Annotated in this window: 36 protein-coding genes (2 of these 36 running past the window's edge); 13 read left to right on the forward strand and 23 right to left on the reverse strand. The window is 58.4% G+C overall.

Features of this window, described 5'->3' with window-relative positions:
- The 9 genes from CRP02_RS07865 to CRP02_RS07910 all read right to left on the reverse strand — a co-directional run.
- Nucleotides 1-2,096, reverse strand: partial view of a nitrate reductase gene (locus tag CRP02_RS07865; RefSeq protein ID WP_097170725.1) — the 5' portion only. Its footprint begins 553 nt before the window's first position; 2,096 of the gene's 2,649 nt are visible here — the first part of the coding sequence; its start codon is at nucleotides 2,094-2,096; the stop codon falls past the left edge of the window.
- A 214-nt stretch (nucleotides 2,097-2,310) separates the two neighbouring features.
- Nucleotides 2,311-2,646: a nitrite reductase small subunit NirD gene (gene nirD, locus CRP02_RS07875; RefSeq protein WP_003511593.1), complete on the reverse strand. Its 336-nt coding sequence runs from the start codon at nucleotides 2,644-2,646 to the stop codon at nucleotides 2,311-2,313.
- A 5-nt stretch (nucleotides 2,647-2,651) separates the two neighbouring features.
- On the reverse strand, nucleotides 2,652-5,099 hold the full coding sequence (nirB, locus tag CRP02_RS07880; RefSeq protein WP_097170726.1) for a nitrite reductase large subunit NirB: 2,448 nt from the start codon (nucleotides 5,097-5,099) through the stop codon (nucleotides 2,652-2,654).
- 5 nt (nucleotides 5,100-5,104) lie between these two features.
- Nucleotides 5,105-5,902: an ABC transporter ATP-binding protein gene (locus CRP02_RS07885; protein ID WP_013761942.1), complete on the reverse strand. Its 798-nt coding sequence runs from the start codon at nucleotides 5,900-5,902 to the stop codon at nucleotides 5,105-5,107.
- 13 nt (nucleotides 5,903-5,915) lie between these two features.
- The gene (ntrB, locus tag CRP02_RS07890) at nucleotides 5,916-6,809 is read right to left on the reverse strand and encodes a nitrate ABC transporter permease (RefSeq protein ID WP_097170727.1); all 894 of its coding nucleotides are present in this window, start codon (nucleotides 6,807-6,809) and stop codon (nucleotides 5,916-5,918) included.
- Between the two features lie 112 nt (nucleotides 6,810-6,921).
- Nucleotides 6,922-8,214, reverse strand: coding sequence for a CmpA/NrtA family ABC transporter substrate-binding protein (locus CRP02_RS07895; RefSeq protein WP_097170728.1), 1,293 nt, complete (start codon nucleotides 8,212-8,214; stop codon nucleotides 6,922-6,924).
- 376 nt (nucleotides 8,215-8,590) lie between these two features.
- Nucleotides 8,591-9,868, reverse strand: a complete 1,278-nt coding sequence (locus CRP02_RS07900) for a CmpA/NrtA family ABC transporter substrate-binding protein (RefSeq protein WP_097170729.1) — start codon at nucleotides 9,866-9,868, stop codon at nucleotides 8,591-8,593.
- Nucleotides 9,869-9,904: 36 nt separating this feature from the next.
- Nucleotides 9,905-10,492: an ANTAR domain-containing response regulator gene (locus CRP02_RS07905; RefSeq protein WP_003511609.1), complete on the reverse strand. Its 588-nt coding sequence runs from the start codon at nucleotides 10,490-10,492 to the stop codon at nucleotides 9,905-9,907.
- A gap of 102 nt (nucleotides 10,493-10,594) precedes the next feature.
- Entirely contained in the window at nucleotides 10,595-11,248 is a 654-nt protein-coding gene (locus CRP02_RS07910; protein WP_003511611.1) for a GntR family transcriptional regulator, read from the reverse strand.
- A 263-nt stretch (nucleotides 11,249-11,511) separates the two neighbouring features.
- Between CRP02_RS07910 and CRP02_RS07915 the strand changes: the two genes are divergently transcribed.
- The 6 genes from CRP02_RS07915 (at nucleotide 11,512) to amyA (ending at nucleotide 19,344) form a co-directional block, all read left to right on the forward strand.
- Entirely contained in the window at nucleotides 11,512-12,768 is a 1,257-nt protein-coding gene (locus CRP02_RS07915; RefSeq protein WP_065662395.1) for an NRAMP family divalent metal transporter, read from the forward strand.
- A 19-nt stretch (nucleotides 12,769-12,787) separates the two neighbouring features.
- Complete coding sequence (locus CRP02_RS07920) at nucleotides 12,788-13,570, forward strand: LamB/YcsF family protein (protein ID WP_097170730.1); 783 nt, start codon at nucleotides 12,788-12,790, stop codon at nucleotides 13,568-13,570.
- A complete protein-coding gene (locus tag CRP02_RS07925; RefSeq protein WP_003511619.1) occupies nucleotides 13,567-14,376 on the forward strand; it encodes a putative hydro-lyase in 810 nt (269 codons plus the stop codon). The genes CRP02_RS07920 and CRP02_RS07925 overlap by 4 nt, the downstream gene beginning before the upstream one ends.
- A 7-nt stretch (nucleotides 14,377-14,383) precedes the next feature.
- Nucleotides 14,384-15,982: a 5-oxoprolinase/urea amidolyase family protein gene (locus CRP02_RS07930; protein ID WP_097171293.1), complete on the forward strand. Its 1,599-nt coding sequence runs from the start codon at nucleotides 14,384-14,386 to the stop codon at nucleotides 15,980-15,982.
- An 11-nt stretch (nucleotides 15,983-15,993) separates the two neighbouring features.
- Entirely contained in the window at nucleotides 15,994-17,724 is a 1,731-nt protein-coding gene (locus CRP02_RS07935) for an acetyl/propionyl/methylcrotonyl-CoA carboxylase subunit alpha (protein WP_097170731.1), read from the forward strand.
- A gap of 132 nt (nucleotides 17,725-17,856) precedes the next feature.
- Nucleotides 17,857-19,344: an alpha-amylase gene (gene amyA / locus CRP02_RS07940; RefSeq protein WP_097170732.1), complete on the forward strand. Its 1,488-nt coding sequence runs from the start codon at nucleotides 17,857-17,859 to the stop codon at nucleotides 19,342-19,344.
- Between the two features lie 38 nt (nucleotides 19,345-19,382).
- Here the strand turns inward: amyA and soxR are convergent, their stop codons facing one another.
- Nucleotides 19,383-19,838 carry a redox-sensitive transcriptional activator SoxR gene (soxR, locus tag CRP02_RS07945; protein ID WP_003511623.1) on the reverse strand — a complete coding sequence of 152 codons (456 nt, stop codon included), beginning with the start codon at nucleotides 19,836-19,838 and terminating at the stop codon, nucleotides 19,383-19,385.
- Between the two features lie 153 nt (nucleotides 19,839-19,991).
- Entirely contained in the window at nucleotides 19,992-22,097 is a 2,106-nt protein-coding gene (locus tag CRP02_RS07950; protein WP_097170733.1) for a TonB-dependent receptor plug domain-containing protein, read from the reverse strand.
- Between the two features lie 147 nt (nucleotides 22,098-22,244).
- Here CRP02_RS07950 and CRP02_RS07955 point away from each other — a divergent pair, with 147 nt between their 5' ends.
- Nucleotides 22,245-23,714 carry a glycosyl transferase family protein gene (locus CRP02_RS07955; RefSeq protein ID WP_097170734.1) on the forward strand — a complete coding sequence of 490 codons (1,470 nt, stop codon included), beginning with the start codon at nucleotides 22,245-22,247 and terminating at the stop codon, nucleotides 23,712-23,714.
- On the opposite strand, the gene CRP02_RS07960 is transcribed toward CRP02_RS07955, so the two are convergent.
- The 6 genes from CRP02_RS07960 to repA form a co-directional block, all read right to left on the reverse strand.
- Nucleotides 23,711-24,910, reverse strand: coding sequence for a low temperature requirement protein A (locus CRP02_RS07960; protein WP_097170735.1), 1,200 nt, complete (start codon nucleotides 24,908-24,910; stop codon nucleotides 23,711-23,713). The genes CRP02_RS07955 and CRP02_RS07960 overlap by 4 nt on opposite strands.
- Before the next feature lie 38 nt (nucleotides 24,911-24,948).
- Nucleotides 24,949-25,221 carry a hypothetical protein gene (locus CRP02_RS07965; protein WP_097170736.1) on the reverse strand — a complete coding sequence of 91 codons (273 nt, stop codon included), beginning with the start codon at nucleotides 25,219-25,221 and terminating at the stop codon, nucleotides 24,949-24,951.
- A gap of 66 nt (nucleotides 25,222-25,287) precedes the next feature.
- On the reverse strand, nucleotides 25,288-25,500 hold the full coding sequence (locus CRP02_RS07970; protein ID WP_097099822.1) for a hypothetical protein: 213 nt from the start codon (nucleotides 25,498-25,500) through the stop codon (nucleotides 25,288-25,290).
- Between the two features lie 396 nt (nucleotides 25,501-25,896).
- Nucleotides 25,897-27,174 (reverse strand): plasmid replication protein RepC, encoded by a 1,278-nt coding sequence (repC, locus tag CRP02_RS07975; RefSeq protein ID WP_097170737.1) that lies wholly within the window; start codon nucleotides 27,172-27,174, stop codon nucleotides 25,897-25,899.
- 185 nt (nucleotides 27,175-27,359) lie between these two features.
- Complete coding sequence (gene repB / locus CRP02_RS07980; protein WP_097170738.1) at nucleotides 27,360-28,370, reverse strand: plasmid partitioning protein RepB; 1,011 nt, start codon at nucleotides 28,368-28,370, stop codon at nucleotides 27,360-27,362.
- Nucleotides 28,367-29,581 (reverse strand): plasmid partitioning protein RepA, encoded by a 1,215-nt coding sequence (repA, locus tag CRP02_RS07985; protein WP_029658853.1) that lies wholly within the window; start codon nucleotides 29,579-29,581, stop codon nucleotides 28,367-28,369. The genes repB and repA overlap by 4 nt, the downstream gene beginning before the upstream one ends.
- 439 nt (nucleotides 29,582-30,020) lie before the next feature.
- Here repA and CRP02_RS07990 point away from each other — a divergent pair, with 439 nt between their 5' ends.
- The 4 genes from CRP02_RS07990 (at nucleotide 30,021) to CRP02_RS08005 (ending at nucleotide 34,863) form a co-directional block, all read left to right on the forward strand.
- Nucleotides 30,021-31,406 (forward strand): FAD/NAD(P)-binding protein, encoded by a 1,386-nt coding sequence (locus CRP02_RS07990; RefSeq protein ID WP_097170739.1) that lies wholly within the window; start codon nucleotides 30,021-30,023, stop codon nucleotides 31,404-31,406.
- A gap of 389 nt (nucleotides 31,407-31,795) precedes the next feature.
- Nucleotides 31,796-32,191 (forward strand): RidA family protein, encoded by a 396-nt coding sequence (locus CRP02_RS07995; protein WP_097170740.1) that lies wholly within the window; start codon nucleotides 31,796-31,798, stop codon nucleotides 32,189-32,191.
- 32 nt (nucleotides 32,192-32,223) lie between these two features.
- Complete coding sequence (locus CRP02_RS08000; protein WP_097171294.1) at nucleotides 32,224-33,312, forward strand: D-TA family PLP-dependent enzyme; 1,089 nt, start codon at nucleotides 32,224-32,226, stop codon at nucleotides 33,310-33,312.
- 72 nt (nucleotides 33,313-33,384) lie between these two features.
- Nucleotides 33,385-34,863, forward strand: a complete 1,479-nt coding sequence (locus tag CRP02_RS08005) for a M81 family metallopeptidase (RefSeq protein WP_097170741.1) — start codon at nucleotides 33,385-33,387, stop codon at nucleotides 34,861-34,863.
- A gap of 12 nt (nucleotides 34,864-34,875) precedes the next feature.
- Here CRP02_RS08005 and CRP02_RS08010 read toward each other — a convergent pair whose 3' ends face one another.
- The 6 genes from CRP02_RS08010 to hutI all read right to left on the reverse strand — a co-directional run bounded on the left by CRP02_RS08010 (nucleotide 34,876) and on the right by hutI (nucleotide 41,996).
- Nucleotides 34,876-35,445 carry a HutD family protein gene (locus CRP02_RS08010; RefSeq protein WP_174046088.1) on the reverse strand — a complete coding sequence of 190 codons (570 nt, stop codon included), beginning with the start codon at nucleotides 35,443-35,445 and terminating at the stop codon, nucleotides 34,876-34,878.
- Nucleotides 35,446-35,488: 43 nt separating this feature from the next.
- On the reverse strand, nucleotides 35,489-36,520 hold the full coding sequence (locus CRP02_RS08015; protein ID WP_097170743.1) for an alpha/beta fold hydrolase: 1,032 nt from the start codon (nucleotides 36,518-36,520) through the stop codon (nucleotides 35,489-35,491).
- Between the two features lie 221 nt (nucleotides 36,521-36,741).
- The gene (hutU, locus tag CRP02_RS08020) at nucleotides 36,742-38,415 is read right to left on the reverse strand and encodes a urocanate hydratase (protein ID WP_025595291.1); all 1,674 of its coding nucleotides are present in this window, start codon (nucleotides 38,413-38,415) and stop codon (nucleotides 36,742-36,744) included.
- Nucleotides 38,412-39,230, reverse strand: a complete 819-nt coding sequence (gene hutG, locus CRP02_RS08025) for an N-formylglutamate deformylase (protein WP_097170744.1) — start codon at nucleotides 39,228-39,230, stop codon at nucleotides 38,412-38,414. Before hutG ends, hutU begins: the two co-directional genes overlap by 4 nt.
- Before the next feature lies 1 nt (nucleotide 39,231).
- Nucleotides 39,232-40,767: a histidine ammonia-lyase gene (hutH, locus tag CRP02_RS08030; protein ID WP_097170745.1), complete on the reverse strand. Its 1,536-nt coding sequence runs from the start codon at nucleotides 40,765-40,767 to the stop codon at nucleotides 39,232-39,234.
- Nucleotides 40,764-41,996: an imidazolonepropionase gene (gene hutI, locus CRP02_RS08035; protein ID WP_323455359.1), complete on the reverse strand. Its 1,233-nt coding sequence runs from the start codon at nucleotides 41,994-41,996 to the stop codon at nucleotides 40,764-40,766. Before hutI ends, hutH begins: the two co-directional genes overlap by 4 nt.
- A gap of 142 nt (nucleotides 41,997-42,138) precedes the next feature.
- Here hutI and CRP02_RS08040 point away from each other — a divergent pair, with 142 nt between their 5' ends.
- Together CRP02_RS08040 and hutC are read left to right on the forward strand one after the other, a co-directional pair.
- Nucleotides 42,139-43,485, forward strand: a complete 1,347-nt coding sequence (locus CRP02_RS08040; protein WP_097170747.1) for a formimidoylglutamate deiminase — start codon at nucleotides 42,139-42,141, stop codon at nucleotides 43,483-43,485.
- A 48-nt stretch (nucleotides 43,486-43,533) separates the two neighbouring features.
- Nucleotides 43,534-43,781: the 5' end (the start) of a histidine utilization repressor gene (gene hutC / locus CRP02_RS08045; RefSeq protein WP_179783964.1), read on the forward strand. Its footprint extends 478 nt past the window's final position; only the first 248 of its 726 coding nucleotides appear in the window; it begins with the start codon at nucleotides 43,534-43,536; its stop codon lies off the right edge, out of view.

Consider the following 43,781-nt stretch of genomic DNA (forward strand, 5'->3'; position numbering starts at 1 on the left):
GCTTTCGCTACAAAACGTCGTGCACTCACGCCGACATTCTTCGAAGCGGGCTGGCCGGAATGCGGGTCCGTGACCGCTGGCACGAGCATATCGATGCGGGCCTGCGCGGCGAACTGGTCGTTCCAGTGCATAGGCACAAACACAGCTCCCCGCGCCTGCCTCTCGCTGACCAGTGCCCGCAGCAGAACCTTGCCGTGCGGGCTCTCAATCTCCACCAGATCGGCGCTTTCGATGCCCAGCAACTGTGCATCGCGCGGGTGAAGTTCGGCAAAGGGTTCAGCGATATGGGCGGTAAGCCGCGCGCTTTTGCCGGTGCGGGTCATGGTGTGCCATTGGTCGCGGATGCGGCCGGTGTTCAGCGTCAGCGGGTAGTCCGCCGATGTCCTGCCGGTCTCCGGCAGTGCCGTGGCGATGAAGCGGGCCTTGCCATCCGCATGGAAAAAGCGGCCATCCGCGAAAAAGCGGGTAATGGCGGCTTCACCCGCTTCGGCTTTTGGCCATTGAAACGGTGTCATCGTATCGTAGGAATCACGGTCGATCCCGCCGATATCGAAATCACGGCTTCCGGCGTTCTCGAAGCCGGAGAGAGCGGCATGTTCGGCGAAAACCTCAGAAGGTTGCCGGTAGCCGAAGGCAGCGTCAAAACCCATGCGCTGTCCAACTTCGGCGAATTGCCACCAGTCGGCCTTTGCTTCGCCGGGCGCATCAAGAAAACCGCGCTGGCGGGAAATACGTCGTTCGGAATTGGTGACCGTGCCGTCCTTTTCCCCCCAGCCGAGCGATGGCAACAGCACATGGGCGTGGCGGGCGGTATCGGTATTGGCGATGACATCGGACACCACGACAAAGGGACAGGCCTTGATCGCCGCCTCGACGGCACCGGCATCCGGCATGGAAACGACGGGGTTGGTGGCCATGATCCACAGCGCCTTGATGCGGCCATCGGCCACCGCCCGGAACATATCCACCGCCTTGAGGCCAGGCTTCTGCGCAATCGCCGGCGAGGCCCAGAAGCGCTGCACGCGGTCGCGGTCTTCAGCGTTCTCGATGGCCATATGGGCCGCCAGCATATTGGCAAGCCCGCCCACCTCGCGTCCGCCCATGGCGTTGGGCTGGCCGGTCAGCGAAAACGGCCCCATGCCCGGCCGGCCGATACGGCCTGTGGCGAGGTGGCAATTGATGATGGCGTTGACCTTGTCGGTGCCGCTTTGCGACTGGTTGACGCCCTGACTGTAGCAGGTGACGGTTTTTTGGGTGCGTTCGAACAATTCGTAAAAGGAAATCAGTTCCGCGATTGTCAGACCGGTCTTGTCGGCAATCTCCGGCAGGCTGTGCCCGGTCGCTGCCTGCATCGCGGCATCGAAGCCGACAGTGTGGTTTCCAACATAAGCATTATCGAACGCGGAACTGCCGGAAAGATGGGCCAGAAGACCGGTAAACAGCGCCACATCTCCATCCGGGCGGATGGCGAGGTGCATATCGGCAATATCTGCGCTCATCGTCCGGCGCGGATCGATGACCACCACCTTCATGTCCGGCCGCGCCGCCTTTGCGGCAGCAAGCCGTTGATAGAGGACGGGATGACACCAGGCGAGATTGGATCCGGTGAGGATTACCAGATCGGCAAGCTCCATATCCTCATAGGTGCCGGGGACCGTATCGGCCCCGAAGGCGCGGCGATGGCCGGCGACCGAAGACGACATGCAAAGCCTTGAATTCGTATCGATATTGGCCGATCCGATGAAACCCTTCATCAGCTTGTTGGCGAGGTAATAATCCTCCGTCAGCAATTGGCCGGAAACGTAAAAGGCAACCGAATCCGGGCCGTGCTCGGAAATGGCCTCGGAAAATCTTGAAGCAACGAGTTGAAGCGCTTCGTCCCATGCCACCCGCTTTCCGTGGATTTCGGGATGGAGCAGCCGTCCGTCGAGGTCGATGGTTTCGGCAAGAGCCGAACCCTTGGAACACAGCCGGCCGAAATTGGCAGGGTGGTCCGGATCGCCTTTGATGGAAACGATGCCGTCATCGGCAACGGTGGCGATGACGCCGCAGCCGACACCGCAATAGGGACAGGTGGTTTTTGTTTCAACGGGCATGGGTTTGCCCCCTGAGCAAGTGGCGTTTACCCCCCTCTGTCCTGCCGGACATCTCCCCCTCACGGGGGGAGATCAATTGCGGCACCGGCTCTACTTCACAGCTTGCGTCTCCGACAACAGAGATGAAGCGGGAAGCATGCCACTTGTCGATCTCCCCCCTCGAGGGGGAGATATCCGGCAGGACAGAGGGGGGTATCGTCGCCAACATCTGATATCACTCCGCCGCAATCATCAAAGTTTCGAGCGCAATCGAAAGCCGCCCGTCGAGATTGCGGAGAGGAATGGTCCTCACCTCACCCTCATCCGCCCCCAACGCCTTGCCGGTCTCCAGCGAAATGACCCAATTGTGCAAAGGACATGTCACCGAAGCCCCGTGCACGATGCCCTGAGACAGCGGGCCGCCCTTGTGCGGGCAATGATCCTCGATGGCGAAGACCTGATTTTCAGCCGTGCGAAACACGGCGATCTTGCCCATAGGCGTTTTCACGCAGCGCGCGCCGCGCAGCGGAATGTCGGAAATGTCGCCAATATCGATCCAGTTGCTGTCCATCGTTCTCACTCCGCTGCCTCGTTGAAACCGATTGCCGCCATCGGCCTGAATTCGTGCTTGTCGTGGCCGGACACACGTTCCGACCAGGGATCGACCTGCGCGAATTTCTGGCTGAAGACGAAGCGGTCAAAATAGGCCCGGCGCTTGTCGGCATCGTCCATGATCTGGCGGCGGACTTCGTCGTAACCGATGCGCTTGGCCCATTTATAGATGCGCTCGAGGTAGCGCGCCTGCTCGCGGTACATCTGGGTCAACGCCACGATATGCTCCAGCGCCTCATCCTCGGTATGGACGAGGCCCAGCACTTCCGTACCCTTGATATCGAGACCAGCGGCACCGGCGAAGTGGATTTCGAAACCGGAATCGACGCAGATGACGCCGATATCCTTGCATGTCGCCTCAGCGCAGTTTCGCGGACAGCCGGAAACGGCAAGCTTCAGCTTGGCGGGCGTCCATGAGCCCCACATGAATTTTTCGATGCGGATGCCGAGGCCGGTGGAATCCTGCGTGCCGAAGCGGCACCATTGTTCTCCAACGCAGGTCTTCACGGTGCGAAGCCCCTTGGCATAGGCCTGGCCGGAAATGAAACCGGCCTTGCCGAGATCGGCCCAGACCGCCGGCAAATCCTCCTTCTCGATGCCGAGAAGATCGATGCGTTGCCCACCTGTCACCTTCACCATCGGGATTTCGAACTTGTCGACCACATCCGCAATTGCCCGCAGTTCGGAGGAAGATGTGACGCCGCCCCACATGCGCGGAACGACGGAATAGGTGCCGTCCTTCTGGATATTGGCATGGACGCGCTCATTGATATAACGCGACTGGTAGTCGTCGGCATATTCGTCGGGAAAATCGCAGACGAGATAGTAGTTGAGCGCCGGTCTGCACTTGGCGCAGCCGCAGGAGGTCTTCCATTCCAGTTCCTGCATCACGGCGGGAATGGTCTTCAGGCCCTTGGCCTTGATGAGACGGCGCACATCATCGTGGCCGAGATCTGTGCATTTGCACATGGGCTGCACGGCAGCGGGATTGTAGCTGTCGCCAAGCGTCAGCGTCATCAGTTGCTCGACAAGGCCGGTGCAATTGCCGCAGGAGGCGGACGCCTTGGTATGGGCGCGCACATCATCCAGCGAGGTCAGCCCCTTCGAGGTGATGACCGAGGTGATCTTGCCCTTGCAGACGCCGTTGCAGCCGCAGATTTCCGCATCATCCGGCAAGGCTGCAACGGCCGCCATAGGGTCCAGCGGGGACCCTCCCTGATAGGCCTGGCCGAAGATCAGGGTTTCGCGCATGGCGGAAATGTCGGTCGATTTCTTCATCAGGTCGAAGAACCACGAACCATCCGCCGTCTCGCCGTAAAGAACCGCGCCGATGATGCGATTTTCCTTGAGGATCAGGCGCTTGTAGACACCGGCGGTGGCATCGCGCAGCACGATTTCCTCGCGGTCGTCGCCCTCGGCAAAATCGCCGGCGGAAAACAGGTTGATGCCGGTGACCTTCAGTTTGGTATTGGTGACAGACCCATGATATTCGGCCGAACCGTCACAAAGCCGGTCCGCCAGCACCCGCGCAGATTCATAAAGCGGCGCGACCAGCCCGTAGCACATGCCGCGATGCTCGGCGCATTCGCCAAGCGCATATATCGAGGCATCCGACGTCATCATGCCATCATCCACGACGATGCCGCGATTGACGGCGATGCCGGCTTCCTTGGCGAGACCCGAGGCGGGACGGATGCCGACCGCCATCACCACCATGTCGCCTTTAATGACGCGACCGTCTTCCAGCTCGATGCCTTCGACCTTCTCCGCGCCGAGAATGCATTTGGTATTTGCCTTGGTGATGATGTCGATGCCGCGCTCGTTCAGCGCCTTTTCCAGAAGATAGGCCGCTGCCGGATCGAGCTGCCGCTCCATGATCGTCGGCATCAGATGGATGACGGTGACGTCCATTCCCTGGCGCTTGAGGCCATAAGCTGCTTCCAGACCCAGAAGGCCGGCACCGATGACGATGGCGCGGCCCTTGCCCTCGGCGATTTCAAGCATCTTCGTCACATCGTCGAGATCGCGATAGGCGAGAACGCCCGGCAATTGATGGCCAGGGACGGGAATGATGAAGGGCAGGGAACCGGTGGCGATTACCAGCCTGTCGTAGGAAACGGTGATGCCGTTTTCGCTTGTTACGGTCTTGTTGTCGCGGTCGATGCCGGTGACCTTCGCGCCCTTGTGCAGCGTCACATTGTTGGCCGCGTACCATTCGTCATTGTGGATGACGATATCTTCATAGCTCTTTTCGCCTGAGAGTACTGGCGAGAGCATGATGCGGTCGTAATTGACGCGCGGCTCGGCGTTGAAAATGGTGACGTCGTAGAGGCCGGGGGCGGTTTCGAAAAGGTTTTCCAGCATGCGCCCCGGCGCCATGCCATTGCCGATGATGACGAGTTTTTGCGCCATAGTGGTTACTCCGCAGCTTCGACGAAGCGGTGACGTTCGTAAAGGAACTTCAGCACGGCCTCGCGGCATTTGAGGTAGGTCTTGTCGGATGCAAGCTCGATGCGGTTGCGCGGGCGCGGCAGCGGCACGTCAAGCACTTCGCCGATATGGGCGGCCGGACCGTTGGTCATCATCACGATACGGTCGGACAGCAGCACCGCCTCATCCACATCGTGGGTGATCATGACCATGGTGTTGCCAAGCCGGGCGTGGATTTCCATCACGGCGTCCTGAAGGTGGGCGCGCGTCAGCGCATCCAGTGCGCCGAAAGGCTCGTCCAGCAGCAGGATTTTCGGCTCCATGGCGAGCGCCCGGGCAATGCCGACGCGCTGCTTCATGCCGCCGGAAATTTCAGACGGTTTCTTGTCCTTGGCATGGGCCATCTGCACCAGATCCAGATTGCGCATGACCCAGTCGTGGCGTTCCGCTTTGGTCTTGGTATTGCTGAAGACCTTCGCGACGGCGAGGTTGACGTTTTCATAAACCGAAAGCCAGGGGAGCAGGCTGTGGTTCTGGAAGACGACGGCGCGTTCCGGACCTGGTTCGTTGACCTCGCGGTTTTCCAGAAGCACGACGCCTGCTGAGACTTTGGTCAGCCCGGCGATGAGGTTGAGCATGGTGGACTTGCCGCAGCCGGAATGACCGATGACCGAGACGAATTCGCCCTTGCCGATGGTCAGGTTGATGCCTTTCAGCACTTCGGCGCGCGAACCGCCCTTGTCGAAATATTTGTCTATATGATCGAGTTTCAGATAAGCGTTCATGATGGTCGCCCTTTTAGTTGGCCGCAGCGCCGCGGGTGATGACCTTGCCGAGCGCCGCTACCAGCTTGTCGAGCATGAAGCCGACAACGCCGATGTAAGCGAGCGCCACGATGATGTCGGGCAGGCGCGAGGAGTTCCACGCATCCCAGATGAAGAAGCCGATACCGACACCGCCGGTGAGCATTTCCGCAGCCACGATGGCGAGCCAGGAGAGGCCGATGCCGATGCGCAGACCGGTGAAGATGTAGGGCGCGGCCGACGGCAGCATGATCTTGAAGAAGAATTCGATCTGATTGAGCCGCAGCACCTTCGCAACGTTGCGATAATCCTGCGGAATGTTGCGCACGCCGACCGCCGTATTGATGATGACGGGCCAGATGGAGGTGATGAAGATCACGAAAATGGCCGACGGATTGCTGTCCTGAAAGGCGGCAAGTGAAAGCGGCAGCCAGGCGAGCGGCGGCACGGTGCGCAGGACCTGAAAAATCGGGTCGAGGCCGCGCATGGCCCAGACCGACTGGCCGATGACTGCACCGAGAATGATGCCGGCGATGGCCGCAAGGCCGAAACCGTATGCCACGCGCTCCAGCGAGACGAGCACGCGCAAGCCGAGGCCGATATCCTGCGAACCATTGTGGAAGAACGGCGATACGATGAGATCGTAGCTTTCCTCGAATACCTGGCTTGGCGGCGGTAGAGACGAGCCGGGGGCGGAACAGAGCACCTGCCAGACGCCCAGCAGAACGGCGAGGACGACAAACGGCGGTATGATATTGCGGGCCGCCGCAGCACCCAGTTTACGCAGATTGAACCGCGAGGGATGTTTGGGCGGAAGGGTCACGACGTTTGCCTTTTGTGCCACCGGTTGCTGCGGCTGTTCCTTGAAATTTTGAGCCAATGCGGACATGGCGTTTCCTTTGGATTTCGGTTGCGGTCAGGGTCTCGCCCCTCACCCGGCCTTTGGTGTCCATCTTCAAACGGCGACCCGGCAGAGGAGGGGCGACACCCGTGTCTCCTCCTCAGGAGGCTGCCTTGATGGAAAGACTTTCGAGATAGGCCGACGGGTTTTCCGGGTCGAAGACCTTGCCGTCGAAGAAGGTTTCCTTGCCGCGCGACGTGGAGGCGGGAATATCGGCAACACCGAGATCCTTTGCCGCGTCGCGCCAGATGTCCTCGCGGTTGACCTTAGCAACCAGCGCCTTCACGTCCGTATCGGGTGCAAATTTACCCCAGCGGATGTTTTCCGCGATGAACCAGCTGTCATGGCTGCGGAAGGGATAGGACGCGTGATCCTGCCAGAACTTCATCTGCAGACCGGTATTTTCCAGCACGCGGCCGTTGCCGTAGTTGATATTGCCCTTGAGGCGGCCAAGAACGTCCTTCGGCGGCACGTTGAACCATTGGCGCTTGCCGAGGATCGTGGACATCTCCTCCTTGTTCGCCATCTCATCGCACCATTGCTGGGCCTCCATCACGGCCATCAGCAATGCCTTGGTGGCGTTGGGGTTCTTTTCCACCCAGTCGGCGCGCATGCCGAGCGCCTTTTCGGGATGCCCTTTCCAGAGTTCCCCGGTGGTACAGGCAGTAAAGCCGATGCCCTGATTGACGAGTTGCTCGTTCCAGGGTTCGCCCACACAGAAGACGTCCATATTGCCGACCTTCATATTGGCGACCATCTGCGGCGGCGGAACGACGATGGTGGAGACGTCCTTGTCCGGGTCGATGCCGCCGGCGGCCAGCCAATAGCGCATCCACAGATCATGCGTGCCGCCGGGAAATGTCATGGCAGCCTTGATTTCCTTGCCTTCTGCCTTCTTCTTCTCGAAAGCCGCCTTCAGCTTGGACGCGTCGAGCTGAACGCCGGTTTCAGCATATTCCTTGGCGACGGAAATACCCTGGCTGTCGAGATTGAGGCGGGCGATAAGCGCCATCGGCACAGGCACGTTGTTCTGCGTCACCTTGCCGGTATGCATGAGATAGGGCATCGGGGTCAGGATATGCGCGCCATCAATGCCGTTCGATGCGCCGCCGAGCACGAGATTGTCACGTGTCGCACCCCAGGATGCCTGTTTGAGAACCTCGACATCCGGCATGCCATGCTTGGTGAACAGTCCCTTTTCCGCCGCGATGATAAGCGGGGCGGCGTCGGTCAGCGCGATGAAGCCGATTTTCGCGCCCTTCACTTCCGGCTCAGCCGTGGCTGCGAAAGCGCCTGACGGAAAAGCGGTACGCACGGCGGTAACAAGGGCTGCAGTAGCTGTCGTCTTCAGTATCGTGCGGCGGCTGACATCGCCCGAGAATATCTTTTTCATTCGCATCTTCCCCTTATTGGACCACCGCATGGGTGGCGCGTTCGCTTGCGAAAAAACCTGAAAATAAAAAAACGCCGCTCGGTGTTTGCGCCTTCGGAACGGGAGGTGTTCCGGGCAGCAAAACCTTGCGACGTCTATGTCTGTGAAAGCGCTTATGCCGCGCCCTGCTCGCCCCGATCGCCGTTGACCAGTGCAAAGACGAAGACGCAAGAGGCGTGCCAGTTTTATTTATGGAAGCTATCGCATTGGAAAAAAACGGAATTTCCGAGATTGAATCGGACGATTAAATTTTAATCAGCAGAAATTTTGTCTATGGTTTGCGCAACTGGATAAATTCCGCGCTTGAAATTTGCGCAGCTTGCCCGGCCGACGGCTGTCAGGCCTCGCTTTGGGAGATGGAAAACGGGGCAGAACTGCGCACGGAAAAGCCGTTCACATAGCCAGCAATGTCTGCGGGATCGAAAACAAAACCGTCCACGAACCGGTCACCCGCATCCTGCCCTTCGACTCGAATATCGGCATCATCGGGCGCATTGGCATCGCCCAGCGCCGCCCGATAAATATTCGGACGGTAAGCGGACAGGGTGGCCTCCACACCACCTTGCGAAAATTCCGTCTGCCCCCAGCGGATCATCTGGCTGTAAATCCACAATGCCTGGCTCTGGCGCGGATAATTGGCATGGCCGCCGTGGAAGAGGAAATATTTGTCGATGACCCGGCGGTTGCCCTGGCTGTCGATGTTGAATTCACCGGCAAGCACATGGCGGATGATGCTTTGCGGCGCACCGATATAACGCGGATCGGCAAGTGTCCTGCTCAGATCATCGTGATTTTCCGCAAGGTCGCACCAACGCGCGGCGGCATCGAGCGCCGTCAGCAGCCGGCTGACCGTTTCCTGCTGGCTTTCAGCCCATTCAGGCCGCATCCCGATCACCTTTTCCGGCGCAGACGGCCACAAATCCTGCTTGGCAGCGACGATCCTGCCCACACCGCGCTCGGCGGCAACGATGTTCCACGGCGCACCGACACAGAAACCATCGATGGCGCCCGCCGCCAATGCATCCGACGTCAATGGCGGTGGTACGACCACCAGTTTAACGTCGTGATCGGGATGAATGCCACCAGCGGCGAGCCAATAGCGAAATTCGTAATTGTGCGAGGAAAACGGGTATGTCATGCCGAGCGTCGGTGTAGCTTCGCCCCGCGCTCGCATGTCATCCAGCACCTGCTTTAAGGCCTTCGCATTTTCCAGCGCCCCCGCCGTTTCGGAAAGCCCCGTCAACGCCTTCATCCGGGCAAAAAGCCGCGTTGAAAGCGTTATCGCATTGCCGCCGCGTCCAAGTGAAAACGGCGTGATCGTCGGCGAAGGGTTCGAGCCGAGTCCCAGCATGGAGGCAACGGGCATCGGCGACAGCATATGGGCAATGTCGAATTGCCGGAATGCCAGCCGGTCGCGCACATTCGCCCAGGACACATCCTTGACGAGATCGAGCGTCAGGCCTTCGCGCTCGGCAAAGCCGAATTCCGCCGCAGCAATGAGGACGGACGCATCGACAAGAGGAATAAAACCTGCCCGCAGGATTTTTTGCCGGTCGCTGCCAACGATTGCCGGCGCGCCCGCTTTTGAACCGGCCGATTTTTCCTGTGCCGCCATATCATACACTCCTCGACTGTCCCGCCGGCGGGTTCGTTACATCAACAGACCGGCCGCGGTGACCACGCTTTGCGCGATCTCGGATATTTTCTTTTTCTCGTTCATCGCCGTTTGCCGCAGAAGCGCAAAAGCCTCCTCTTCGGACAGGCCACGCATTTTCATCAAAATGCCTTTGGCGCGCTCGATGACCTTGCGCTCCTCGAGCGCCGATTTTGCTTCGGCAAGTTCCTGTCGCAGACGGCTGAAAGCGTTGAAGCGGCTGACCGCCATATCGAGGATGGGTTTGACGCGCTCTTTCTTCAGCCCGTCAACGACATAGGCCGAAACACCGGCCTCAACGGCCGCCTCGATGGACGCGGTATCGGAGCGGTCGACAAACATGGCGATCGGCCGGCCGACCGTGCGTGTCAACTGAAACAGATGCTCCATCATGTCCCGGTTGGGATTTTCAAGATCGATGAAGATGACATCGGGCTGCAGCGTCTCGATGGTCCGCGCCACGCCGTGCACCTCATGGATGAGCGTCACGCGATTATACCCGGCCTCGCGCAGCCCCTCCTCGATGATCGAGGCGCGGATCGCGTTTTCGTCTATAACGAGAATGGTGAGGTCGCGAAGCGTCATGTCGGCATTGATGACGCACCGCAACAAACTTGGCAATCAGGCGCCGATATAAAAATGGAGCGGACGTGAAAGGGACGTTTTCATCCCGCTCCGCCTGATTTCTCAGGACGCCCGTTCGAGCGCCTTCAAAACCGTCCGCTCGGAAAGATTGAGATAGATTTCCATCTCGTCACCGGCCTCAGCCGCCTTGCCCTCTTCCATCAGCGACAGGATCTTGCTGTTCATGTCCACAAAGGGGGAATGGAGCTGTTCCGGGTCTTTCAGCAGGCCGAAACAAAGCCTGAGCTCAGCGGCGATTCGCTCGTAAAAATCGCTGAGACGAGCGCTGTCGAGAAGGTCGACCACGGCGGCGTGGAACTTCATGTTGGCGCTGCCCACGCCTAACCAGTCTGCCTGGTCGCGCTTTATCCTGGCATCATCGACCGCCGTGCGCATTGTCCGGATGGCCGGGTGCTTGTGCCAGGCCTGACGCAGCGCCCCGCATTCGACCATGCGGCGCACCCTGTAAATATCAATCACCGAAGCCAGGGTGGGAACGGCGACAAAAACGCCGCGATTGGCCTCGTGACGCAGCAGACCATCCTTGGTCAGGAGACGAAAGGCTTCACGCAGCGAATTGCGGGAGACCTCGAAACGTTCGCTGAAGGCTGCTTCCGAAAGACGCTGGCCCGGCATCAGCTCACCGGAGATCAGCAGGGTGCGAATACCCTTTGCCAATCGATCCGCAAGCGGCAGACCCTCTATCGTTTCCGTCATGGCGCTTTCCTTAAGAGCAATGCAACATTGGGAATTCCGTGACAGGCATGTTCGGACACGGCATGATTGCCCATAGCACAAAGCTTCAGCAAAGCGCCAAAAAAACGTGATGAATTCATACTCATAACGTCCAACAAATAGACAAAATAAAAGAACGATTATCATTTATTGTTGAACAATATTGACAATCTCACGGAACAAGACAAGATCGGCGGCATAAAGCATCCGCGAGGGGCGGATTGCGACAGGAGCGGAGAAAATCCATGGAGCAGAAAATGCCCACGCCCGCCGACCCGAATGAGGCGGCACAGAAGGCAAAGAACCAACGTTATGCCCTGCTTTCGGCGATGTTCTTGATGTCGATGTCCGCCGTCGGGCCGGGCTTCATCACCCAGACAGCGAATTTTACGGTGAAACTGGGCGCCGCATTTGCATTTGCCATCATCATTTCCATCCTGATCGACTTTGTCGTGCAGGCCAATATCTGGCGCATCGTCACCATCACCCGCATGCGGGCCCCTGCCATCGCCAATGCCGCCATTCCGGGTTCTGGCTATCTGCTGGCCATCCTCGTCATCATCGGCGGCCTGTTCTTCAACGTCGGTAACATCGGCGGCGCAGGCCTCGGCTTCAACGCCATGATCGACCTTGACCCGAAGATCGGTGGCGCCATCGGCGCACTGGCGGCCATCGGCATCTTCCTGTCGCGCCGGGCGGGCATCGCCATGGACCGCGTCGTTTTTGTGGCCGCCTTCGTCAAGCTCGCGCTGATTCTTTATGCGGCATATGTTTCCGGCCCGCCGGTCGCGGAAGCTTTCCGTCAGACCTTCCTGCCTGATACCGTCGACTTCGTCACCATCACCACCATCGTCGGCGGCACGGTCGGCGGCTACATCACCTACGCTGGCGCGCATCGCCTGCTGGACAAGGGAATGGTCGGCGTTGAAAATATCAACGCGGTCAATCGCGCCGCCCTGAGCGGCATCGCGATTACCGGCGTGCTGCGCTACATCCTGTTCCTCGCCATTCTCGGCGTCGTCGCAAGCGGCGTGGTCATCGATCTCTCGGGCAAGGCCGCGAACCCGGCAGGTCAGGCCTTCCATGCCGCAGCCGGCAATATCGGCTACCGTCTGTTTGGCGCGGTCTTCCTCGCCTCGGCCATGACCAGCATCATCGGTGCGGCCTACACCTCCGTTTCGTTCCTGACGGCATTTAAGCCCGACATCACGGAACGCCAGCGCAATCTAGCCACCGTCGGCTTCATCGCCATCTCGCTGATCGCCTATGTCATTATCACCACACCGCCCGCAGCCATGCTCGTCTTTGTCGGCGGCCTCAACGGTCTCGTTCTGCCGATCGGCCTTTCGATCTTCATGTATGCCGCATGGAAACGCGCCGATCTGATGCATGGCTATCACTACCCGCGCTGGCTGCTCGTGCTTGGCGTGCTGACCTGCGTACTCACCTGGTATATGGCCTATAAGTCGGCGGGCGCGATTTTCGCCCTGCTCGGCTACTGATAATTAAAGGGAGGCAAACATGGCCGCTATCGATCTCAACAGCGATCTTGGCGAAAGTTACGGCGCGTGGAGCATGGGGGACGACGAGGCGATGCTCGTCATCGTTTCCAGCGCCAATATCGCCTGCGGATTTCACGCCGGCGACCCGGCCGGGATTTACCGCACCGTCAAGGCCGCCGCCCAAAAAGGCGTGGTCGTGGGCGCCCATGTCTCCTATCCGGACCGCGTCGGCTTTGGCCGCCGCGATCTGGATGTAACCTCCGAAGAGCTGATCGCCGATGTCATCTACCAGATCGGCGCACTGAAGGGTGTCGCCGCCGCTGCCGGAACCACGGTGCGTTACGTGAAGCCGCATGGCGCGCTTTACAACCGCATCGCCAATGACGCGAAACAGGGACAGGCGGTCATCGACGGTATCAAGGCCGTCGATCCCTCGCTGGTGCTGATGGGTCTTGCCAATGCGCCCATCCTCGATCTCGCCCGCAAGGCAGGCCTTGCCGTCGTCGCAGAAGCCTTTGCTGACCGCGCCTATACGCCCGAAGGCCAACTCGTCTCGCGCCGTGAGGCGGGCGCCGTACTGCACGACGCTGCCAAAATTGCCGACCGGATGGTGCAGCTTGCCCGCGAAGGAACACTCGAAGCCATCGACGGCAGCAGTATCAAGATAGAAGCACAATCCATCTGCGTGCATGGCGACAGCCCCGGCGCGGTCGCGATCGCCCAGGAAATCCGCCGCCGTTTCGAAGCCGAGGGCATCGAAATCCGCTCTTTTGCATCCATTCTTCAAAAGGGCGACCAATGACGATACCCTTATCCTTTCTGAGCCACACCAATGCGGATGCCGCCCGGACGGCTCGCGCCGATTATCGTGGCGGCCTCGTTGCTCCGACCTCCGGCATCGCTCCCGGTTTCACGCAGGCCAACATGATCGTGCTGCCGCGCGACTGGGCCTTCGATTTCCTGCTTTATGCGCAGCGTAATCCCAAGCCCTGCCCGGTGCTAGATGTTTCAGATCCCGGCTCACCAACCACGCTTCTTGCCCCCGGTGCCGATCTTAGGACCGACCTGCCGCTTTACCGTATCTGGCGGGATGGCAAACTTGCCGAGGAAACGGCGGATGCGACCGCCGCCTGGGCAGAGCGCGACGATCTCGTCGCTTTCCTGATCGGTTGCAGTTTTACCTTTGAAACGCCGATGGTCGAAGCGGGTATCGAAATCCGTCACATGACCGACAAAAGCAACGTTCCGATGTATCTGACCAACCGCCCGTGCCGGCCGGCCGGACGATTTAAGGGCAACATGGTCGTTTCCATGCGGCCGATCCCGGCTTCGCGCGTGGCCGATGCCGCGACAATTTCGGGACGTTTTCCGGCGGTTCACGGTGCGCCCGTGCATGTCGGCGCGCCGGAAGAAATCGGCATATCGGATCTCGCGAAACCGGATTTCGGTGATGCGGTGCGGATCGAGCCCGGCGAGGTTCCAGTTTTCTGGGCCTGCGGCGTGACGCCTCAGGCTGCGGTCATGGCCTCCGGTGTGCCTTTCGCGATTACGCATGCGCCCGGACACATGTTCATCACCGACATTCCCGATTCTGCCTATCACGCGTGAGGATATGATGCGCTTTCTCCCCGTCAGCCTCACCACCATTCTCGTCGAACTTGCCGATCTCGATGAAACGCTGGCGCTGTTCGCCTCGCTTCAGAACGATCCGATCGAGGGCATCGACGAAACGGTTCCGGCTGCCCGCACCCTGATGATCCGTTTCCGCCCCGAAAAGATTGGCGCAGAGGCGCTGGTTGCACGGCTTTCCAGCCGCGATCTCTCCGCAAAAATCGCGCCCTCGGACAATCTGGTGGAAATCCCCGTCCATTATAACGGCGAGGATCTGGCCGACGTTGCCGAACTGACCGGCATGAGCGTCGACGACGTCATCCGCCGCCATACCGAAAGCGAATTCACCGTGGCCTTCTGCGGTTTCGCGCCCGGCTTCGGTTATCTGGTTGGCGGCGATACGGCTCTTCACGTGCCGCGCCGGCAAAGCCCGCGTACCCGCATTCCGGCGGGTTCGGTGGCGCTGGCTGGCGCCTTCAGCGGCGTCTATCCGCAAAACAGCCCCGGCGGCTGGCAGATCATCGGCACCACACCGGTGAAGATGTGGGATATAGACCGTGATCCCGGTGCGCTTTTCCAGCCGGGTTATCGCGTGCGTTTCTTCGATATGGACAAGGCCGGAAGAACGGTTGATGTTCCCGCCTCCGCGCCGCGCACCGCCCAGACTGAGATGACAAGAGAAGGCCCGCATTTCGAGGTGCTCGCGGCCCCCATGCCCGCCATTTTTCAGGATCTCGGCCGCTTCGGCCAAACCGGACAGGGCGTCTCCGCCTCCGGCGCACTGGATCGTGGCGCGTTTAACGCCGCCAACCGTATCGTCGGCAATCCCGTCAACTCGCCGTGTCTCGAGCTCACGCTCGGCGGTTTTTCCTTCAAAAGCACGAGCCGCGCCGTTATCGGCATTGCGGGCGCGCCCTGCCCCATCACCGTCAAGACCGCAGAACGCAGTTTCACTGCACAAACCTATGTTCCCGTCTCTCTCGAACCCGGCGATATCGTAACCTTGGGTCAGCCGCCGAAGGGCATGCGCTGTTATCTTGCTGTGCGTGGCGGGTTCGATGTCGAGCCCGTGCTTGGCAGCTATGCGACGGATACGCTCGCCGTAGTCGGTCCAGAAAGCGTGACTGCGGGCACTATCCTGCTGCTGAAGGGTGAAAAGACCGGGCTTTCCAGCGTGTCTGTCGACGAGGCTCCGGCCTTCGATCCGCCGGCAACCGGCGATATTGTGACGCTCGACGTGGTTCTCGGGCCGCGCACCGACTGGTTCACGCAAAAGGGTCTAGACACGTTGACCGGCCAACTCTGGCAGGTCACGCCGCAATCCAACCGCGTCGGCATCCGCCTTGCCGGCGAAGTGCCGATGGAGCGCAGGGACAGTGCCGAATTGCCGAGCGAAGGCACGGCCACCGGAGCAATCCAGATTCCCCATAGCGGCCAGCCCGTTCTCTTCCTTGCCGACCACCCGTTGACCGGCGGCTATCCCGTCATCGGCGCGGTCGCGGAATACCATCTCGATCTCGCGGGGCAAATCCCCGTCAATGCCAAAATCAAGTTCCGCCCGATCGGCCCTTTTGCCGAAATCGCGGCGGCTAAAAGTCTGTAGGGAGAATAGCGATGAAAAAAGTGCTGATTGCCAATCGCGGCGAGATCGCGGTGCGGATCATCCGCGCATGCCGTGATTACGGCCTGCAATCGGTTGCCGTTTATGCCGATCCCGATCAGGATGCGCTATTCGTTCGGTTGGCGGATGAGGCCTATGCGCTGGAAGGCGTGCGCCCCGCCGAAACCTATCTCGATATCGCCAAGCTGATCGCGATTGCCAAACGCGCCGGCGCGGATGCCGTGCATCCCGGTTACGGCTTTTTGTCCGAACGCGCCGAATTTGCGCAGGCGGTTATCGATGCCGGCCTTAGCTGGATCGGCCCCGACCCACATGTCATTGAATCGCTGGGCGATAAAGTGGAAGCGCGGCGCATCGCTACCGGCGTCGGCGCACCGCTGGTGGCCGGCAGTGACGGCCCCGTCTCTACCGCCGCCGAAGTCACCGCTTTTGCCGAAGAATACGGCCTGCCCGTCGCCATCAAGGCAGCGCATGGCGGTGGTGGGCGCGGCCTGAAGGTCGCATGGAAGATGGAAGAGATCGCCGATCTCTACGAATCCGCCGTTCGCGAAGCGACCGCCGCTTTCGGTCGCGGCGAATGTTTTCTCGAACGCTTCCTCGACCGGCCCCGCCATATCGAGGCGCAGGTTTTGGCCGACAAGCACGGCAATGTGCTGGTGCTGGGCACCCGCGATTGCTCGCTGCAACGTCGGAACCAGAAGCTGATAGAGGAGGCTCCGGCCCCGTTCCTGTCTGCCGAACAGCGACAAAAAATCCACGACGCGGCAAAGGCGATCTGTGCGGCCGCGGGCTATTCCGGTGCCGGCACCGTCGAATTCCTGCTCGGCGTTGATGGCACGATTTCTTTCCTGGAGGTCAATACGCGCCTGCAGGTGGAACATCCCGTTACCGAGGAAACCACCGGTATCGATCTCGTCATCGAGCAGTTCCGCATCGCAGAGGGCCACACCCTGCGGGTGCTTGAAACGCCGGAACCGCGCGGCCACTCTATGGAATTCCGCATCAATGCCGAAGATCCCGGCCGAGGATTCCTGCCAACACCCGGCACGATCTCGATTTTCGATGCTCCTTCCGGCCCCGGCATCCGTGTAGATAGCGGCGTCGTCAGCGGCTCCAGCGTGCCTGGCGTATTCGACTCGCTGATGGCGAAGCTCATCGTCACGGGTACCGACCGCAATCAGGTTCTGCGCCGCGCGCGCCGCGCGCTGAAAGAATTCCGTATCGAAGGCGTTGCCACGGTTCTGCCGTTCCATCGCGCCGCAATCGAGACGGACGACTTCATCGGCACCGACGGTTTCAAGGTTCATACCCGCTGGATCGAGACCGATTTCGCCGCCATGCCTGACGCCATGGAACGCCCGGCACCGGCTGAAGACCCTTCCATCACGCGCACCTTTCTGGAAATCGACGGCAAGCGTGTTTCTGTCGGCCTGCCGAACCTGCTGCTCTCCGGCCTCGGCGCTGTCAGCGGCGGCAATGCCGCTGCCCCCAGCGCGTCGGTCAAGGAGAAGGAAGGTGAAATTATCGCTCCCGTTTCCGGCACCTTGCAATCGTTCAAGGTGAACGATGGCGAAACTGTTTCCAAAGGCGATCTTCTGGCCGTCATGGAAGCCATGAAAATGGAAACGCAAATCGTGGCGACGAAGGCCGGCAAGGTCCGCCTGATCGTCAAGGAAGGCGACTATCTTCAGGCAGGCGCGGCACTTCTCGAAATTGCGGAATAACGCATAAACGAGGCCACCGGACCCATCAGGGAAGGTGGTCCCCTCACAATCGAAGTTTGGTCAATACGGCGGCGGAACCCTTTCGCCGCCGGGCCGTTTATGGCGCGACCTGCTAACCATCATGAGGGAAATATGGCCGGACGCACCTTGCTTCAATTCTTCCATTGGTACTATCCGGACGGAGGGAAATTATGGAGCGAGGTGGCCGAAAAGGCGGAAAGCCTTGCCCGAATGGGTATTACCGACGTCTGGCTACCGCCAGCCTACAAGGGTTCTGCCGGAGGTTATTCGGTAGGTTACGATACCTATGATCTCTTCGACCTTGGCGAATTCGACCAGAAGGGAACCGTGGCGACCAAATACGGTGATCGTGCTGCCCTCGAACAGGCCGGTCGGACGCTGAAGGAAAACGGCATCCGCGTCATTCACGACGTGGTTCTCAATCACAAGATGGGCGCGGATGAACGGGAGAAGGTGCGGGTTCGCCGCGTCAATCCCGATGACCGCACCGAGATAGAGGACGAGGATTTCGAGGCGCACGCCTATACGCGCTTCACCTTTCCGGGCCGAAACGGCACGCATTCCAAATTCATCTGGGACCTGAAGTGCTTCAGCGGCGTCGACCACATCGAAGAGCCTGATGAGGACGGCATTTTCCGTCTCGTCAACGAATATGGCGACGGCGAATGGAATGAGGAGGTCGACGAGGAAAACGGCAACTTTGATTATCTCATGGGCGCGGATGTCGAATTCCGAAACAGGGCTGTCTACGAGGAACTGAAATATTGGGGCCGGTGGCTTGCCGAACAGGTGCAGGTGGATGGTTTCCGTCTGGATGCGGCCAAACATATTCCGGCATGGTTCTTCCGCGACTGGGTAGGCCATATGCGCGACACGATTAATCCCGACCTCTTCGTCGTGGCGGAATACTGGCACCCCGATATAGACGCGCTGAAAAGCTATCTCGATCTGGTCGACAAGCAGCTGATGCTCTTCGATGTCGCCCTTCACCACCGCTTCCATGACGCCTCCAAGCAGGGCGGCGATTTCGACATGCGCACTATCTTCGATGGTTCGCTGCTTTCCGCTGTTCCAGATCACGCCGTCACGCTTGTCGACAACCACGACACGCAGCCGCTGCAATCTCTGGAAGCGCCGGTAGAACCTTGGTTCAAGCCTCTTGCCTATGCAATCATTCTGCTGCGCGAAGAAGGTGTGCCTTGCGTCTTTTATCCCGATCTTTTCGGTACGGCCTATACAGACACCGGCAATGACGGCAACGACCATGAGATCGTCATGCCGGCTATCGAATGCCTTCCGAAGCTCATCGAGGCACGCAGCCGCTTTTCCAACGGTGCCCAGACGGATATTTTCGATGATCCGAGCTGCATTGCGTTTATTCGCCACGGTACCGCCGATGAGCCGGGCTGCGTAGTGGTGATGTCGAACGGCGAGGCGGCGGAAAAACAGATCGATCTCGGCCCTGAGCAGGCGGGAGCTGTATGGCGCGATTTCCTTGGTCACCGTCACGAACAGATCACCCTTGACGAGCATGGCAAGGGTCTGTTTTCCACCAATGGCGGCAGCGTCAGTGTCTGGGTTCCGGCCGACGTCGAGTAGGAACAATTGCTTTTAAAGCGGCCAGCCGGAAACCTTGCTCATTTGACGGATACGAGACGGCGCGGGCCCGCGCCGGCATCGGCCAGAACATCGTTCGGATTGCGTAAGGGACAGTCATCAAGTGAGAGGCAACCGCAACCGATACAGCCGGTAAGCTGGTCGCGCAGCATAATCAGGCTGTTGATACGAAGCTGCAGCATTTCCCGCCAGGATTGCGAGAACACGCGCCAGTCAGCGGTCGTCGCCACCCTGTCCTGCGGCAAATCCGCCAAGGCGTCCCTGATGATGCTGAGCTGGATACCTGCCCGCTGCGCAATGCGGATAATGGCAATGCGCCGCAGGACGGCGCGATGATAACGACGCTGGTTCCCGCTGGTGCGCCAGCCTTCGATCAATCCCTTCGCCTCGTAAAAATGGATGGTTGAAACGGCGACGCCACTACGACGCGCAACCTCCCCAACCGTCAGGCTGTGTTTAAAGATGGTATTTTCCATGCCGGCTCCGTTTTCTGAACGGCCTCCGCTCTGAAAAACGCGGAAACACACTAGAGAGCAGCCGGTATAATTCCTCAACCATAGTTGAGGTCAATAGAATGGATGGCAAAAAAGGCGCCCATCGGGCGCCTCTGAATTCTTAAATATCGCGGATCAGAATTTGGCGGTCATGCTGATCCAGAAGCGGCGGCCTTCCATGACCGTGTTGAAATCGTCAGCGCCGACTTCCTTGTCGAATACATTGTAAACCGCCGCGTTGAGATCGACATTTTCGGCCACCGCATATTTCGCCCCGATGTCGAGGGTGGTGTAAGCGTCATATTTACGCCCGGCCTTGCCGTTGATCGTAACCGGTTTGCCGTTCGTGCCGATGCGCGGACCCGCATTGATTTCCGATCCGTGATAGTTCACCGAAGCCCAGGCTTCCAGCCCGTCCACCGGGGTGACCCATTCGCCTCTCAGATTGGCCATGTGCTCCGGCGTCCGCGCCAGCGGAAAACCCTCGTAATCGCCCGTCTTCTGTTCGGAATGCGTATAGGTATAGTTGCCGCGCAATGTCAGTTCCGGCGTCGCATACCATGCTGCCGTCAGTTCTATGCCCTGAATGACCGCATCGTCGATATTGTAGTTGTACCAGAGGCGATAATTGCTGTCTTCGCTCCAGCGGGCAGGCGTTCCATCCGGATTGAGCACCAGCGCGTTGGAAATCTTGTCCTTGAAATCTGTGTAGAAATAGGTGGCACCGAAGGCGACATCACCATTGTCCCAGAGTGCTGCCAATTCATAACTCGTGCTCTTTTCCGCCTCCAGACCCGGATCGCCGATGATCACGCCGCAGGTACCGTTCGAGGCATAGGTGCACCCACCGCCGCCCGTCGTATAGGCATAACCCGGTGCGATCTGGCGGATTTCCGGTGCGCGGAAACCTGTTGAAATGCCGCCCTTGATCGTCAGATCGTCGGTTGCGCTCCAGACGCCGTAAAGGCGTGGGCTGAAATGATTGCCATATTTTTCATGGTTATCCAGACGAAGGCCGCCCGTCAGCGCAAAGCTATCGACGATGCGCCATTCATCCTCGACGAAGAGTGCCCATTGCGTCGCCGAGAAAGTTTCGTCGCGACCGGTACGGCGTCCCGGATTCTGGTCCTTCAGCTGTGCCTCGAAATATTGACCGCCGGTGACGAGCGTATGGTTGCCGAACAGTTCGAACGGCGTGGTGAACTTGCCGTCGAGAACGCTATTGCGAACCTCCGGCGAGCGCGGATTTTCAGTGATGCGTCCCGTGCGAAAGTTTCTGGTGAAGTTGGTACGCTCGGCCCATTCCTGCTGGAAGGAGAATTCGGACGTGGTCGGTCCCCACCGGCCGGTATGCGACAATGACCAATGGTCGCGCGTATTGGTGTTGTAGGTGCCGTCTGCATTGGCTGCCAGCGTCTCGCCGGACTGGGCATCGCGGCGCAACCGTGCTTTGCCAGCCTCGAGATAGATGTCGTGATCCTCATTCGGCGTGAAGGTCAAACGTCCATTGAAATCGTATTCCTTCGCGCTCGTCGTACCATTCAATATGCGGTCTTCGCCGCGCGTGAAGCCCCTGCCCCAGATCTGCAGCCCCAGCCGGTCCTTCAGGATCGGCCCATTGGCATACCAGGACACCTGGCCGCTATTGCCGAATTTTGAGTGTTGCTGAACCGTACCCTCGCTGGTCACGGAGCCAGACCAGACATCTCCGACCTTGCGGGTGATGATGTTGATGACGCCGCCCATGGCATCGGAACCGTAAAGAGAGGACATCGGGCCGCGCACGACCTCGATGCGTTCGATCGCCGAAACCGGCGGCACGAAACTCTGTTCGAAGCCGGAATTACCATTGGTACGGGCATCGCGCGTGCTCTGCCTCTTACCGTCAACCAGGATCAGCGTGTAAGCGCCGGGCAATCCGCGAATGAAAATATCCTTCTCATTGGCAATGCCGGTGACAGACACGCCCTGAACTTCGCGCAAGGCGTCTGTCAGATCGCGGTAAGATCCCTTTTCCAGATCTTCTCGCGTCACAACCGTGATGCTGGCCGGAGCATCCTTCACATTCTGCTCGAAGCCCGACGCGGTCACCACAATCTGCTGAAGAACGGTGGTTCCGTCGGTCGCCTGCTGCGCGAAAGCGGGCAATGCAGCGCTGAGCGCCGTTCCCGCCATAGCGACGAAAATGCCAGCCTTTATTATCGTCGCGGCCATATCCTGCCCGCGGTACTTCAATTCCATGTTACGCCCCCGCATTTAACTTGAGAATTTAACCCCACTTATTTAGGAGGGAGGTCTGGCGCAACGCGTTTGTTTTCGAACAGTTCTAAATTCCAGAAATTGCAAAAAGGGCTCCGCCATTCGGCGGCGGGGTAAAAAAACAGCAAGATGACAACCGGCAAGAGAAAAGAAGAACCAGCTTCCCCGACAAAGCCCGACAGGCTTGGTCAGCTGAAACTACTTGTCGCGTTCGATGCGTTGTTGCGGGAAGGAAGCGTCAGCCGCGCAGCGGCAGGCATGGGACTGCCGACATCATCGATGAGCCGGATATTACAGCAGCTGCGCGAGAAATACGGCGACCAGCTGTTTCTGCGTACCGGCCAGGGTTTGCGACCCACCCCCTTTGCCGAGACCATGCGGCTGCGCATTCGTTCGCTGGCGGCGGAGGCGGAAAACCTGATCGATTATTCACAGGAAAAAGCGGCAGCTCCCGCCGCCGCCAATGTTAGCGGCTGGGAACGGCCGGTGCTGATGAAGGCGCCGCCTCTTTCGCTGCGCCCCAGCGTTCTTCTGGAAGGTCAGCCGACACCGGAAAATATAGCGGACCGCCTTGCCCGCATCGGCCACAATGCCGATCCGCAGCACAGGCTCGCCAAATATATAGCGACCTCGGCGATGGGCATCGGCAACAGCCGCCCGCTCAGTCAGCAAGAGGCGATGGACGCGCTTTCGATCATTCTCGAAGGCGATGCAGATCCCATACAGATCGGAGCGCTGCTTGCGACCATGCATTATCGCGGTGTGACCGCGGCAGAGCTTGCCGGTTTTATCGAAGCCATGTGGGGCCATATAAAAAGAGACCAGCAAGCGCCCGCATCGGTCGATCTCGACTGGCCGGCCTATATGTCGCCCAAACATCGCGATGCACCTTGGTTCCTGCATTCCGCACGTCTTGTTTCCATGGCGGGATATAGCGTCTTGTTACACGGCCACGTGGGCCAAGGAGAAAATGGCGGCAAGCTCGAACTCGCCGCTGAAGCCTGCGGGATACCGCTCTGCCATTCACTTTCGCAGGCGGCCAAGGCCACTGCCTCGCACGGGATCGCCTATCTGCCGATCGGTGGACTGTCGTTACAGTTTCAGAGCCTGCTTGGCCTGCACGGCGTTCTGGAAATGCGCCTGCCGCTCAATACGGTCGTGCATCTTCTCAATCCACTTCGCGCCAGAAGCACCATTATCGGCGTCGCCCGCCCCTCTTATCAGGAGCTCCATCGCGATACCGCGCGGCTGCTTTCGGTCGAAACCCTTGCCATTCTCGGCAATACGCGGGATTTCGCGCAATTTACACCCTTCCGCAGCACCCGGATTTTCGGTCTTTCCAAGGGCGAGGATGTCGAGTTCGTCATTCCCGCCCGCGAAACCCCACCGGCCGAAATGCCGACCATGTTCACCACCTTCGAATATTGGCGCGCAGTCTGGACGGGGGCGGCCAGAGACGAAAGAGCGGAAACCATAATCGTCTCCACCGCTGCCATCGCCCTGATGCTGGTCAATGATATGGTGCTGCCTTTCGAAGAGGCCTATGCCCGCAGCCTGAGGCTATGGAACGACAGGGCACGCGATTTCGCCACTGCTTAGGCGTTGGCGACTGATTTTTTCAGCGCCAGATATTCCCACAGCGCCACCAGCAGCAAAATCCCCGTGCTTGCCAGTTGCAGCGCAAAAAGCGGCACGCCCGGCACCGGCAGAAGCAGGCAGAGCGCCGCTACTCCGGCAAAATGCGAGATCGGCCGCTGATAGGTGGCAGCAATCTTGACGCCGATATTACCGGCTAGAAACAGGATCGGGCCGCCAAGAATTGCGATGGACTCCCTCATCGTCGTCCCTTCATGGGCATGGGACAGGCTGAAATCCTCTCCCACTGCCGTGAGGATGATGCCGGCCACGATAGGCAGATGTCCGTAGTTGAAAAGATTTTGGGCGATCTTCGCTTTCTCGTCCGCATGTTCGGCCTTTCTGGAGGCCTCTTCCTGCCCGTGATGGAAATAGATCCACCACATTGTGACGGTGCTGACGAAGGCCGAACAAAAGACGATGAATGTGAGGCCGGTATTCATATATTCCGTGGCCGTACGGCCGGTGGTTAGAATCGTTTCCCCGAGACAGATGATGACGAAAAGCGCACAGCGCTCCGCAAGGTGCTCGCCGGAGAGATGCAGCTTGTCCGCATCGCTTGCTTTCAATCCCGGGACGACATAACGACAAGCGGGTCCGGCATATTCGATAGCGAGTGCGATACCCCACAGGAGGATTCTATCCGTCAGATCGACAAGCCCGCCAGCCAGCCAGAACAGGCTCGATATGACTAGCCAGATCGTCACTCGCACAAAAACCAGAAAAGACTGCCTGTCCTCTCCCTTGAAGGCATAGAGTGCAAACAGGCTCCGCCCCACCTGCATGGCACTGTAGATCAGAGCAAACACGAAACCCTGTTCCGCAAAAGCCTCCGGCAGCGCGATGGCCAAAAGCACCCCACCGAACATCAGGACGAAAAGCAGAATCCGGACAGGCTCCTTTTCCGTATTCAGCAGGTTGGTGATCCAGGCGGTGTGTATCCACAGCCACCAAAGTGACAATATCAGGATGCCCGCCTCAAGCGCCGCTGTCGGTCCGAAGTCCTTTGCAAGCGCATGGGAAAGCTGAATGAGCGCGAAAACGAAAACCAGATCGAAGAATAGTTCAGGAAAGGTCGCCTTTTCTGCTTTGTGCCCATCCTGTTTGATCCAGGTTTGCGCATCCGGTTTCTGCCCGGACGTTTCGCTTTCGGTTCCCATTCTGCCCCTGTTCGTCGGTATGAATTATTGCGATCGCGTTAGCGTTGCGCTTCAGCCGAAGAATTAACATTCGAGTCCCGGCCGGGAAACTGCAGCGCCCGCGCATTGTCGGGATAAAAACGCGGTCCTACCAGACGCACTGTCTTGCCGGAGACATCGGTAATATAATTCGATGCGGTCGCCCCAGACGAGAATGCGGCGCTACGGGTATTGGTCGGTTCCAATATGCTGACCTCCAAAGGCTGAGCAAATATCGGGTGGCTCGTCGCGGAGATGACAATTGTCGCGATAAAGAGGGACTTGGAGAACATCGGCACATCCTGTCACAATTGACTGCGCCATAAACAGCCCTCGCCCGGTTTGGTTCCCGCCGTCTTTCAGCTGTCCTCGTCCAGATAGGTGCGATATTGCACGTAATCCGAACTTGGTTGCCCGTCGACAATTTCCGGCGGCCGCCCCTCACCTCCGGTTAAATAACCGGCTTCTTCAAGTCCCGCCCTCAAGAGCTTTTCGATGGCGGTATGTCGAGGCAAGGCAATGTCCGCCATGTAAACAGCGACAGCCAGCTCCATATCGTCTGGAAAAACCATAGGCTCACCCCCCCTTCCAACATCGACACGGAAACGCACAATCTTAAGGAAGGTTCAGTTCCAACGTCGTGCCATATCGAGATCTCTGCATTACCCAGTCCAGTCAGGCGAGAGACGCATAAAAATCGCGCTTTTCCTGCCCTTATCATCGCAATCCCGCTAAAAGATGCCCGGACTCAAGCGATTGAAACCAATCATGGAATAACTCAAACGAAAGTCAATTAACGCTTAACTTTCATCACTTTGCATTAACCATAGGAACCCTGCCAGCGCGGTCTGTTCGTAAACACTGGCAGCCTCACAGCGAATCTTCGGGGTCTTGCAGAAACAGCGTCAATGTAGCTCCAGACTGGGAGTTCGGCAAGCCGACGCCATTTTCTGTCCGTCCTCAAGAACTCATACAGCCATGCTTCTCTCTATCCCGTCAGTTCGACCCCGCAGTTGCGCCAGAAGCATGGCCTGAAGATCAAACCCGCCCTCGTGGGCCTTACGGGTGAGATTGCGCAGATATCCGCCCAGCGAGCTGATCTGGTCGGCCTTTTGCAGCAGGCAGGCAAGAATCGCCGCTGTTCCCTGTCGACCGAAAGTGGTGAGGGCGTCCTGGTAGGCCGACTGGCTAACGTTAAACATGGTTTTAATGACTGATGTCGCCACTTCGAGATCACGCCATCCAGTCACTGCTCCTCGGGGTGCATAGAGGGAAATATCCGGGCAAGCCTTCACAACCAAAACAATATCAGGAACAAAAAATTGCTTATGAAGAACAGGCTTTGGCTGTTGCGGCGAAGGTTTTGCACTGACGGGTACGGCATATTCTGGCTGTACGACTGTCGTGTCGGCAGGTGCGAGGATTACCGGTTCACGCAAATTTTGCGGTTTAGATATAGATTCGGATTCTGAATTCTTTATGAGGCGCTCATTTTGGCAGTCATTGCCGCCCGATTTCTCCGAATTTTCAATATTTTCCAGATAGTTGGTCACTTCTGCACGCAGGGAGACCAAAAATCCGGCGATTTCCTTGAGTTCGACAGGCTTTGAATTACGGCCGAGAGACCGGGCAATGGCATTGTAGCGCGCCTGGAATCCTTCTGACGTTACGACATCACCGCTGGCGGCTATCATTTCGCAAAGCTTCTGGATATCGCGGCGGCACAGGCTGATGTTTTCACGAAGCCGCTGAAGGTCGAGCCGCTCGCGAACGATGCGTTCGGCGAGTTCCTCTATTTCCGATTTGCGGGCGAGAAGCGGTGCCAGCGAAAAACCATAGGCTTCGCTGATTTCCCCGCCCCTGTGCTTACGCGCGTAGCGTTTTCCGTTTGGACTATCCTTGCGGATGATGAGACCGGCCTCGACGAGAGCCGAGAGATGCCGGCGCAATGTCTGTTCTGCCATTCCATGTGCCCGCAATGATAATTGCGTATTCGACGGAAAGACGACCAATCCGGCTTCGCTGGAGAGTTCATTTTTCGGATAAAAACTCAGAAGGGCGTTCAAGACCGCGAGAGAGCGATCGGTCACACCGAGCAATGGTCTCGCTTCACAGACCGAACGGTAGAGTTTCCATTTATCGACCGCTTCTGTCTTTTTGTTTTTCTGCGCGGCAAACTGTGTTGCGAGGACGCCAAACGACATCGCTCGCCGCCCAAAGGGCGTCGTTACACATGTGCTGTCCATGTCTTTCACCTTTCACAAGGCAAAAGAAAATCGCTCACCGAAAAATTCGATGCCAAGACTCTTGACTATGATTCGCGGAAATGAGATTCTTTGGTTGCTTAGATCAAAGAAAGGCTTCCGTGCGGCAACGTTCGGGGGCTTTTTTCTTTTGTAATGCGTCTCCTGTTAGTCGTTGGTATTAACAATCACTGCTTGGACCGATATTCGGCAAACAGCGCCTGAAGATGTTCCAGAACGAAATCGGCAAATTCCGGCGCCTCGTTCTTGTCGATGGATATATCCAGCTTGCGGTCGCTTTCGACCACCTTTGCCAGTCTGCTGCCAGTTTCCGAAGACCAGACACCGGCTTTCTTTGCCTGTGCCTTGGGTTTCAGAAAATCCAGAAGCGACTTGAAGCGTTCTTCGGACGGAAGAGCGGCAACGGAAGGTTCCCTGACATGAGCGCGCGCAGCTTCCTTGACCTGTGACGAGGAGAGCTGATCTGCGAGATCCATCCAGTTACGGCGACCGACGGTAGGTGCCGGACCAATAAGATCGACCAGATCCTCGGGAATGCGACCGACAACCGATAGCATGTTGGAAAGATCGCCCTTGTGTAGGGACATCGCCGCCATGATTGTATCACGCGGAAACCGCATCTGCAGTTTCTGGGCGAACCGCGCCTTTTCAATATAGGTTAGGTCACGGCGCTCGTTGTTTTCCTGTCCCTGGGCGACAACCAGCTGTTCGTCGCTGAGATCGCGAACCACGGCCTTGACCGGAATACCCAGGTTGGAAACGGCGCGCAGACGGCGATGGCCAAATGCGACCTGATAACGTCCCGGAAATTCGGGATGAGGGCGCACCAGAATGGGAACCTGCTGGCCCTGCTCACGAATAGCCTCCACCAGGCCTGAATCCGCCTCTTCTGAGGCTGGCATGCGGTCGGGTATGAAGGACGGGTCGATATCAGCAGGATTGAGCGAAACGATCGTAAGGCCCTCTGCGAGCCGTTTTTCGATCTCTTCAGCACGTTTGGAGCGCTCCGACACTTCGTTCAGAGACTGGCCGATCATGCCGACTGGCGAGTTCAACACATCCGTCACCAGTTCGGGAGAACCGAGGATGGGTCTGACACGCGGACGGGACCGCTCGGGAGTGGTATCGTTGTCTGTGCCTGGCGTGCCAAGATTGGCGAAAATCTGTTTTCTGCTCATGCTGCCCTACCCCACGCTTTTTTAATCAATCCCTCGATTTCAGCGTTCACGTTGTTCATGGCTTCCAGTGCGCGGTCATAAGTGGAGCGCGTGAACTGGGTTCTTTCCACCTCGAAAAGCGTCTGGTTGGTCAATCCGGCATCCGAAACGGCCGTGCTCTTCAGCATCGGGTGAATGAGGACGTTTTCACCGAAGATCGAGCGCAGGAAAGCCACCATCTGGTTCTGCGGCCCATCGCTCGGTTCGAAACGCGTGATGAGGTAACGCATCCAGTTATAATCGGAGCGTGCACCAGCCCTGCCGATTTCAGCGAGAAGATCGCCAGTCATGGCAAGGAACTGGTTCATGGACATGACATCAAGCATTTGCGGATGAACGGTGACGAGAACCGATGTTGCCGCCGTCAGCGCCGACAGCGTCAGGTAACCGAGTTGCGGTGGGCAATCGATGACCACGACGTCGTAGAAGTTCTGGGCCTGGGCGATTGCCTGGCCGATGCGAGCGAAGAACAGAGTGTCGCCCGGTGCGCGGCGCATCAGTGCGCGCGGGGTATCATGTTCGAATTCCATAAGCTCCAGATTGCCCGGAACTATATGAAGGTTGGGAATATAGGTGCCGCGAACGATCTCTGCGATTGGCCGGCGTTCGTCATCGTAGCGGATCGCGCCGTAGAGCGTTTCATTCGGGCCGACATCCATTTCGGGCTGGTGACCGAAGAGAGCGGAGAGACTGGCCTGTGGATCGAGATCGATGGCCAGAACCCGGTAACCGCGCAGCGCCAGATATTGTGCCAGATGCGCGGATGTAGTGGTCTTACCTGAACCGCCTTTGAAATTCATGACCGCGATGACCTGCAATTCCTCGCCGTCGCGACGGTGGGGCAGATAGCGACGTGTGCCGCGCGCGCCCTGATCGAGAAACTTTCTGATCTCGTCCATATCCTCTACCGAATAGGAACGACGACCGGATGCCTGCGCTGCATCGAGTTCCGGACGCTCAGCGGCGATCTGACGAAGATAGGCTTCACCGATGCCAATCAGCCGGGCGGTTTCCGCCGGCGAAAAATGGCGCATACTCTTTTCGGTATGCGGTGAAAACGTATTCGCATTATGCGCCTGCAATTGGGCTGACAATGCAGCCGAATGCTGTTGTATAAGGCTCGTGAGGTCGGGTGCCCCTGCAGCAAATCTTGAGTCGGCACTCTGTGTCATGGATCTACTTTCGCTCGATATTGCAGTTGCGGTTTTTTTCGAAAAAGACGGTTTTTTCCGCAACTGAGATATAAGCGCCGATTCTCTTTTTGGCGCAATAGGCTTTTTTCCCGGATGCAGAAGTGCCGCTAAGGCATTGTGGAAGAATCAGTTTTGCTTTTTGTGACAGTTTGTCGGTTAGCCGCGGCTAACTTCATCTTCGTTCTGGCAGAGATGCGGTTTTTTGGCTTCCTTCAAAATTGACAAGAAGCGATCAGAGAGAAAGTTTGCCGCGGCTAACTTTGAGAATCCTGCGTATCAATGTGCAATGAGCGATCCCGCCAGCGGAAAGTGAAGGGTGGACATTGGCAGGTGTTTAATCTCTACTCATTGACTAGAGTATCAACGGGTCCGGCGCCCACCGCCTGACCTTTCGTGCTGTCGCAGGTTGGAGGAATGAATGTCCTATGATGTCGCTATCGTCGGTTCGGGTTTCTCGGCCATCTGTACCGCCGCTCATCTTCTATCATCCCTGCCCGCGGACGCGTCGATCGCCATTGTCGGCGACGAGTCGGATTTCGGGCGTGGTACGGCCTATCGTACCGAGTTACCCTATCACCGGCTCAATGTGCCCGCAGGGCGGATGAGCGTATTCCCCGACAGGCCGGATGACTTTCTTGATTGGCTGACGGAGAATGGGCTCGGCAATGATCCATTGGCTTTTGCCTCACGTGGCGATTACGGCCTCTATCTCAGGGACAGGCTCGCCAGCTTGCTGAGAAGCCGGGATCAGCGGGCGAGGGTGGACTTCATCCGTGCCAAGGCTTCAGCCTGTCGGCCGGATGGCGATGGCGGTTTCTCTTTTGCACTGGAGAACGGTGAGAAGCTGCGCGCGCAAAACGTTGTCTTATGTCTTGGTGTCGGCGCGGCAAGTTTGCCGGTGCAAACTCTGACGAAAGATGATGACACGCCGCAGCGCATCATCGGGCATTGCTGGCAGTCCGGATGGCTGTCGAAAGTAACGGCGGGGGACCGCATCTGTATTCTGGGTTCTGGCCTGACGATGATCGATCAGGTCCTGACGCTTCGAGGAAAGGGACACCGTGGCCCAATCCACGTTTTGTCCCGCCGCGGACTTGTGCCGCATCCACATATCAGCCCGCCCCTGTCGCCGGCTGATCCCCGCTTACCTGAAGGTTCGACCGAGATCAGCCGGTTACTACAGGCTCTGCGTAAGCAGGTGAAAGATGGTGCGCCGTGGCGTACTGTCATGGATGGTTTACGGCCGAAGACCCAGCTGCTTTGGCAGAGTCTGACATCTGAGCAGCGAAGCCGGTTTCTTCGCCATGCTTTGCCCTGGTGGAACATTCACCGGCACCGAATCGCACCCGAAGTGCATAAGGCTTTCGAAAAGCTCTTATCTGACGGCGTTCTAGAGATTCATGCCGGTTATCTCCGCTCTCTAGAGGAGCAGGACGAGGGGATCGCCGTACTTTATCGCCGTCGGCATACGGAGACGCTTAAAGAGTTTCAGGTCGATTGGGTCGTTAATTGTACCGGAATGGAGAGGGCGGGGATCGGTCATTCACGGCTTCTCGAAACCATGCGGGACGGTGGCGTGCTTTTGCTTGACCCCTTTGGTCTTGGGGTCGAGGTCGATGGCCAGTCGCGCTTGTCAAACGCGCACGGGCAGATCTGGCCCGGCCTGTTTGCCGCCGGGGCGCTGACGGCGGGCCGCTTCTGGGAGATAACCGCCGTGCCGGATATCCGCGTGCAGGCGCAGAAGATCGCGCAAGCTGTCACGGACAGAGTGGTATCGGACCGGCGGGTTTCGGCACACGGCTGATCTGACGGAAAGCACAGTCGCACCTTTAGACTGTTCCTCGAACTTTTCAGATACTGAGGTTTGCCGCGGCTAACCTCTCTATTTCTCTTATCAGGCAGATATCCGAAAATGTCGCGGGCTTCCTGATTGCGCGATAGAGCTAAGGGTTGGAAGAGCCTTGGCTCGGCCGATAGCCGCTTCCATAGAACGCGATAGACAATAGCTTTTGGGTCTCATCATTCGGTTGGACAACGTGCGGCGATGTGAGTGGCTCACCGTGACGTCATCGGTTTGGGAGTTAAGATTCATACAATTGCTAAATTATTTACATCACTTATGGAATATTGACGCAAAACAAGCTATTAAACCCTTAAAATACGATTTCTATGAAAATTATTTGCGAGGCATCGATGGAAAAGCAGAAACTGGTACGGTTCGAGACGGCTGACGCTCAGGCTGGCGGACAGCGCAGGCCTTTTGCCAAGGCCGTGTGGGCCGGTGATTTCGTCTATGTCTCTGGACAGGTGCCAACCGTCGATGGTGAAGTGGTGACCGGCGGCATTGTGGCCCAGACCGAGCAGGTTGTGGCCAATATCATGGATGTTCTGGCGCTTGCGGATTGTACACTTGCCGATGTGGTCAAGGTCAATGTCTGGCTGGATGATGCTCGGGATTTTTCGAGCTTCAACGCGGTCTTCCAGAAATATTTCATCGATCATCCGCCGGCACGTTCAACCGTGCAGTCGCCCCTGATGGTCGATGCGAAGGTTGAAATGGATGTTATCGCCTATAAGCCACTGGTTTGATTGCAAATTTCCGATTCTGAGAGCGTATGACGATGACCTATCCCTGGCCTGACGAAGGCACCCCACTCGATGCGATCTCGACGCCGATGCCGGTGATCGACGAGGACCGGCTTGCCGCCAATATTGCGCGGGCGCAGTCCTATCTTGACGGACATGGCAAGGCTTTTCGCCCCCATATCAAGACGCATAAGATACCAGCCGTTGCGAAGCAGCAGCTTCAGGCGGGCGCCATCGGCATCAATTGTCAGAAGGTCAGCGAGGCGGAAGTTTTCGCGGATGCCGGTTTCGACGACATCCTGATCACCTACAATATCCTCGGCGCGGCGAAACTCTCGCGGCTGAGGGCATTGAATGCGCGTATAGGGCAGCTGAGCGTCGTTGCCGACAGCGTCGTGACGATTGCCGGCCTTGCCGGCACATTCGATGCGGAAAGACCGCTTTCCGTTCTTGTCGAATGCGATACCGGCGGAAAACGCTGCGGTGTGCAGGCCCCTGAAGCCGTGTTGCAGCTTGCAGAAAAGATCGTCGCGGCACCGGGCCTCAATTTCAAGGGCATTTTGACCTATCCGGCACCCGGTGGCGCTGAAAAGGTGGAGAACTTCATTCGGGAAACCATGGCGTTGCTTGCGGAAAAGGGCATCGACTGCCCGGTTCGCTCCAGTGGCGGCTCACCGGATTTTTTCTCTGCTCACCTCGTTCCCTCCGCAACCGAATATCGGGCGGGCACCTATGTATATAATGACCGTTCGATGCTGCGTGCCGGACATTGCACCGCTGGCGATCTGGCAATGCATGTTCTTGCCACCGTGGTGTCGCGACCGACAGCTGATCGCGCTGTGCTCGATTGTGGCTCCAAGGCTTTGACCTCCGATCTCCTTGGGTTCAGCGATTACGGGCTGATTGAAGGGTATGAAGGCGCGAAAATCGCGTCGCTTTCGGAAGAACATGCGGTGGTCGATTTGTCGGGCTGCACATCGGGCCGGCCGGAAATCGGTGAGCTGGTCAAGGTTGTGCCGAACCACACCTGCGTCATCACTAATCTTTTCGACAGGATGGTTTTCCATCGAAACGGTATCGTGACGCGGGTGGAAGACGTGGCAGCACGCGGCACCGTCTGGTAATATTACCCGGCTAATTAAATTGCAAAAAAAGATGCTGCCGAAATGCGGGCATCGGCAACGAGAATGACAGTCATGCGCATATTCACGGCATCGCTTGCCACCGAAACCAACACGTTTTCACCCGTCCCGACGGACATGGACGCCTTTCGCGCGGCTTTTTACGCTGGGCCCGGCGAACATCCGGAAACGCCGACACTCTGCTCCTCACCGGTACCAATTCTGCGCCGGCGCGGCAAAGCGGAAGGGTTTACGGTAATCGAGGGTACCTCCTGCTGGGCGGAACCGGCGGGGCTGATACAGCGCCAGACCTATGAAACGCTGCGCGATACGATTCTTGCCGAGCTTGCCGCCGCACTGCCGGTCGACGCGGTAATTCTTGGTCTCCATGGCGCCATGGTCGCGCAGGGTTATGACGATCCGGAAGGTGATTTCCTGTCACATGTCCGCACGCTTGTTGGTCCCGACGTACTGATCGCGGCGGAATTCGATCCCCACAGCCATTTGACCCCTTTAAGGGTCCAAAATCTCGATATAATGGCGACGTTTCTGGAATTCCCGCATACGGATTTTGAGGAACGTGGTGAGCACGTCGTTGAACTGGCACTTCGCACCCTGCGCGGAGAAATCAGGCCGGTTATTTCCACTTTCAATTGCCGCATGATCACCATTTACCCCACCAGCCGCGAACCGATGCGTTCTTATGTTGACCGTTTGAAGGCTTTGGAGGGTAAGGACGGCGTGCTGTCTATTTCCGTCATTCACGGTTTCATGGCAGGCGATGTACCAGATATGGGCACGCGTATCGTCGTCGTGACAGATAATGACAGGGCAAAAGGCGACGCACTGGCCGAAAAACTCGGCCATGAGCTTTATGCCATGCGCAAGTTGACTGCCATGCCGATGCTCGACACGGAATCGGGTCTCGACAGGGTTCTCGCCATTCGTAGTGAGCATCCGGATATGCCGGTCGTGGTGTCGGATATATGGGATAATCCCGGTGGCGGCGTTGCGGGTGATGCCACCCATATTCTGCGGCGCATGGTGGAGCGCGGCATGGACAATATCGGTGTGGCAACGATCTGGGATCCGATTGCTGTGTCTTTCTGTCACGCGGCAGGCGAGGGGGCGGAGATTGATCTGCGTATTGGCGGCAAATCCAGTCCCGAAGGTGGCGAGCCGCTCGATTTCCGGATCAGGGTCATGCGCACTGCAGAAGCAGGGTGGCAGAGTTTCCGAAACAGCCGCGTCACGCTCGGCCGCGCCGCCGTTGTTCGACCGGTCGGAACGGAAATCGATATCATTCTCATTACCAGCCGCACGCAAACTTATGAGCCGGATATCTTTTCCAATCTCGGCATTGATTTTGCCAGGAAAGACGTGCTGCTGGTGAAGTCCACCAACCACTTCCATGCGGGTTTTGCGCCGGTCGCTTCCGAGATCGTTTATATCGCCGCGCCCACTTCCTATCCGACCGATCCGGCCACAACCGCCTATCGGAAGGCAAGCCTCCAGCTTTGGCCACGGGTGGCCGATCCGCTGGGGTTGGAATGAGGCTGCGGCGCTTCAGTTATCTTGTAGCATGATTAGAAAGAATATGCCTTCACCATGATCTGCATCGATGGTGAACGGCACGCTTTCCGTGATGAAAACGCTATCCAGCTTCTCCAGCCGGGCTGTGTCGTTGTTGACGGCGACCGTCAGAGGATCGAGTGCGAGGATCAGCCTTGTTCCCGTTGCCGCTTGCATCGAACAGCTGCCGGATAGTCTTTGCACGCTGTGGGCGAAGGATGAGCGGCGGGTCATGACGTTCAGGTCGACGATCGCGCCGTCCATCAGGGTCGCATCCACGGGAACATCGGCGGCAAAGGGCAGGGGGGTACTCTCCGTCGTCAGCGCCACCGGCTCATGACCCGAAATAGCGAGTGCAAGGCCGTTTCCCTCGATAATCGCAAGCGTGCGGTCTATGCCGGGGAAGCTGGAAAATGGTCCGTCCTGAGCAACGGTCGCCATGCTGACGCGCCAGTCGAATGCATCCACGGAAGCACCCGGCGGATGGATGGCGATTTCCACCGTAACGCCGCCGCCATTTTTCCACGGCATGGTTTTGTATTCGGAAGCGCGTAATATTCTCATGTGATGTCCAGAATCGGGTCGTTAAGGGGGCGGGGGCGGAAGTTTACGATCCGCGATCATTCTCGATGCGTCGCTCAATCGTTTTTTGGACCGCCTTTAAATCGGATGGCCGGCCGGCAACCTTTTCGATCGCGGCAATGGCAAGGTCACTGGCGACATAGTCAGATTTATGCCCGAGATTGTGCACGACGATCAAAGTGGAGCCGCGAATATCTCTGGCGAGATGACGGGAATGCACCTCTGGCGAGACGATCGTGTCCGTATCACCGGTTATGATGACGGTTGGTGCCGTGATGCGCCGATACTCCGAGGAAGCTCCACGCGCCCATTCATTGAGAGCCGCGACCTCCTGCGCATTGTGCCGAAAGGCCCTGGGTCGCAGGGCCGCCACGGAATGCGTTGCTTCCACATAACCGGCGGGTCTGGAATTGGGTGCAAAAACACCGCGCGTTGCCTGATCCAATGCCAGGAGGCCGGCGGGCGGAGCAATGAAGGTGCTGAACAGCGGACCGGTAAAGGGCGCATTTGCCGCTGTGTAATACCAGGCGATGCCACCCTCCCATGGATAGACAGCGGGAGAAAGGAATACGAGGCCCGCGACCATCTCCGGATGACGGACCGCAAGCGATGCCGCGATGGCGCCACCAAAGGAATGTCCGACGATAATCGCTCTCGGGACACCTCGCTTTTTCATAAGCTGGGCAATGGCGTCCGCCTGTCCATCCGGGAGAATATTTGCCTTGCCGCCGATATCCGAATTGCCGTGCCCTGGCCTGTCGACAAATAGCAGTTTTGCACGGCCTCTCAGCTTTTCGAGAAACGAAAACATCGGATCATAGAGACTGGCGCTTGCGCCGTGAATGAAGAGGATCGGCGGAAGCTCGGCGCTTTTTCCCGGCTCGACCAAGATGCTGTTCAGCTTGTAGCCGCCCACATCGATCCGCACGGGAACATTTTGCTGCTTTTCGGACGCCACGGCATTCGTAGCGGAAACCGGAAGAAGTGCCCCGAGCAGGAGGGTAAAGGCAAGCGGAAGGAACCTGTGCACCATTCTTTGATCTACCATGTCCTTCATGCCTGCCTAACGGTTAGCGCGGCTTTCAAACGAGCATACAGTCGGTCGGTTAAAAACGGCAACGGAAGAAAGCCGCAGACAGACCAGAAGTTCCACTGGCCGCCGACAGCGGCGCCGAAACTGATGCGGCACCGCTGTCGGCACAGTTCGATGGGTGGATCGCGGCTCTCTTCCCGGATCAGATAAACGGCGCAGCCTGAAGACTGCGCCGAGTTTTTTCTTTAGTTACCGAGAATGCCGGGCAGTCGCAGGCCCTGCTCTTTTGCGCATTCCACGGCGATTTCGTAACCGGCATCGGCATGGCGCATAACGCCGGTTGCCGGGTCGTTCCACAGCACGCGCTCTATACGGCGGGCCGCGTCATCGGTGCCGTCGCAGCAGATGACCATGCCGGAATGCTGGGAAAAGCCCATACCGACACCGCCGCCGTGGTGCAGGGAAACCCATGTCGCGCCGGATGCGGTATTGAGCAGCGCGTTCAGCAGCGGCCAGTCGGATACGGCATCCGAACCGTCCTGCATGGCTTCGGTCTCGCGGTTCGGCGAGGCGACGGAGCCGCTGTCGAGGTGGTCGCGGCCGATGACGATCGGAGCGCTGAGCTCGCCGTTCTTGACCATTTCGTTGAAAGCAAGACCGAGACGATGGCGATCACCAAGGCCAACCCAGCAGATACGCGCCGGCAGGCCCTGGAAGGCGATGCGCTCGGCGGCCATATCAAGCCAATTGTGCAGGTGCTTGTTGTCGGGCAGCAGTTCCTTCACTTTGGCGTCGGTCTTGCGGATGTCTTCCGGATCACCCGATAGTGCCGCCCAGCGGAACGGGCCGACGCCGCGGCAAAACAGCGGGCGGATATAGGCCGGAACGAAGCCCGGGAAGGCGAAAGCGTTTTCCAGCCCTTCTTCCTTTGCCACCTGGCGGATGTTGTTGCCGTAGTCGAAAGTCGGAATGCCCATGTCCTGGAAGGCAATCATCGCTTCGACATGTTCGCGCATCGAGGCACGGGCAGCTTTTTCGACGGCTTTCGGGTCGCTCTCGCGCTTTTCCTTCCACTTGGCCATCGTCCAGCCCTTCGGCAGATAGCCGTTGATCGGGTCGTGCGCCGAGGTCTGGTCGGTTACCATGTCCGGACGGATGCCGCGGCGGACCATTTCCGGCAGGATTTCAGCGGTGTTGCCGAGCAGGCCGACGGACTTTGCCTCGCCGGCGGCGGTCCAGCGCTCAATCATCTCCATCGCCTCATCAAGAGTTTCGGCGCGGGCATCGACGTAGCGGGTGCGCAGACGGAAATCGATCGAATCGGGATTGCATTCAATGGCAAGGCAGCAGGCACCGGCCATCACGGCGGCAAGTGGCTGGGCGCCGCCCATGCCGCCAAGGCCGCCGGTCAGAACCCATTTGCCTGTGAGATCGCCATTATAGTGCTGGCGACCGGCCTCGACGAAGGTTTCGTAGGTGCCCTGCACGATGCCCTGGCTGCCGATATAGATCCACGAACCGGCGGTCATCTGGCCGTACATGGCAAGACCCTTTTTATCCAGCTCGTTGAAATGATCCCATGTCGCCCAGTGCGGCACGAGGTTGGAGTTGGCAATCAGCACGCGTGGCGCATCCTTGTGGGTGCGGAAGACGCCGACCGGTTTGCCGGACTGGACCATCAGCGTTTCGTCTTCGTTAAGGTCGCGCAGGGTCGCGACGATCTTGTCGAAATCCGCCCAAGTGCGGGCGGCACGGCCGATGCCACCGTAAACCACCAGTTCGTGCGGGTTCTCGGCCACTTCAGGATCGAGATTGTTCATCAGCATGCGCAGCGGCGCTTCTGTCATCCACGATTTCGCGGTCAGCTCGGTTCCACGCGCAGCGCGGACGTCGCGAATATTGTGACGAGGATTGGTCATTTGGTTCCCCTTTTGGTGTGTGCGAGTGTCAGCGCAGTCGTTTCGATGCGCGTGAGAATGTCTTTCAGGTGGATACGAAGCTTGGTGGCCTTGGCGTCGTCATAGGCAAACGGTGGTGCCTCTGTCGTTAGATGGGTGGATTGCGCCAGTTCCATCTGGACGGCGTGCACGCCGGTCTCTGGCTTTCCGTAGTGGCGTGTCGTCCAGCCACCCTTGAAGCGACCGTTGAGAATGCTGGTGTAACCGTCCGCCGCAGCGGTCGCTTCGACCACCATTGTCTCGATGGCTGGGTCGCAGGTCCTGCCCATATCCGTACCGATGTTGAAATCCGGCAGCTTGCCTTCGAACAGGAACGGGATGTGCGAGCGGATCGAATGGCAATCATAGAGAATGGCGATGCCGTGAATGGCCTTAACCCGCTCGATTTCCGCGGCAAGGGCCGCGTGATAGGGCGCATGAAAGGTTTCCAGCCGAGCGACGATGTCGTCCTGATTCGGTTCCTGCCCCTCATTCCAGATCGATTTGCCGTCGAAATCGGTTTCCGGAACGAGGCCTGTGGTGTTTTGTCCCGGATAGAGGCTGACGCCTTCAGGATCGCGGTTGGCATCGATCACATAACGATGAAAGGTGGCGCGAACCGTCGTCGCGTCGGGGAGCAGATCCGCGTAGAGATCATGAATATGCCAGTCGGTATCGGCAAGCATCTTGCCGTTGTCGTTCAAGCGTTGCCAAATCGCTGCCGGAACATCGGTGCCGGTGTGGGGCAGGCCGAGAATGACGGGCGATGTGCCTTCTTTAATATCGAAGACGGGCATCTTACGCCTCCAGCTTCGGAAGAATGCCGTCGGAAATCACGGACACAAGAGCGCCGGTAGCAATAAGGTCGGATGCCGCCTTCAGATCGGGCGCCATATAACGGTCCTCTTCCAGTGAAGGGATCGCCTGACGCAGTACGGCGATTGCCTTTTGCAGCTCGGGGCTGGTTTTCAATGGCCCACGCAGCTCAACGCCCTGAACCGCCGAAAGCGCCTCGATGCCGAGGATGGCGAAAAGGTTCTCCGTCATCGGTAGCAGGCGGCGCGCGCCGTGGCAGGCCATGGAGACATGGTCTTCCTGATTGGCGGAGGTTGGCGTCGAATCGACCGAGGCCGGATGAGCCATCTGCTTGTTCTCGCTCATCAGCGCAGCGGAGGTGACTTCGGCAATCATCAGGCCGGAATTCAGCCCCGGTTTTTTCGATAGAAATGCCGGAAGGCCATAGGATAGAGCCGGATCGACAAGCAGCGCCACGCGGCGTTGCGCGATCGCGCCGATTTCGCAGATGGCAAGCGCCGTCTGGTCGGCGGCAAATGCCACCGGTTCAGCGTGGAAGTTGCCCCCGGATACGACGGAATTGTCGGAAAGCACCAGCGGATTGTCCGTCACGGCATTGGCTTCGATTTCAAGCGTGCGGGCTACCTGTCGCAGAAGATCGAGGCAGGCGCCGTCCACCTGCGGCTGGCAGCGGATGCAATAGGGATCCTGAACGCGCTCGTCGCCTTCAATATGGCTGACACGGATTTCGGATCCTTCCAGCAGGTTGCGCAGCGAAGCCCCGGCATCGATCTGGCCCTTGTGGCCGCGCAATGTGTGAATATCGGGATGGAAGGGAGCCGAGGAACCCATGGCGGCATCGGTGGAAAGCGCACCTGTTATCAGCGCTGCCTGTGCCGCGCGGTGAGCGCGGAAAAGACCGGCAAGCGCCAGCGCCGTCGAGGTTTGCGTGCCGTTGATCAGCGCCAACCCTTCCTTGGCGGCGAGCACGACCGGGGTCAGCCCGGCTCTAGTGAGAGCTTCGCCGGCGGGCAGAAGCGTACCTTCATAGAAAGCCTCGCCTTCGCCCATCATCACGGCGGCCATATGGGCAAGCGGCGCGAGATCGCCTGACGCTCCGACCGAACCCTTTTCCGGGATGGAAGGGATGACACCCTTTTCAAGCATGTCCTCGATCAGCCGTACCAGTTCCAGCCGCACGCCGGAGGCGCCGCGACCGAGCGAAATCAGCTTCAGCGCCATGATCAGGCGCACGACATTTTCCGGAAGCGCCGCACCGACGCCGCAGCAATGCGACAGGATGAGGTTACGTTGCAGCGTCGCCACATCGGCTGCGTCGATCTTGATTGAGGCGAGTTTGCCGAAACCGGTATTGATGCCATAGACCGGCGCATTGCCGGCGGCGATCTCGGCGATGCGGGCCGCTGCTTTTTTTATGCCGGCATCGAACGAACGGTCGAGTTTCGCTGTGCCGTTATCCCAGTAGATTGCGGCAAGTTCAGCAAGGGTCACATTGCCGGGGTGAAGCGTGATAGTCATGGAGAAACCTTCTGTCCCTTGAAAATGCGGGCGTGGAGCGGGTTGAAGCCGATGCGGTAGACAAGTTCAGCCGGGCGTTCGATATCCCAGATGGTGAAATCAGCGGATTTTCCTGCTTCCAGCGTGCCGGTTTCCGCAAGCAGGCCGAGCGCCTTTGCGGCATTGCGCGTGGTCGCCGTCAGGCATTCCTCCACCGTCATGCGAAAAAGCGTGGCACCCATGTTCATGGTCAGCAACAGGGAAGTCAGTGGAGAGGTGCCAGGATTGCAATCGGTAGCCAGCGCGATGTCAGCGCCTGCATGGCGCAGGGCCTGAACCGGGGGCAGCTGTTTTTCCCGGAGCGCGTAAAAGGCCCCGGGCAGAAGCACGGCCACCGTTCCCGCTTTCGCCAGAGCTTGTGCACCGGCCTCGTCCAGATATTCCAGATGATCGGCGGAAAGCGCACCGTAGGATGCGGCAAGCTCCGTACCGCCGAGGTTGGAAAGCTGTTCGGCATGCAGCTTGACGGGAAGACCGTACTGTTTTGCGGCCTCGAAAACCCGGGTCATTTCCTCAACGGAAAAGGCGATGCCTTCGCAAAAACCGTCAACCGCATCCGCCAGTCCTTCCGCATTGGCTTTTTCCAGCCCCGGCAGAACCACTTCCACAATGTAGTCGGCGTTACGGCCCTTATATTCGGCCGGTGTCGCATGCGCGGCCAGGTAGCTGGTGACGATTCTAACGGGCCGTAGCGTCTCAAGTTTGCGGGCGACGCGCAGCATTTTCAGTTCGGTTTCGATATCAAGACCGTAACCGGATTTTATTTCGAGGGTCGAGACACCCTCCGCCAGAAGCGTATCCAGACGGGGCAGTGCCTGTGCCACCAAAGCCTCTTCCGAAAGGGCGCGCGTGTCGCGTACCGAAGAAACGATGCCACCGCCCGCTTTGGCGATCTCCTCATAGGTCGCGCCATTGAGACGCATCTCGAATTCCATGGCGCGGTTGCCGCCGAAGACCAGATGTGTGTGGCAGTCTATCAGGGCTGGGGTGATCCAGCGTCCCTCACAATCGGTTATCTCGTCGGCCGTTGCCAGGTCGGCGGGCAGATCGCTTTCAGCGCCGGCAAAGACGATGCGGTCGTTGCGTATGGCAATGGCAGCATTTTCGATAGCGCCGATGCCTTCCATGGTAGGATCAAACGTCGCCAGCCGGGCTTTGCGCCACAATGCGGTAGTGTCGCTCATCGCCATTCCCTTTGTATATTTGTTCCCTGGCATTTGCTTTTCGCCTTTCTTTTATGTGCCAAATGTATATACATAATAATCACGTTGGCAAGCCGCAATTTCGTATTCGACGTGGCCTTGTCAGAAGAGATCAAGAGGAGAGGGTGGCATGACGGTAATTCACGCGGGCGCAGCACTTCTGGCCGATGGGTGGGTGCAAGATGTTCGCATCCACTGCAGGGGCGGTGCTGTTTTATCCGTCGAAACCGGTGTTTCTCCGCAGCCGCAGGATGAACGGCATGCCGTTATCGTGCCGGCCATGCCCAATCTCCACAGCCATGCCTTTCAGCGGGCCATGGCAGGGCTTGCCGAAATTCGCGGACCTGCCGATGACAGCTTCTGGAGCTGGCGCACGGTCATGTACAAATTCGCGCTGTCGATGACACCGGATCATGTCGAGGCCGTTGCTGCCCAGCTTTATATGGAAATGCTGGAAGCAGGTTTTGGACGGGTCGGTGAATTTCATTACCTGCATAACGATATGGATGGTTCGCACTACGGCAATATCGCCGAAATGGCCGAACGTATCGGTGCCGCCGCCTCGCAAACGGGTATCGGCCTGACTTTGCTGCCGGTATTTTATGCGCATTCCGGTTTCGGCGGTCAGCCGCCGATAGACGGTCAGAAACGTTTCATCCATTCGCTCGACAGTTACGAAAGGCTCATGCAGGGCGCCCAAGCCGTGGTGAATGGGCTTCCGGGTGCAACGCTCGGCATCGCGCCACACAGTCTCCGTGCCGTAACTGGTGAAGAACTGGCGGCGATCGAACCGCTGGCGAAAGGCGGCCCGATCCACATTCATGTGGCGGAGCAGGTCAAGGAAATCGAGGATTCGCTCGCCTTTTCAGGTGCGCGGCCGGTGGAGTGGCTTTTGCAGAATGCTCCGGTCGATGAGCGCTGGTGCCTTATCCATGCGACGCATATGACAGAAGCCGAAACCCGCCGCATGGCAAAAAGCGGTGCCGTTGCCGGCCTTTGCCCCATCACCGAGGCCAATCTTGGCGACGGCATCTTCCCCGCTCCCGGTTTCATCGCGGAAGGCGGCCATTACGGTGTCGGTTCGGATTCCAACATTTTGATCTCCGTGCCGGAAGAATTGCGGATGCTCGAATATTCGCAGCGCCTGTCGCTTCGGGCGCGCAATGTCATCGCCGATACCGGCCGTTCCACAGGCGAGAAACTGTTCCAGCAGGCGCTTCAAGGCGGTGGCAGGGCGCTGGATTCAAAAAATCAGATAGAAGCGGGAAAAAGCGCTGATTTTGTCGCGCTTGATTGCTCGGCCGTTCCCCATCTTCCGGCATCCCAGATTCTCGACCAGTGGATGTTCGCGAGTAGCGTCCATGTCGATACCGTCTGGGTGCGCGGTAAAAAACTGGTCCAGGCGGGCCAGCACGTCCATCGCCGCGAAATATCGGATCGCTTCAACAAGGTCATGGCCGAACTTGTCGATAGCTGATATGCGCTCGATAGGAACGAGATCGAGCCGTTGGAAGGCATTGCGGACGTGACGAAAGCATTGGCCGGGCAAACCCTGCACCAGCGTATCCTCGGTGATATCGAGGGCCGGATCGTATCGGGCGAATGGCCGCCGGGTCACCGGTTGCCTTTCGAGGTTGATCTCGCCGCCCACTACGATTGCTCCCGCATGACCGTCAACAAGGTCATGGGCCAGCTTGTGAAGGCCGGCCTGATCGAGCGCCGCAAGAAATCCGGCAGTTTCGTTCGCCAGCCGCAGATCCAGTCCGCGGTTCT

Origin of the sequence: Rhizobium sp. AN5 (genome assembly GCF_900215255.1) — a bacterium.
Lineage (GTDB): Bacteria > Pseudomonadota > Alphaproteobacteria > Rhizobiales > Rhizobiaceae > Agrobacterium > Agrobacterium tumefaciens.

Coding starts and splice junctions, on each gene's coding strand:
- CRP02_RS07995 (WP_097170740.1), top strand. CDS start 31,796: ATGGAAAAGCAGAAACTGGTACGGTTCGAGACGGCTGACGCTCAGGCT.
- nirD (WP_003511593.1), bottom strand. CDS start 2,646: ATGGACAGCAACTGGATCGATATTGGCGACATTTCCGACATTCCGCTG.
- CRP02_RS07955 (WP_097170734.1), top strand. CDS start 22,245: ATGACAACCGGCAAGAGAAAAGAAGAACCAGCTTCCCCGACAAAGCCC.
- repB (WP_097170738.1), bottom strand. CDS start 28,370: ATGAGCAGAAAACAGATTTTCGCCAATCTTGGCACGCCAGGCACAGAC.
- CRP02_RS07905 (WP_003511609.1), bottom strand. CDS start 10,492: ATGACGCTTCGCGACCTCACCATTCTCGTTATAGACGAAAACGCGATC.
- amyA (WP_097170732.1), top strand. CDS start 17,857: ATGGCCGGACGCACCTTGCTTCAATTCTTCCATTGGTACTATCCGGAC.
- CRP02_RS07910 (WP_003511611.1), bottom strand. CDS start 11,248: ATGACGGAAACGATAGAGGGTCTGCCGCTTGCGGATCGATTGGCAAAG.
- CRP02_RS08015 (WP_097170743.1), bottom strand. CDS start 36,520: ATGAAGGACATGGTAGATCAAAGAATGGTGCACAGGTTCCTTCCGCTT.
- nirB (WP_097170726.1), bottom strand. CDS start 5,099: ATGGCGCAAAAACTCGTCATCATCGGCAATGGCATGGCGCCGGGGCGC.
- ntrB (WP_097170727.1), bottom strand. CDS start 6,809: ATGTCCGCATTGGCTCAAAATTTCAAGGAACAGCCGCAGCAACCGGTG.
- hutH (WP_097170745.1), bottom strand. CDS start 40,767: ATGACTATCACGCTTCACCCCGGCAATGTGACCCTTGCTGAACTTGCC.
- CRP02_RS07990 (WP_097170739.1), top strand. CDS start 30,021: ATGTCCTATGATGTCGCTATCGTCGGTTCGGGTTTCTCGGCCATCTGT.
- CRP02_RS07960 (WP_097170735.1), bottom strand. CDS start 24,910: ATGGGAACCGAAAGCGAAACGTCCGGGCAGAAACCGGATGCGCAAACC.
- CRP02_RS08000 (WP_097171294.1), top strand. CDS start 32,224: ATGACCTATCCCTGGCCTGACGAAGGCACCCCACTCGATGCGATCTCG.
- CRP02_RS08005 (WP_097170741.1), top strand. CDS start 33,385: ATGCGCATATTCACGGCATCGCTTGCCACCGAAACCAACACGTTTTCA.
- hutU (WP_025595291.1), bottom strand. CDS start 38,415: ATGACCAATCCTCGTCACAATATTCGCGACGTCCGCGCTGCGCGTGGA.
- CRP02_RS07925 (WP_003511619.1), top strand. CDS start 13,567: ATGACGATACCCTTATCCTTTCTGAGCCACACCAATGCGGATGCCGCC.
- soxR (WP_003511623.1), bottom strand. CDS start 19,838: ATGGAAAATACCATCTTTAAACACAGCCTGACGGTTGGGGAGGTTGCG.
- CRP02_RS07920 (WP_097170730.1), top strand. CDS start 12,788: ATGGCCGCTATCGATCTCAACAGCGATCTTGGCGAAAGTTACGGCGCG.
- hutG (WP_097170744.1), bottom strand. CDS start 39,230: ATGCCCGTCTTCGATATTAAAGAAGGCACATCGCCCGTCATTCTCGGC.
- CRP02_RS07970 (WP_097099822.1), bottom strand. CDS start 25,500: ATGGTTTTTCCAGACGATATGGAGCTGGCTGTCGCTGTTTACATGGCG.
- CRP02_RS08040 (WP_097170747.1), top strand. CDS start 42,139: ATGACGGTAATTCACGCGGGCGCAGCACTTCTGGCCGATGGGTGGGTG.
- repA (WP_029658853.1), bottom strand. CDS start 29,581: ATGACACAGAGTGCCGACTCAAGATTTGCTGCAGGGGCACCCGACCTC.
- CRP02_RS07895 (WP_097170728.1), bottom strand. CDS start 8,214: ATGAAAAAGATATTCTCGGGCGATGTCAGCCGCCGCACGATACTGAAG.
- CRP02_RS08010 (WP_174046088.1), bottom strand. CDS start 35,445: ATGAGAATATTACGCGCTTCCGAATACAAAACCATGCCGTGGAAAAAT.
- CRP02_RS07950 (WP_097170733.1), bottom strand. CDS start 22,097: ATGGAATTGAAGTACCGCGGGCAGGATATGGCCGCGACGATAATAAAG.
- CRP02_RS07935 (WP_097170731.1), top strand. CDS start 15,994: ATGAAAAAAGTGCTGATTGCCAATCGCGGCGAGATCGCGGTGCGGATC.
- CRP02_RS07885 (WP_013761942.1), bottom strand. CDS start 5,902: ATGAACGCTTATCTGAAACTCGATCATATAGACAAATATTTCGACAAG.
- CRP02_RS07930 (WP_097171293.1), top strand. CDS start 14,384: ATGCGCTTTCTCCCCGTCAGCCTCACCACCATTCTCGTCGAACTTGCC.
- CRP02_RS07915 (WP_065662395.1), top strand. CDS start 11,512: ATGGAGCAGAAAATGCCCACGCCCGCCGACCCGAATGAGGCGGCACAG.
- CRP02_RS07965 (WP_097170736.1), bottom strand. CDS start 25,221: ATGTTCTCCAAGTCCCTCTTTATCGCGACAATTGTCATCTCCGCGACG.
- repC (WP_097170737.1), bottom strand. CDS start 27,174: ATGGACAGCACATGTGTAACGACGCCCTTTGGGCGGCGAGCGATGTCG.
- hutI (WP_323455359.1), bottom strand. CDS start 41,996: ATGGCGATGAGCGACACTACCGCATTGTGGCGCAAAGCCCGGCTGGCG.
- CRP02_RS07900 (WP_097170729.1), bottom strand. CDS start 9,868: ATGGCGGCACAGGAAAAATCGGCCGGTTCAAAAGCGGGCGCGCCGGCA.